This window comes from Saccharothrix carnea (assembly GCF_003014735.1).
Taxonomy (GTDB): Bacteria; Actinomycetota; Actinomycetes; order Mycobacteriales; family Pseudonocardiaceae; genus Actinosynnema; species Actinosynnema carneum.
On sequence record NZ_PYAX01000003.1, the window covers coordinates 741383 to 798462 of the forward strand.

Here is a 57080-nt window from a genome sequence, read left to right on the forward strand (position 1 = left end):
TTCGACACGACCGGTTTACAGCAACGCGACCAGGCCACGTGGGTGAACCCGGCGAACGGCGACCAGGTCAGCCTCACGTACTTCGACCTGGTGCCGGACCTGCCCGCGTCGTTGGACGACCTGCCGAAGCTGCGGCACGACCTGGCGGTCACCACCGGCCAGGTCGGGTGCCTCATCGAGGCGCACCACGTGCGGCTCGGTGACGTGCCCGCCTTGTTCCAGGTGGTGAAGGTGCCGCTGCCGAACCAGCCGTCCGGGCAGGCGTTCATCGGCTCGTTCACCGTGCCCAAGGCCGGGAGCAGCGCCGTGCTCAAGCTGCAGGCGGTGGAGCGGGGCATGACCGGGATGCGCGAGGCGGTGCTGGTGGCGCAGCTCGGGTTCGAGGACTGGGTGATGCCGCACCCGTACGCGCCGGAGGTGGAGGGGCGTCTGCCGTTCCACCGGGGTGACGACCCGCGGTACGACGCGCAGTTCGCCGACCACCCGCTGTCCCGCGTCCGCGCCTGGGCGCACCACACCATCCGCACCGCGCGCGTCGACCCGCGGTTCGCCGCACTGCCGCCGTTCACGCCCGATCCCGGGCCTGCACCCGCTCCTGCCGTGCCTGAGGTGGGCTCGACGTTGACGACGGTCGTGCCGGGCCTGCCGATCGGCGGCTACCTGCCGTTGTGGATCGACGACGAGTGCACGTTCTGGCGCATGGCGGAGCCGGACGTCGTGCTGGCGAAGTTGGCGCTCGGCGCGCTGGCGCGGACGCCGTTGACCGACCGGCGGTTCCGCGACCTGGTCGCGCTGGACGAGTCGTCGGCCACGATCATGCTGCTCAACCGCTACCGGTCCGAGGACGGTGGTATCGCCAGTGGCACGGCGGGGCTCACACGCGTGACCGGGCTCGAGGCGCACGAGGCGTTGACCACGGACACGTTGCTGGAGGCGTTCCGCTGGATCGGGCGGGTGAGCGTGGCGGCGGCGGAGCGGGGCGAGCACGTCACCGTGGAGCCCGGGACGCACACCGGGGACCTGGCCGAGCCCTACGTGCGGCTGGCCGTGCAGGACGAGCTGTCGATCGCCCGGACCGCACCGACACCGCCCACCGAGACCCCGATGTGGCTGGGCCAGTCCTCGCTGACCTCGCCCGCCACCCGCGAGTCGATCGAGGCGGGCGGCATCCTGGCCATGTACGCGATGAACACGTGGGGCGAACACCCCCTCCGCCTCTGCCTGACCTTCACCCCCCACTAACGCGAGAGTCGTACGTTCAGCGCCCGAGAGTCGTACGTTCACGCACCCTGAATTCAACGCTCACGACGAGCGGCACGTCGGCTGAACGTTGAATTCAGGTGTCGTGAACGTACGACTCTCGACGCGTGAACGTCGGACTCTCGCGGTGGGCGTTTGGGTGAGGTGGGGGCGGCGTGGGAGGCTGGGGGCACACAGCCCGCATCCGGGCTGGTCGCCCACGGTTCACGAATCCGGCCCCGAGCATCGACCGGGCCAACAGTGGACGCCGCATCGGCACGGCACACGGCTCGCACCCGCGTCACGCGGGTTCTCACGGCATCGACGTCCACACCACCGTGTGGCACGCGCGGCCGTCCCGACTCACCCCCAACGGGAGCACGCCATCAGCACCTCCACCTCCCTGCCGCCCGCCGTCCACGCACCCCGGGCGCTCACCGACGTGTACGGCCCCGGCGTCGCCGTCTGCGCACGTCCGGCCGCGAGCACCAGCACCAGCCGGCACCGCAACACCGTCGACGCGCTCTCCGCCCGGCCGATCGCGGTCGCCGGTGACACCCCGGTCATCTGCAGCGCGGGCGGCACGGACCCGGTGCTGCTGGCGCGGCTGCGCGACGGCGGCCTCCCGGTCGGCGACGACCTGCGCGAGTTCCGCGACGAGGCCGGTTTCGCCGACCGCGTCACCGAGGCGATGGCCGATGGCCTGCCGATCGCGATGGAGTACCCCCAGCCGAGCGCGCTGTGCCCGGACGAGCGCATGGTCAAGACCGCCCACCTCGTCGGCTACTTGAACAACAAGGCCACCATCAGCACGTTCGTCGCACCGCGCTTCCACGCCCGGCGCAGCGTCGTGACCCGCGGTGAACTCGTCGGCGCCACGCCCGCGGAGAAGTCCTGGGTGCTCAAGGCCGCCACGAACGACGCCCACGGCGGCAGCCTCGACGTGTACCTGCACGAGGCCGGCGAACAGGTCGCGTTCCCGGCGTTCACCGACCTGCTCGGCGAGTTCGTGGTCGAGGAGTACCTGTACCTCGCGCGCAACTGGGGCGTCCAGCTCTACGTCGGCCCGGACTCGGTGGCACGCCTGCTCGCCGTGACCGAACAGCGCGTCGACGCGACCGGCGTCTACGTCGGCGGCCGGTTCGGGCCGGTCGACCCGCCGCCCGCGGACCTGCTCGCGGAGTGCCTGGCGATCACCCAACGCGCCGCCGACGTCGGCTACCGGGGCCTGTGCAGCCTGGACTGCGCCGAGACCCTCGACGGCCAACTGGTCATGCTCGACCTGAACTTCCGCATCACCAGCGGCTCCATCCCGCTGCTGGCCCTGCGGTCGGTCCGCCCCGACGCACTGGCCGGCTTCGCCGAGTCGGTGAAACTGACCGCCGCCGCACCGCTGGCCGACCTGCTCGCCCACCTCAGCCCGGCCTTGGACGCGGGCGGCGTGCTCGTCACCTCGGGCCACGACAGCACCCGCACCGACGACCCCGTCCTGCTCAGCACCCTGCAACTGCTGGTCCACGGCGACGACCCGGACGACGTCACCGCCCGGCGCAGCGCGCTGGAGGCAATCGCGCGCTGAGTACCGCCCAGCCGGTCCGACTCCGCGTGGCGTGAGCGCTAGGTCGAGGCGCGCACGACCAGCTCGGTCGGCAGGATCGACGCCGCCGGCGGCTCGCCCTGGATCTGGTCCAGCAGCAGGCGCACCATCTCGCGGGTGATGCGCTGGAACGGTTGGCGCACGGTGGTCAGGGCGGGGCGGGTGGAGGTGGCGATGCTGGAGTCGTCGAAACCGCCCACGGCGACGTCCTCGGGTACCCGGCGGCCGGAGTCGTGCAGGACGTTCAGCGCACCCGCCGCCATCAGGTCGGATGCGACGAACACGGCGTCCAGGTCCGGCGCCCGCGAGAGCAGCGCGGCCATCGCCGCCTCACCACCGGCACGGCTGTAGTCGCCGTGCGCGATCAAATCCGGGGAAGCGTCGGCGCCGAGCACGTCCCGGTAGCCGGCCAGCCGTTCGACACCGCCGGGGGTGTCGGGCGGACCGGTGATGGTGGCGATCCGGCGACGTCCGCGTGACCGCAGGTGCTCGACCATCAGCCGGGCACCCGAGCGGTCGTCGGCCGCCGCGTAGGCCACCTGCCCCTCGTGCCCGATCGGCTTGCCGCAGGCCACCACGGGGATCCCCGAGTCGCGCAGCTCCTCCAGCAACGGGTTGCCGGTGTGCGACGACACCAGCAGCACACCGTCCACGTGGCCGGCGGCGATGAAGCGGCTGGTGCGCTTGCGCTCGACCTCCGTGTTGGCGGTCATCAACAGCAGCGGCACGTCGACCTCGGCCAGTTCCTGCGTGCAGCCCTGGAGCAGGATGCTGAAGTTGGGGTCCTCGAACAGCCGCTGTTGCGGTTCGGTGAGCACGAACGCCACCGAGTGCGCGCGCTGCGTGACGAGGCTGCGCGCGGCCGGGTTGGCGACGTACCCGGTGGTCCGCACGGCCTTCAGCACGGCCTCCAGCGCGGCCGGGCTGACGTTGCGACCGCCGTTCAGGGCGCGCGAGACGGTGCCCCGCGACACGCCGGCGGCGGCCGCCACGTCGTGGATGGTCGGCCGGTTGCGCGGCGCCCTGTTCCCGGTCATGACTCCCTCATGCTTTCACCGCTCCGGAGAGCAAGTCGATGCGCCAGTATCGCTGCAACGTGAGGAACAGCGCGATCAGAGGCAGCACCGACACCAGCGAGCCGGTGACGACCAGGGTGTAGAGCGCGGGCGTGGTGTTGCCCTGCTTGAGCATCGTGTACAGCCCGAGCGTGACCGGGAACTTCCCGTCGTCGGCGAGCATGATGTAGGGCAGCATGAAGTTGTTCCAGATCGACACGAACTGGAACAGGAACACCGTGACCAGGCCCGGGACCATCATCGGCAACGCGATGGAACCCAGGATGCGCACCTCGCTCGCACCGTCCGTGCGGGCCGCCTCGACCACGTCCTCCGGCACGGACGCGGCGGCGTAGATGCGGGCCAGGTAGATGCCGTACGGGCTGATCACGCTCGGCAGCAGCACGGACAGGTAGGTGTCGGTCAGCCCGACCTTCGACAGCAGCAGGTACTGCGGGATGGCCAGCACCACCGCGGGCACCAGCACGCCCGCGATCAACGCGTTGAAGATCAGCGCCCGACCCCGGAACGCGTACTTGGCCAACGCGTACCCGGTGACACCCGACAACGCGGCCGACAGCAGCGCACCCACCCCCGCGTACAGCGCCGAGTTGGCCACCCACTGCCAGAACACGCCGCCGCGGTAGCCGTGCAGCTCACCGAGGTTCGCCACCAGCGACGAGCCCACCGACAGCGTCGACGTGGAGAACAGCTCACCGGTGCTCTTGGTCGCCGCGATCAACACCCACGCCACCGGGAACAGGCAGTAAGCCGCACCCAACAACAACACGAACGTCGGCAACCCGCCCAGACGCGCCCTCACCGCTCACCCCCGAACGCCCGCGACCGCGTCACCCGCAGCAGCCCGAACGAGATCACGAACATCGCCAAGGCGATCAGCACCGACGTCGCGGCGGCGGAGTACAGGTCACCGCGGCCGAACGCGTCCTGGTAGACCTTCATCAACGGCGTCCAGGTGAGCGAGAGCGAGTTGGTCAGCGGCGCCAGCGTGGTCGGCTCGGCGAACACCTGCAGCGTCGCGATGATCGAGAACAACGAGGTCAGCACCAGCGCGGGCGCCAGCAGCGGTACCTTGATCCGCACCGCGACCTGCCACGGCGTGCAGCCGTCGATCCGGGCCGCCTCGTACAGGTCGCGCGGGATCGAGCGCAACGCGGTGTAGAGGACGACCATGTTGTAGCCGACACCGCCCCACACCGCGATGTTGGCCAGCGCGAAGTAGATCCCGGTCGGCGACAGCAGGTTCACGTCCTGCAGCGACAGCTCGCGCAGCGCCTGGTTCAACGGGCTGGTGCCCGGCAGGTACAGGAACCCCCACAGCAGCGACGCGATGACACCCGGCACCGCGTACGGCAGGAAGATCGCGATCCGGCTGAACCCGCGGGCCCGCACCCGGTCCTCGTCGAGCAGCAGCGCGAACACCAGCGCCAGCCCCAGCATCGTCGGCACCAGGATCGCGCCGTAGCCGAGCACCCGCAACGCGCCCGCGCCGAGTTCGGAGTCGGTCAGCGCGCGCACGTAGTTGTCCAGGCCGACGAACACCTCGGAACGGCTGCCCTTGCCCAGCCCGAGGCCCTTGACCTCGGTGCGGAACAGGCTCAGGTACACCGTGTAGGCGATCGGCAGCGCGAACACCAGCAGGAACAGCACCACCGCCGGGGCCACGAAGGCGTACGGCGCCACCTTGGGCGCCGCACCACCCCGCCCGGACGACACACGAGTCGTCACGGAACTCAGCCGCCGACCGTGAAGCCGTTGGCCTTCATGTCGTCCACGGTCGCGGCCTGCATCTTCGCCAACGCGGGCACGAGGTCGCCGCCGGAGCTGATCGCCTCGCCCATCGCGTTCTTGTACGCGGTGTAGGTGACGTTGACGTTCGGCCCCCACGTGAAGCCGGACGACGTGGCGGCGATCTTCGCGGCCTGGCTGTAGAAGTCCGGCTGGTTCGCGAAGAACGACGGCGGCTGGGACTGCGCCTCCTGCGCCGACGTCGCCGCCGGGTAGATGCCGCTCTCCTTGACCAGCAGCTCGACCGCGGCCGGGTCGGTGTTGAGCCAGACGGCGAACTCGGTGGCCGCCTTCTGCTTCTTCGACCCCGCGGTCACGGCCGTGGTCGAACCGCCCCAGTTGCCGGTGCGCGGCTTGGCGGCGTCCCACTGCGGCATCGGGGCCATCGCCCACTTGCCGGCCGTGCCCTCCGCGTTGCCCTTGAGCACGCCCGGCGCCCACACCGCGCTCAGCCAGCCGATCTGCACGCCGTCGTTGAGCGCCTTGTTCCACTCGGGCGTGTACATCGGGGACTTGTCGATCGAGCCCTCGGCGATCAGGCCGCTCCAGTACTGCGCGACCTTCCTGGTCGCGGCGTCGTCCACGGAGACCTTCCACGCGTCGCCGTCGACCGACCACCACGAGCCGCCCGCCTGCTGCACGAGTCCCGCGAACCAGCCGGGGTCGTTGGCCGAGAACGTGCCGAGGAACCTGTCCGGCGCCTTGGCCCGCAGGTCGCGGGCGGTCTGCGCGTACTCGTCCCAGGTGGTCGGCACCTTCAGGCCGTACTGCTCGAACAGGTCGGCGCGGTAGTAGAACATCATCGGGCCGGAGTCCTGGGGCACGGCGTAGACACCGCTGCCGCCGAGCGTCACCTGGTCCCAGATGCCGGGCGCGAACTTGTCCTTGACGGCCGCGGCGCCCTCGGAGATGTCGGCCAGCACGTCGTTGCTGACCAGCGTGGGCAGCGCCTGGAACTCCACCTGCGCCAGGTCCGGCGGGTTGCCGCCCTTCGCGCTGGTCAGGAGCTTGGTCACCAGGTCATCGCCCTGGGCCTGCTTGCTCACCACGACCTTGGCGTCGGGGTGGCTCGCGTTCCACTTGTCGACGACCTTGTCGATGTCGGGCGCCCAGGCCCAGAAGGACAGTTCGACCGGGCCGTCTGCAGTCTGCTCGGTGCCGCCGCCGCAACCGGCGAGCAGGGCGAGGCCGAGGCCGAGTGCCAGGGCCTTCTTCGCGATGTCGAGTCGCATGAGGTCTCCGGGGGTTCCGCGTCGCTGACGCCGCTGCCAGCGAGAACCGCGCTGTGAACGTGCACAGTAGTTGACTCGTGTTCGAGCCTGTCAACCACTTGACGGCCCCTCTTATCTGCACCGTAATCTGCGAGGAGACCGTGCACGTTCACAGCCACTGGAGTGTTCATGACGTTTGTGGTGCCTCGCCAGGCCGGCGAACGGGCCCTGGGTGACCCGTTCGCACCGCGGATGCCGGTAGGCGTGGACGGCCTCGTCTACGGCGGGGACTACAACCCCGAGCAGTGGCCGGAAGAGGTGTGGGTCGAGGACGTCGAGCTGATGCGGCAGGCCGGGGTGAACCTGGTCAGCGTGGCCATCCACGCCTGGGCGCTGCTGGAGCCGCGGCCCGGCGAGTTCGACTTCGGCTGGCTGGACCGGCTGCTCGACCTGCTGCACGGTGCCGGCATCGCGGTCAACCTGGCCACGCCGACCGTCGTGCCGCCCGCCTGGCTCTACCGCGCGCACCCGGAGATCCGGCCGGTCACGAAGGACGGCACGGAGCTGGAACGCGGGTCGCGGGCGACGTTCTGCCCCAGCGCCCCCGCCTACCGCCAGGCCGCCGCGTCGATCACCCGGCAGCTCGGCGCCCGCTACGGCGACCACCCGGCGGTGGCGCTGTGGCACGTGCACAACGAGTACGGCGCACCGGTCGGCGCGTGCTACTGCCCCGAGTCGGCCACGGCGTTCCGGCGCTGGCTGCGGGCCCGGCACGGCTCGCTGGACGCGCTCAACGAGGCCTGGGGCACGAGCTTCTGGGGCCAGCGCTACGGCGAGTGGGCCGAGATCGAGCCGCCGCGGGTGTCCGGCACGACCGGCAACCCGGCGCACGAGCTGGACTACGCCCGGTTCTGCTCGGACGAGCTGCTGGCCTGCTACACCGCCGAGCGCGACATCCTGCGGCAGCACTCGACCGTGCCGATCACCACGAACTTCATGACCACCAACTGCAAGTCGATCGACTACTGGCGGTGGGGCCGCGAGGTCGACGTGGTGGCCAACGACCACTACCTGACCGCCGAGGCCGACCGCAACCACATCGACCTGGCCATGTCGGCGGACCTGACCCGCGCGGTGGCGGGCGGTCGGCCGTGGATGCTGATGGAGCACTCCACCGGCGCGGTGAACTGGCAGCCGCGCAACCTGGCCAAGCGGCCCGGCGAGATGCGCCGCAACAGCCTGGCGCACGTGGCCCGCGGCGCGGACGCGGTGATGTTCTTCCAGTGGCGCGCCTCCCGCTTCGGCGCGGAGAAGTTCCACTCGGCGATGCTGCCCCACTCGGGCACCCGCAGCCGGCTGTGGCAGGAGGTCGTGCGGCTGGGCGGCGACCTCGGCGCGCTGCACGAGGTGCGCGGCAGCCTGGTGCGCGCCGACGTCGCCGTGCTGTGGGACTGGGAGTCGTGGTGGGCGCTGGAGCTGGACTGGCGGCCTTCGGTGGACCTGTCCTACCGGGAACGCGTCGGCGCGTTCTACGAGCAGCTGTGGGACGCCCGGCTGACCGTGGACTTCGTCGCACCGGAGGCCGACCTGAGCGGCTACCGGCTGGTCGTGGTGCCCTCGCTGTACCTGACCTCGACGCCGGCGGCGAAGGTGCTGCACGACTACGTGGCCGGTGGCGGCACGCTCGTCGTCTCGTACTTCTCCGGCATCGTCGACGGCAACGACGCCGTGCACCCCGGCGGGCACCCCGGTGCGCTGCGGGACGTGCTGGGGCTGGAGGTCGAGGAGTTCCTGCCGCTGCGCGCCGGCGAGGAGGTCGCGCTGGACGGCGGGCTGCGCGGTGACGTGTGGGCCGAGCACGTCCGCTTGGAGGGCGCGGAGGCCGTGCACTCCTATGTGGACGGCCCGGCGGCCGGTGGCCCGGCGGTGACCAGGCACCGGCTCGGCGCGGGCACCGCCTGGTACGTCTCGACCCGGCTGCGCGGCGCGGCGCTCGACCGGGTGCTGCGCGAGGTGTACCCGGCAGCGGGCGTGGAGGTGCGCGACGACCTGCCGCGTGACGTGGAGGTGGTGCGCCGCCGCGGCGCCGACGCCGACTACCTGTTCGTGCTCAACCACACCGACGCCGACGTGCGCCTGGCCGCGTCCGGCACGGAGCTGCTCACCGGCGAGCAGTGCGAGTCCGAGCTGCACGTGCCCGCGGGCGGCACGGCGGTGCTCAAGTCCTGACCGGCAGGCTTCGGCCGGGTGCCTCCCCCGCACCCGGCCGGAGCTTCCGTCGACCACTACCCCCGTGCGCGCGGTACTGCGCTTTCCGTAGTACCATCCATCGCACACCACCGGGGAGAAGTGCATGGACACCAGCCAGCTGCTCAAGGGGGTGCTGGACCTCGCCGTCCTTGCCGTGCTGCGCAAGGAGGACGGGTACGGCTACGACGTGCTGCGCAGACTCCGCCAGGGCGGCTTGGACGGCGTCGGCGACGCGTCGGTCTACGGCACCCTGCGCCGGCTCTACAACGCCGGACTGCTCACGTCGTACGTCGTGCCCAGCGAAGAGGGCCCGCACCGCAAGTACTACAGCCTCAACGAGCCGGGCCGGGAACGGCTCGTCGAATCGGGCCAGACCTGGAAGTCGTTCGCGCGGGCGTTGGACGACCTGTTGGGGGAGGGTGCATGAACACGCAGACGAACACCGAGGTCAAGCACTACCTGGACGGCATGCGCGAGGCACTGGCCGACCTGCCCGCCGCCGAGGTCGCCGAGATCATGGACGACGCCGGCGCGCACGTGGTCGAGGTCGCCGAGGAGATGGGCGACGAGTTCTCGCTGGCCGCCCTGATCGACCGGTTGGGCACTCCGCGCGCGTACGCCGAGGAACTGCGTGCCGCGGCCGGCTACCCCTCCCCCACGTCCACCGCCGCGGACACCGGCGGCGACCGGCTGGTGTTCCCGGCCCGGTTCGCGCTGTGGAGCCTGGTGGCCGGCACGGTGATGGCGTTCGGCTTCGCCGTCACCCGCGGCGACGCCCTGGAGGTGACCGTGCTCGTCGGCCTCTGCGCCGCGGCGGCCACCCTGCTGGTGTTCCGGCAGAAGGGCCTGCTCACCGCGATCACGCGGCTGCCGGAGACCGTCGCCATCAGGGACGCGCTGACCAAGGTCCTCAAGTCCGACCTGGGCAAGGCGTTCGAGTCACTGCGGGTCTTCCAGCCGGTGTGGTGGATCGGCCGCGCCCTGCTCATCGCCGCGGGTGGCACGCTGGTCTACCGGCCGGACCTCATGTTCGTGCTCGCCCTGGCGCTGGCCGCGCTGTCGCTGTTCGCCGGCCCGAAGGCGAGGACCGACCGCCGCTGGCTGTGGATCAGCCTGCCCGCGACCGGGTTCGCCCTGGGCGTCCTGCTGGCCGTCCTCAGCGCGCTGGTCCTGCGCTTCGACACCTACCCGATCAGCGCCCCGGTCTCCTACACCCCGTCGCCGCCGACCCGCCACAACATCTACGTGTTCGACAAGGACGGCAAGCCGCTGACCGACGTCCACCTCTACGACGAAGAGGGCCGCCCGCTCAACGCGACGTGGTACGGCTGCACCGGCGCCGACCGCCACGACAACCGCTACCCCCGCCCCCGCGTGGTCCACGACGAACGCGGCTGCCACGAAGAACCGGGCGTCCCGTTCACCGTCGTCATGCCCACCCTGCCGACCACCACCACCGCGCCACCGTCGACCGTCACCCAGTCCCCCGCACCGACCACCCCGATCCCGTCGACCACGACCCCACCGACGACGGCCACGACCACCGGCTGACGTGACGGCGCCCCGTCACCAGGGGGTCGGCGGGGCGGTCGAGTCGCGGACGACCAGGGCGGTCGGCAGTTCGACGTGGTCGGTGGTCGGGGGGTGGCCGGCGATCAGGTCGGCCAGCATCCAGCCCGCCTGCCTGCCCATCGCGGCGAGTGGTTGGCGGACGGTGGTCAGGGCGGGGGTGCAGCGGCGGGCCGCGGGTAGGTCGTCGAAGCCCACGACGCTGAGGTCACCGGGTGTCGACAGGCCAGCGGCGCGGGCTGCTTCGACCACGCCGAGGGCCTGCTCGTCGTTGGCCGCGAAGACCGCGGTCGGCCGGTCGGGCAGGCGCAGCAGGACCTCCGCCTCCCGCCGGCCGCCCTCACGGGTGAAGTCGGCGTGGCGCACCAGCGCGGTGTCGAAGGCGATACCGGCGCGGTCGAGGGCGAACCGGTAGCCGTCCACCCGGGCACGGCTGCACAGCACGTCACGCGGACCGCCGACGACGCCGATCCGCCGGTGCCCCAGCGACAGCAGGTGCTTCACCGCCGTGACACCGCCCGCCCGGTTGGTGGCGGCGACGCTGAGCAGGTCCGGCGTACCCGCGGCGACCGGGTCGATGTGCACCAGCGGCACCCCGGCGCGCGCGAACACCCGCTCCTCGGCGACGCTGATCGGGCACGTCACCAGCAGCACGCCGGCACGCCGCGCCTCGACCACGTCGGCGGCCCAGGACGTGCCGCGACCGACCGCCGAGGACATCACCACGTCCAGCCCGGAGTCCACGACGCCCCACATCACCTCCATGGCCCACGCGCTGTTCAGGGCGGGGAAGACCAGCTCCACCACCGGCGCGGGAGGGTGCGGCCGGTCGTTCCGCGCCCGGCGCACGACGCACGTGCGTTCGAGGATCTTCAGCGCGCTCACGGTCCGACACTATCGGAAATCCAGCGAAACACAACGATGCCCTGAACTGCAACGATTCACCAGAAGAGGCGGAGGCCCCTGCTTCGAAGCACCGGTGGAAGGACCCGGTTTCGCAAAAGTTTCGAAAGCCTGGGCTGCCTGGCAGAATCCCCACCGTCCGAAGTCGACGGTGGGAGGCCCGCGGTGAAGTACCTGATGCTGATCTACGGCAACGAGCAGGTGTGGAACAGCGTGGACGCGCAGGAGTTCGCGAAGCTGGTCGCCGACGTGGACGCGTTCAACGCGGACCTGCGCGAGTCCGGCGAGCTCGTCGACTCGCAGGGCCTGGTGTCCCGCCCGCGGGCGGTGCGCGTGGTCGACGAGGCGCCCGTCGTCACGGACGGCCCGTACCTGGAGGCCAAGGAGTACGTCGGCTCCTACTTCGTGGTCGACGTCGACAGCGAGCAGCGGGCGCTGGAGATCGCGCGGTCCTACCCGGCCCTGCGCTACAGCCGCGGCCTGGGCGGCGGGCTCGAGGTGTGGCCGCTGATGGCACAGGGCGGCGGCGACCTTTGACCTCCGACCGCGAGCCGGTCGAGCACGTCCTGCGCGCGTTGACGCCACGGGTGCTCGGCACCCTCGTGCGCCGGCACGGCGACTTCGCGCGCTGCGAGGACGCGGTGCAGGAAGCGTTGATCGACGCCGCCGGAGCGTGGTCCCGCGACGGCGTCCCCGAACACCCCCTCGGCTGGCTCACCACGGTCGCCGCCCGCCGGTACGTCGACCTGGTGCGGTCCGACGCCGCCCGGGAACGCCGCGAGCACGCGCTGTTCGACGCCGTGCCGCGCGACGAGCTGCTCGCACCGCCGCCGGACGCCGAGCCCGCGCGTGACGACCTGCTGGAACTGCTGTTCCTGTGCTGCCACCCCGCGCTGACCGCGCCGTCGCAGATGGCGCTGACGCTGCGCGCCGTGGCCGGGCTGACCACCACCGAGATCGCCGCCGCGTTCCTGGTGCCGGACAAGACGATGGGCCAGCGGATCTCCCGCGCCAAGCAGCGGCTGCTGGAGGCGGGTGCCCGGTTCGAGCTGCCCGCCGACCGCGAACGGGCACTCGCGGTCGTGCTGCACGTGCTGTACCTGCTGTTCAACGAGGGCTACAGCGCCAGCGCCGGCCCCCGGCTGCGCCGGCCCGACCTGACCGGCCAGGCGCTGAGGCTCACCCGCGAGCTGCACCACCGGCTGCCCGACTCCGGCGAGACCACCGGCCTGCTGGCGTTGATGCTGCTCACGGAGGCACGCGGCGCCGCGCGCACCGACGCGGACGGCATGCTGGTCCCGTTGGCCGAACAGGACCGGACGCGGTGGGACCGCGCGGCGATCGCCGAGGGCACCGAGCTGGTGACCCGCAGCCTGGCGGCCCACCCGGTCGGCCCGTACCAGGTGCAGGCGGCGATCGCGGCCGTGCACAGCGAGGCGGCCACGGCCGAGGACACCGACTGGCCGCAGGTCCTCGCGCTGTACGACGTGCTGGAACGCCTGGCACCCAGCTCGGTCACCGCGCTGAACCGGGCCGTGGCCCTGGGCGAGGTCCGCGGTCCGCGTGCCGCGCTGGACGTCCTCGCCGAGCTGGAACGCGGCGCTCTCGCCGGCCACCACCGGCTGTTCGCCGTGCGCGCCCACCTCCTCGAACGGGCGGGTGACCTCGCCGCCGCCGGCGAGGCGTTCCGGGAGGCCGCCCGACTGGCCGGCAACGTCGCCGAGCAGCGGTTCCTCCTGCGCCGGGCGGCCCGCTGCGCGTCCGCCGAAGATTTTTCCGGGTCGACGTAGAAATCCCCTCGACGGCTCCGATCCCCTCCCGAGCGGCCCCGTGGGGTGTCGCCGGGAGGAAGGACCAGCATGACCAAGGTGACCGCGCAGCTGTCGGTGTCCCTCGACGGTTTCTACGCCGGACCGCGCCACGACGGTGCCGGCGACTGGCTGGCGTCGGTGGAGGCGGCGGCGTTCTTCCGCGTCACCCGCTGGGCGATCAGCGCGATGTCGTGGCGGGAGCGGCAGGGCTTCGCGGGCGGCGAGCGCGACCTCAACTCCGACGTCATCCAGGAGAACTTCGACGCCGCTGGCGCGTACGTGATGGGTCGGCGGATGGCCGATGGCGGCGAGGTGCCGTGGGGCGAGGAGCCGCCGTTCCGCGCGCCCGTGTTCGTGGTGACCCACCGGCCGCGGCAGAAGCTGGAGCGCAAGGGCGGCACCAGCTTCACGTACGTCACCGATGGCGTCGCGAGCGCGGTGGAGCAGGCCAAGGCCGTGGCGGGCGGCAAGGACGTCGCCGTGGCGGGCGGTGGCTCGCTGGTCCGCCAGGTCCTGGCCGCCGGCCTGCTGGAGGAGCTGGAGCTGCACATCGTCCCGGTGGTCCTCGGCACCGGCCTGCGCCTGCTGGACGCCGACCTCGGCCTGGGCCACAAGGAGGGCATCGAGCTGACGCCGATCCGCGTCCTGCACGCCCCGGACGTCACCCACGTCCGCTACGCCGTCCAGGGCCGCGCCCCACTCGTCCTGGACGACCGGGGACGCGGCGACGGGCAGTGAGAGCGTCCCCTAGGACGAGCGGAGCCGGGCGAGGGCGGCGGCCTCCGCGCTGCCCTCCTCGGCGCTGAACACGTGCACGACCAAGCCCGTCTCACCGGGTGACGCGGGCACGTGCAGCGTCTCGTAGTCCAGGGTGAGCGGTCCGGCCACCGGGTGCCGCAACCGCTTGCGCCCCGCCGCGCACATCACCACCTCGCCACCGGCCCAGATCCTCCGGAACTCGGCGCTGCGCGCGGACAGGTCGGTGATGAGCGCGGCCAGCTCCCCGTCGTCCGGATAGCGCCCGGCGGCGACCCGCAGCTGGCCGACCGCCTCCGCGGCCCGCGGCTCCCACTCGGGGAACACGGACCGGGCGGCGTCGTCGAGGAACAGGAACCTGGCGTTGTTGCGGTCGCGGCGGCCCGGGTCGGCCAGACCGCCGAACAACTCGGACCCCAGCTCGTTCCACGCCACCACGTCGAGGCGGTGATCCGTCGCGAACGCCGGGAAGTCGCCCGCCGCGGCCAGGAGCCGCCGCAACAACGGGCTGACGCGGGCCTGCGGAGCAGGACCCTCCCCGGCGGCGGCCAGGGTCGCGAGGTGCTTGCGCTCCGCCACGTCGAGGTCGAGCGCGCGGGCCAGCGAGTCGAGCACCTCGGCGGACGGCTGCGTGGCCCGGCCCTGCTCCAGGCGCACGTAGTAGTCCACGCTGATCCCGGCGAGCTGGGCCAGCTCCTCGCGGCGCAGCCCGCGCACCCGGCGGCGACGTCCCGCGGCGAGCCCGACGTGCTCCGGTGCGACGCGATCCCGGCGTGCGCGCAGGAAACCGCCGAGCGCCCGCCCCACGTCACCGACCCCGTCGACGTTGTCGCCGCGCACCTCCACGCCTGCCATGGATCAAGTATGCGTGGCCCTCGCGGTACCAGGATCGCGGTTCCGCCGGTTGGACCGGGTGCTGGCTACCCCGCCCGCGCCGCGCGAACGTGATCACATGACCAGGAAGAAGATCCTCGTGGTGAGCGCACACCCCGAACCGCGGTCGCTCAACGGCACCCTGGCCTCGTTCGCGGTCGAGGAGCTGCGCGCGGCCGGGCACGAGGTGCGGGTGTCCGACCTCTACGCGATGAAGTGGAAGGCCGCGGTGGACGCCGACGACTTCCCCGACGACACCGGCGACCGGCCGCTCGACGTGCTGACCGCGCAGGAGCGGGCCACCCTGACGAGCAGGCTGACCGCCGACGTCGCCGCCGAGCAGGAGAAGGTGCGCTGGGCGGACGCGGTGATCCTGCAGTTCCCGCTGTGGTGGTTCTCGGTGCCGGCCATCCTCAAGGGCTGGATCGACCGCGTGTTCACCAACGGTTTCGCGTACGGACCGGCCGTGCCGCCGCCGTACACGGAGGGCGCTTTGGGCGGACGGCGCGCGCTGCTGTCGGTGACGATCGGCGCGCGTGAGTCGGCGTTCTCCGAACGGGGCGCGCACGGCCGGCTGGCGGACGTCCTCTTCCCGTTGCAGCACGGGGTGTTGTGGTTCACCGGCATGGCGCCCCTCGAACCGTTCGTCGTGCACGGCTCGGTCGACGTGCCGGCGGCGCGGTTCGCGGCGGCGCGGAGCGAGTACCGGCGCCGGCTGGCCGGTCTGTTCACCGACGACCCGGTCCCGTTCCGATCGCTCACCACCGACTACGACCGCGACCTGCGGCTGCTGCCGGACCTGGAGCCGAAGGGGACGAACGGCCTCGACCTGCACCTGCGGTGAGCCGTCCCCCGCCGGCGGCCGGCGGGGGACGGCGAACCCGCGTTACCGGGTGGTGCAGAGCTTGCCGTTGAGGGAGTACTTCACGGGGTGCACGTTCGGGCCCTGGTAGGCGCCCACGAACCCGGCCGTGGTCGACTCGCCGGGCGCGAGCGTCGCGGTGTTGGCGACGGTCACCTGGTGGCCGGTCTGCGACCAGGTGGCGTTCCAGCCGCTGGAGACCTGCTGCCAGCCGGTCGGCCAGGTGTAGGTCAGCGTCCACCCGGCGACGGGCCGCGTGCCGGTGTTGGTGATCTGCAGGTCGGCGACGAAGCCGTTGCCCCAGTTGGTGCTCTCCTTGTAGGTCACCGCGCACGTCGAGTTGGCGGGGGTGCCGGTGGTGAAGGTCAGCGGCGGCGAGGACCACGACACCTTGCCCGCGTTGTCCCGGGCCACCAGGTTGACCGTGTACTGCGTGCCGGGCGTGAGGTTGGCGGCGGTGAACGTGGTGCCGGTCGTCTCGCCCCACTGCTCGGTGTTCGCGCCGTTGACCCGGTGCACCTCGTACTTCACGCCGGCGGGCGGCGCCGTCCAGGACAGCGCGGCGGTGCGGTCGGTGACCTCGGCGGCGACCGGGCGGGCGGGCGCGGCCGGTCCGGTCACCGAGCCGTGCGGCTTGAGCACGACGGTGGTGATCGAGTACGGCGGCAGCGTGACCGAGGACGACGAGCCGGTGGCCGTCGCGATGCCGGTGTCACCGTTGGCGAAGGTCAGCACGGTCGCGTCGGCGGCGGCCGAGTAGCCCGAGAGCCGCAGGTCCACGGTCTTGGTGGCGTCCGGGTCCTGGTTGATCAGCATCACGGACAGGCCGCCGTCGGTGCGCCGGGCCGCGTGGCTGCGCACCAACGGGTCGGTGGACGCGGCCGTGACGAGCTGGTCACCGGGCCGGGCGAACTTCGACACCATCGAGATCGCGTGGTACGGCGCGAACGGCGTGTTCAGCGCGGGCTGGCACACCGTGCCCTCGGCGTCGCAGTTGCCGCTGGAGAGCAGGCCGTAGTCGTCGTAGTCGGGGTGGCCCGCGATCTCGCGCACCTGACCCATGCCGTTGTGGACGTTCCACCAGTCCACGTTGAACACGCCGTGGCCGATCATGGTCGCGTAGGCGTCGGCGGCGAACAGCGCGCCCGGCTGGGTGTTGCGGCCGAACGACGTGTTCACCTCGGTCAGCGCGATGCCGAGCTCCTTGCCCGCCAGCCGGCGCGACTGCTCGCGCACGAGCGCGACCTGGTCCTTCACCCGGTCGGTCTTGGCCAGCACCTGCGCCGCCGTGTCACCGCCCGGGTACCAGTGGATGATGCCGAAGTCGACCACGGGACCCGCGATGGACAGCACGACCTCGTTCCACGAGCCGCTGTCACCCGCCGCCGTGATGCCGTCCGGCCACTCGCCCGGCGTGGTCAGCACCGCGCCGATCTTGATGGTCGGGTCGACCGCCTTCATCGCCGTGGCGTAGTCGCGGACCAGGGTGGCGTAGTAGCGCGGGCTCTTGTCCGGGTGGTGGTCGGCCTCCCAGCCGGAGCCGTAGTGCCCGTTGCCGTAGTTCTCGTTGCCGATCTCCCAGTACTTCACGCCGTACTGCTTCTCGACGTTGGCGTACCGCACCCACGCCGCCGCTTCCTCGGCCGTGCCCGTGCCGTAGTTGGCGGTGACGATCGCCTGACCGCCCGCCCTCCGCACGCCCTTCATGAACGTGTCGAAGTCGGTGTTGGGCGCCACGTAGCCGCCGGGCGCGGTGTGGTCGGCCCAGTGGTAGATGTCCGAGTAGGAACCGCCCGGGTAGCGCATCGCCTTCACCCCGGCGTCCTTGAGCAGGTCGGCGACCGCGTCACTGCCCAGGTGGGTGTCCCAGATGGCGTGGTTGACGCCGGTCGCTGCCTCGTGCACCACCTCCAACCCGGCCCTGGTGTTGACGGTCACGGTGACCGGGGTGTCGGCCGCCTGTGCCGGGGAGATCAGTACGGCGGGGGCGGCCAGGAGCGCGGCGAGCGCCGGGAGCGCGACGAGACGCGGTCTCATAGGACGTTTCCTTCATCGACGGTGATGATCTGGGAGCGCTCCCAAACTGTGCGGCGCGTCCCGGATCATTGTCAATGACCTGTATCGAAGCGCTTCGCCACCATCGACCGATCGGTGGATCCGCACCGGTCCGCAGGCGTCGCCGACGAACGCGCGCGGCCGGCCCGGGAGATCCACGACACCGTCGCCCAGGGGCTGACCGGGATCGTCACCCAGCTGGAAGCGGTCGACGGACTACCACCCGGACCCGCGCGTTCCCTGCTGGAGATCGCCGCCGACCTGGCCCGCACCAGCCTGGTGGAGGTTCGCCGCTCGATCGGGGCACTGCGCCCCGGGCCGTTGCAGGACGCCCGGCTGGGTGACGCCGTGCGGCAGGCCGTGACGACGTGGCGGGAGCAGTACGGCGTACCGGCCACCGCCCGGGAACGGGAGGTGCTGGCGCTGGTCGCGGAAGGCCGGACCAACCGCGAGACCGCCGCCCGGCTCTACCTCAGCGAGGCCACCGTGAAGACCCACCTGCTGCACATCTACGCCAAGCTGGAGGTGATCGACCGCGCCTCCGCGGTGGCCGCCGCCTACCGGCGCGGCATCCTGGACGGCTGACCCGTCACACCTCGGCGTCGAACCGCGCGCGGGCCCGTTCGACGTCGGCCATGTTGACCGTGCTCCACCGCAGGAGCGCGTCGATGAGGTCCTGCAGGGTCGTGCCCAGCGGCGTGATGCGGTACTCCACGGCGATCGGCCGGGTGTTCGTGACGACCCGTTCGACCATCCCGTTGCGCTCCAGGCGCCGCAGCGTCGCCGTCAGCGACTTCTGCGTCACGACCGGGATCTCGCGGCGCAGTTCGTTGAAGCGCAACGGGCGCCCGCACAGCCGGTCGAGCACCTGGAGCGACCACTTGTCGAGCACCTGGTCGAGCAGCTCGCGGTGCGGCGCGGTGATCTGGGGGCTCTGGGCGGTTTCCTGCATGACACCTAGTCTCGTTGAAGTTCCCTCCGTGTACCAGGTAGACCTTGGATACCACTCATGACCAGCGTGAAGGAACTCCCGTGACCGTGCAGCTGCTGTCCCCCGAGGGCATGTTCCAGCCCGTCCCCTACCACCACGTCTCGATCGGCACGGGCAGTCGGCACGTGCACGTCGCCGGGCAGATCGCACGTGACGCCGAGGGGAACCCGGTCGCGACCGGAGACCTCACCGGTCAGGTCGCGCAAGCCCTGCGCAACACCGCGATCGGCCTGGCCGGCGCCGGCGCGTCGTTCACCGACGTGGTGCGCCTCAGGTTCTTCGTCACGGGCTGGCGGCCGGACCTGATGGACGCCTTCATGGCGGGCATCGACCGGGTCGCCGACGAGGTGGGTCTCCCGCGGCCGTTCCCGCCCGCGTCGCTCATCGGCGTGGACTACCTGTTCGAGCCCGACGTGCTCGTGGAGGTGGAGGCGTTCGCGGTGCTCGACTGACGCGGTCGCGCTTTCACCACGGTGAAAGCGCACCGACGAGGTCGACGCGGAGCGGTTCGAGGTGCTGTTCAAGGCCGGTGTCGCGGCCTCGGAGCCGCAGCGCGCGGTGGAATCGCTGCGCGCCGCGCTGGCGTTGTGCCGCGGCACGCCGTTCGCGGACCTGGAGGTGCCGGTGCTCACCGACTGGGCACGGCGCCTCGCCGAACGCCGGCTCACCGCGGTCGAAGCGCTGTACCAGGCGGAGCTGGCCTGCGGTCTGCACGAGGCGGTGCTCGGCGAACTCGCCGACCTGGTGCGGGAGCACCCGTGGCGGGAGCGGTTGCAGGACAGGTGCGGCAGCGCTAGCGGTTGGGGCACCATTCCGCAGCACACTAATGGAATAATAGCAAAATAATCGCAGCCCTCACAAAGAAGATCGTGCCGCAACGGAAGAAATGTATTCCCAGCCCCAAATGTTTATGCCGGCGCTTGTGCTGCAGAATCACCGTCCAGAGTTCCGCCATCGCGTCGCCGGTCACCGTCTCGACGGAGCGCGATGCCGCCGTACTCGCGAAGTCACTGTAGCCGTCGACCGACTTCAGCGTATCACCCCAGTTGAAGACGAAGCGATTAGGTATCTCCTTCTGGTGAACCTGACGCGTCGTACGCCAAGCGGCGACAGCGTTAGTACAGAAAGCGATAGATGCGACACTCGAGAACATAGCGAGGGCGGCGAAGCCGCGGGTTGCCCAAATCACCCATTCGACCACTCCGGCGCGCTGCAATATAGAATTCGCGATCGGAATGGTCGCGGCAAGCAGCGCGGCATCAGCACTCAGCAGTACAGCCGCACGCGAAGAAGTCGAGGACCTGAGACGATCGTAGCGATCTATGTGCCATTGCGCCATTCTCAACCTGTCCAACGGGTCGAGATGTAAACCATCACCCTCCGAACTAGCGGCCACCTTACGCGCCCACCTTTCCATATCGCACCCCACTGGCCATATCTCCAGGCGAACGATACGACTCCTGCCATACCATAGCGCAAGAGGCTGAACGTGGACTACAGTCGATGCTGCACAGAACAGGCAGGTTGCCACAGCCGACCAACGACGTGCGGTGCGGCCGCGGCGCAACGAGGCAGGGCTAAAGTGAGCCTGGTATTCATCAACTATCGCAGACGAGACGACGCCTACGCGGCGGCTTTTCTGGACTTTTTCCTGTCACAGAGGTTCGGCGCGGATCAGATCTTTCGCGCGGGCCGCTCCATACCTGCCGGAGAGGACTATGAGACCTGCCTCAACGCGGCGATCGACCACTGCATAGCAATGCTGGTTGTCGTCGGACAGGATTGGCCCAAGTCATTCGACCGAAGCAACGCCAGCGTCGATTGGGTTCGAGTCGAGATATCCAAAGCCCTGAAAAGGCAAATCCGCGTCATACCGGTCTTACTTTCCGGCGTTCCGCGCATCAGACCCGAAGAATTACCTCCCGAACTGAGAAGCGTGTCGAGGTTCCAGTACCTTCGCTTCGACTATCGAAATACGGAGCAGGATCTATCTTACATCGCCTCAGAACTTCAGAGGTCAATACCTCAACTCGCGACTGGAACGTAGTTCTCGAACGAGACAACCTTACTCCGGGCTGGCAACTGCAGCGCGGTCTGGCGACCAGCGGTCACACAGCCAGGCCTGATCACCATAGTCACCGCCACATTCTCGGATCGTGCGTGGGATCGGCGTACAGGGGCGGGCGGCCGTGGTGGACGGCTTCGGGGCGCAGTTCGTAGTGCCAGGGTTCGTTGCGGTAGATCTGGCACAGCCCGTACGCGGCGCCGTGCTCGGACAGCCAGGCCCTGGCCTGGGACGGCCCGATGTCGACGGCGTCCCCCGACACGTGCGCAGACCGTTCGGGGGTGGCCACCCAGCGGGCCGCCGCCATTTCCGAGCCGTACCTCGACACCGCCTGCCGGAACAGTTCCTCCTGGTACTCCGGGGAACGCCAACCGCCGTTCACGAAGATTTCGACCCCGTCACCCGCGGCAGCGGTAGCGGCTCGGCGCAGGGCGGCGAGCAGAGCGGGGTCGAGATTGGCCACGGCCGGAATAGCGTCGTCGAAAACCGTCACGGGGACGGGGACCGCGCCGTGTGCGCGCCGAACGGCCGGAGACGCCGGCAATCGTGCGGGGCGGGTCGCTGTGCGTGTTGATTCGCGGTAGCCCATGCCTCCAATGAACGCGACGCGGTGTTGCCGCCACGTTCGAGCTTTTCGATATGCCGACGATATGCACCCGCCCGTAGCATCGAGGACATGCGTGTGTTGATCGTCGAGGACGAGCCCTATCTGGCGGAGGCCATCCGCGACGGGCTGCGCCTGGAAGCGATCGCCGCCGACATCGCCGGTGACGGGGACACGGCGCTGGAGCTGTTGGGCGTCAACTCCTACGACATCGCGGTGCTGGACCGCGACATTCCCGGCCCCTCCGGTGACGAGGTCGCCGAGAGCATCGTCGCTTCCGGCACCGGCCTGCCGATCCTGATGCTCACCGCCGCCGACCGGCTCGACGACAAGGCCTCCGGGTTCGGGCTCGGCGCCGACGACTATCTGACCAAGCCGTTCGAGCTCAAAGAACTCGTGCTCCGGCTCCGAGCGCTCGACCGCAGGCGTGCGCACAACAGGCCGCCGGTGCGGGAGATCGCCGGGCTGCGGCTGGACCCGTTCCGCCGCGAGGTCTACCGCAACGGCCGGTACGTCGCCCTGACCAGGAAGCAGTTCGCCGTACTCGAAGTCCTCGTCGCCGCCGAAGGCGGTGTGGTCAGCGCCGAAGAGCTGCTGGAACGGGCGTGGGACGAGAACGCCGACCCGTTCACCAACGCCGTGCGCATCACGGTCTCGGCGCTGCGCAAGCGCCTCGGCGAACCGTGGGTCATCGCCACCGTGGCCGGCGTCGGCTATCGCATCGACACGGCAGACGGTCGCGACCGTGGCTAGGCAGCCCGGCTTGAGCGTCCGCCTCAAGCTCACCCTCAGCTACGCCGGGTTCCTCATGCTGGCGGGTGGCCTGCTGCTCGCGGTCGTGTGGGTGTTCCTGCTGCGGTACGTGCCCGAGGTGATCTACACGGCCCCGCCGGGGAGCTTCCGCCCCGGTCCGGCCGTGCCCGACCGCTCCGACCTGGAGAGCGCCTTCGTCCCCAAGGCGGGCCTGGTGATGGCGCTCTTGCTGGTGTTCGGCCTCGTGGGCGGGTGGCTCCTCGCCGGCAGCATGCTCGCGCCCCTCACCCGCATCACCCACGCCACCCGCCTGGCCGCGGACGGATCGCTGTCGCACCGGATCGGGATGGAAGGCCGCCAGGACGAGTTCCGCGAACTCGCCGACGCCTTCGACACCATGCTCGCGCGGCTCGAAGCGCACGACGCCGAGCAGCAGAGGTTCGCCGCGAACGCGTCCCACGAACTGCGCACCCCGCTGGCGATCACGCAGACGCTGCTCGACGTCGCGCGCAACGACCCGGACCGCGATGCCGCCGAACTCGTCGAGCGCCTGCACTTCGTCAACACCAGGGCGATCGACCTCACCGAAACGCTGCTCCTGCTCAGCCGCGTCAACCAGCGGACGTTCACCCGGGAACGCGTCGACCTGTCCCTCATCGCCGAGGAAGTCGCGGAAACGCTCCTCCCCCTCGCCGAGAAGCGCGGCCTCACCATCGAGACCTCCGGCGACGTGACCCCCGCCGGCGGCTCGCACGCGCTGCTGCTGCAGATGACGACGAACCTCGTGCACAACGCGATCGTCCACAACCTGCCCGACCGGGGCACGGTGTGGGTCACGACCGGCGTCGACGCCCGGAACGCCGTGCTCACGGTCGAGAACACCGGCGAGAAGCTCACGCCACAGCTGATCTCGACCTTCACCGAGCCGTTCCAGCGCGGCACCCAACGCGTCCGCACCGACCAAGCCGGTGTCGGGCTCGGCCTGGCCATCGTCAAGAGCATCGCCCAGGCCCACGACGGCACCCTCACCCTCACCCCGCGCCCCGGCGGCGGACTTCGCATCACGGTGCGACTGCCGGTCGCGCCCAGGTGACGGGGAAGTCGAAGTAGGTGTCCGGGTGCGGTTCACCGTTCAGCGTGTAGTGCCACCACTCGCGGTCGTACGCGCGGAAATCGCAGGCCTCCATGATCGAACGGAGGTGCCGGCGGTTCCTCGCTTCGACCGGTGTGATTCCCGGCGCGCCGTGGTGTGAGATCGGATCCATGAGGTCGTGGTGGCCGCCCATGGGGACGAGTTCGCCGGTGGCCAGGTGGTAGAGCGTCAAGTCGACGGTGCTGCCCCGGCTGTGCCCCGACCTGGCGGCCACGTACCCCTGCTCGAACATCTCGGCGCGGTCGATGTTCGGGTAGTGCCGCGGCTTCGTCCGACCGTCCTCCGGTTGCTGCGACCAGCGCAGAAAACCATCCACGGCGCGCTGCGGACGGTAGCCGTCCCAGACGAGCAAGCCGAAGCCGAGGGCGGCGGCCTTCTCCTGAGCACTTTCCAAGGCCGCGCACAACGCTTTCGTGCCGACGATCCGGTTCACCTGGTAGCCGTCCACGGGTTTGCCCGTGAAGTTGTCCCAGGTGGCGTACTTGGCGTCCCAGCGCACGCCGGGCACGGACTCGTCCAGGAAGACGAAGTCGTCTCTCATCGGGCTTTCCCGGTCAGGGCCAGCGACACGACCCGGTCGATCACTTCGCCGAGCGGCAACCCGGCAGCCGCCATCATCCTCGGGTACCGGCTGTACGAGGTCAGGCCGGGCAGCGTGTTCACCTCGTTGAGGACGACTGTTCCGTCCTCCTTCAGGAACATGTCCACGCGCGCCAGTCCCCTGCACCCCAGGGCGCGGTACACGGCCTTCGCCGTCTCCTGGACGAGTGAGCGCGACTCGGCCGGGATGTCCGCGGGCACGATCGGGGTCGAGTTCTCGGATCCGCTTTCCGGCTCGCTCTCCTGGTGGATCCGGAAGAAACCGTGGGACAGCGCGATCCGGTCCACCTCGCCGGCGAACAGCTCGCCGTCGTTGCCCAGGATGGCACAGCCGATCTCGCTGCCGAGGACAGCCGCTTCGATCAAGACCTTCGAGTCGTACTGCCGTGCGGTGGCCACCGCGCTCGGCAGGTCTTCTTTTCGGGATACCTTGCTCACCCCGAAAGAAGATCCCGAACGGGCCGGTTTCACGAAGACGGGATAGGTCAGCCGATCCGGTTCGACGTGCTCGTCCGCCGTGACGGTCCAGAACTCCGGCGTCGCGATTCCCGCGCCGCGTGCGACGAGGTAGGTCAGTGATTTGTCCATGCACAGCGCGGAACTCTGGACATCGCAACCGGCGTAGGGGATGCCGGAGAGCTCCAACAAGCCCTGCACCGCACCGTCTTCGCCGAACCTGCCGTGCAGCACCGGCAACACCACGTCCAGGTCGATCGTCCGGTACCGCCCCTGCTCCAGCACGAGCAGTCCGCGCGCGCCGCTGTCCGGCGACAGCACGACCGGACGGCCACCACCGTTCTCCCCGTTCACGTCCGGCCCGTCGCACAGCCGCCAGGCGCCGCTCTTCGTGATCCCGATGTGGTACGGCTCGTACTTGTCGGTGTCGAGGTGCTTCGCCACCTCCTGCGCGGACTTCACGGAGACGGCGTGCTCTTCGGAACGACCACCGAACACAATCCCGATTCTCATATCCAGTGCTGCTTCCTGCGCTCGAAGTCGCGGCAGTTGATGATGGAGTTCTCCACCGCGTCGCTCAAGGCGTGGTCGGTGTAGTAGGCGGTGTGCGGGCTGATGATCACGTTCGACATTTCGTGCAGCCGCGACAGGTGGGCACTTTCGATGGGCCGACTGCGGCAGTCGGTGTAGAAGATGCCCTCTTCCCCTTCGAGGACGTCCAGCGCGGCCCCACCGAGTCGGCCGCTTTCCAGTGCCGAAACCAGTGCCTCGGTGTCCACGAGCGCGCCTCGGCCGGTGTTGATGACGACCGCGCCGGGCTTCATCTGCTCGATGCGTCGACGGTCCAACAGGTGGTGCGTGTCCGCGTTGAGCGGCGTGTGCAGCGTGACGATGTCGCTCTGCTGCAACAGTTCGTCCAGCGGCACGTAATCCGCGGAGGTCCGGGGACGGATGTCGTAGGCCACCTTCCGGCAGCCGAAACCCCACAGCCGGTCGATGACCGCCGCACCGATGTGACCGGTGCCGACCACCCCGACAGTGAGGTCGCGCAGCTCTCTGCCGCGCACCTCGTGCAACCGGTAGTCGTGGGCGACCGCACGCGTGATGACGGATTTCACGTTCCGCACCATCATCAGCATCAACATCACCGCGTAATCGGCCACGCCGTGCGGCGAGTAGGCGACGTTCTCCACGGCAATGCCGACGCTCGCCGCGTAGTCGACGTCGATGTGGTCGTACCCGATGCTCCTCGTGGAGAGGTACTTCACCCCGGCCCGGCTGAGGGTGAGCAGCGTGGAGTTCGCGATCCGGGCTTTGTGGCCGACGCTGATGCAGCGGTTGCCCGAGACCAGTTCGACGTTGGCCTCGGACACCGCGTCCCCGGTGATGGTCGGCACGACGCCGAAGCGAGGCGCCACCTCCCGGAACAGGACGGCCTCGTCCGGCTCGCACCCGTACACCGTGATCCCCGTCGTCGGGCCGGCCGACGAGGACCAGGGCACCGACGTCCGTGCCGGTTCGCTGTCGGTCATGCCCACAGTCAAGACAGCGTCGTGTTGCCGGCCCGTATGCGGTTTTCGATACGCCGACGATATGTCACCGCCTGATCGGGAAGCGGTGCCGCGTTCCGGGACGGCCACCGCTTCCCCGCCGGATCAGATCCGCGTCATGGTGGACGCGTATCCACCCCCGCCGGGGTAGACCCACTCCCCGGTGACGGTCGTGCCGTCCGCGCTGAACGTGCCCCGGTAGTAGGCCGGGCTGCCTTTCGCGCCTCCCCAGATGGTCAGGGTGTCGCCGGTCAGTTCGTAGGCGTAGTCCAGGGTGTTGCCGGTCGAGTCGTAGAACCGGGACACCACGTCCGCGCCGGCGGGTTCGCCGAACGGGCGCAGGTTGCCGATCACCTCCAGGCCCGTGACCGGCTGCCCGAACTGGCTGAGCTCGACGTGCTGGAGCAGGAAGAACCGGCCGGGCATCCACTCGTACCGCACGGTTCCCTCGGCGCCGCCGCTCACCGCCCACGTGCCCACCAGTCGGTCCAGGGCCTGCAGGTCGGTGCTCGGCTGGGTCGTCGTCTCCGACATCTCGTCCTCCTCGGTTGCTCGCTGTGTGCCGGTACCTCGGAGGCGCCACCGCGGTCTCGACATCCGATTTCCGTGACGCGGGTCACACTGAGGCCGTGTCGAGATCCGCGACCCGACGACGTGGTTGCGGCGAGCGCTCACCGACGTGCTGTCCCTGCGGGACGCCGGCCGGGCGACGTACCGTGGCCGAGACGATCGAGGAAGAGGAACCACCGTGAAGTACCTGCTGCTCAGCTACACCCCGGCCGACGCGTGGGACGCCGCCACCGCCGACACGCCGTCCGAGGACGCACTGGCCGCGTTCGCCGTCTACCAGGAGTTCGAGCGGGAACTGGTGGAGACCGGCGAGTTCGTCACCAGCGAGGGCCTCGGTCACCCCGCGGTCAGCACCACCGTCCGCAAGTCAGCGGACGGCGTGGTGGCGACCGACGGGCCGTTCGCCGAGCTGAAGGAGGTGCTGGCCAGCTTCGCCGTGATCGACGTCGCCGGCCACGAGCGGGCCGTCGAGATCGTCGCGCGCATCGTCGACGCGCTGGGTGAGCCGATCGAGATCCGCCCGATCATGGGCGAGGACTTCGCCGGGTGAACGACCGCACCGCGACCGTCGAGGACCTGCTGCGCACCGAGGCGCCGCAGGTGCTCGGCGCGTTGGTGCGGCGGTTCGGCCAGTTCGACATCGCCGAGGACGCGGTGCAGGAGGCACTCCTCGCCGCGAGCCGGACCTGGCCCGCGGAGGGCGTGCCGGAGAACCCGCGCAGCTGGCTGATCCGCGTCGGCTACCGCAAGATGGTCGACCTGCTCCGCTCCGACCAGGCCCGACGCCGGCGCGAACAGGAAGCAGGCCTGGCCGAGCTGGCCATGCACGAGCCCGCCCGTGACGCGGGCCCGCCACCGGACACCGACGACAGCCTCACCCTGCTGCTGCTCTGCTGCCACCCAGCGCTGTCCACCACGTCCCAAGTGGCCCTCACGCTGCGCGCGGTGGGTGGCCTGACCACCGCCGAGATCGCCCACGCCTACGGCACCACCGAGAACACCATGGGCACGCGGATCAGCCGCGCCAAGCAGCAACTCGCCCGCGCGGGCGCCCGCTTCACCCCACCCTCCGACGCCGACCGGGACGGCCGGATCACCGCCGTCATGCAGGTGCTGTACCTGGTCTTCAACGAGGGCTACACGACCTCGTCCGGCGACGAACTCACCCGCGTCGACCTGACCCACGAAGCGATCCGGCTCACCCGCATGCTCCACGACACCCTCCCGGCCGACGACGCCACGACCTCCGAAGCGACCGGCCTGCTGGCCCTGATGCTGCTCACCGAGGCACGACAGCCCGCCCGCACCAACGACCACGGCGAACTGGTCCCCCTGGAGCAACAGGACCGGACGCGATGGCGGACAGACCTCATCCACGAGGGAACCGCCCTGATCGACAGCGTCTGGCACCGCGGCCAGACCGGCCCGTACCAACTCCAAGCCGCGATCGCCGCCGCCCACGCCACCGCCGAATCACCCGAGCAGACCGACTGGCCGCAGATCGCCGCGCTCTACCTCTGGCTGGAACGCCTCGCCCCCACCGCACCTGTCCGCCTCAGCCGAGTCGTCGCGGTAGCCAAGGCCTACGGCCCCGAACGAGGCCTGGCACTGCTCGACACCCTCAACCAACGCCACCACCTGGACCAGGACCCCCTGACCCACCAACGCGAACGCGCCGTCCGCGCCCACCTGCTCCAACTGACCGGCCACCCCACCACCGCCGCCACCCTCTACCGCGAGGCCGCCACCCTCACCGACAACCACGTCGAACAGCGCTACCTGCACGACAGAGCCAACCACCTCACCCCACCAGACCACGACTGAACCCGCCCGCCCGATCCCGGACACACGCGGGCCGCCGCGCGGGCGCAGGTGGTGATCACGTCCCTGACGGCCCGCACCGCTCGCAGACCCGCCCCGAGCGGAACGGTGGCGAACTCGGGCAGGGTGACGCGGTAGGACACCACGTCGGACTCCGGCAACACCATGTCCCGTGCCACGGAACGTGCCGAGCGCTCCTCGGCGTCGGCGACGCAGACGAGCAGGTCGCGGTCGCAGCGGACGGGCGACTGGTCTTGTTGCTGCGTTCACGCCTCCTCGCCCAGCGGCGGTGAGCGTCGCCCCACGGCGTGGAAGCCTGTCGTCACACCAGTCGACAGCTGCTTCCGGATCAGCGTCCAGCACCACCCGGGTCGATCCGCTCACCACCGTGATTCCCATCCGGAGCGCGCCATCTTTCCTATGCTGCCGTCACGGCACGTCGGGAGGTGCGTGGGTGGTAACGGGTGGGGACCTGGTGGCGATGGTCGAGCGATTAGCTCCGGCCGGCACGTCCGAGCGGCCGGTGCGGCATCAGGGGATTTTGTTGTTGTGGGCGATCGGCAGAGCGGCTCGAGGGCTGCCGCGGTTGGTGCGTTGGACCGATGCGCGGGAAGAGTTGCGACCGCTGCTCACCGCACTGGGACGCGAGGGAAGTCGTCCGACGCCGCAGTACCCGTTCGTGGCATTGGCTGAGACGCAGTGGTGGGAAATTCCTGAGGTACTCGAGAAACCCCCTCGCGCGCACGGTTCGGCTCCGCTGAAGTGGTTGACCAAGCACAACCCGCTGGCCGGACTCCCCGCTGAGGTCTACGACCTGCTCGCTACCGACGTGGATGCCCGCGACGCTGTCGTCCGGGCGTTGCTCCACCGGTTCTTCCGCGACAGCCCGACGGCTGAAGCGCTGCGACTGACAGGCCTTGTCGGCCCATTGGATGGTCAGGCCTCCCGAAGCGATCCTCCGCTGGGCTTGCCGAAGGCCGTCGACCTGCTCAGGGACCTCATCGGAATCGAGCTCCGGACCGCGTCCGGCAAGCCGAACACCATCCTGCGCGTGCGGGGCGACGACGTCGTGGTGAAGACGGAACGATCGCCCGAGGGCCAACCCGTGCCGGTGAGCGCCGTGCAGCAGGGTTTGGACCTGCTCGCCGCCCGGGGTTCGGTACGGGTGGTCCCCGACGAGTTGGGGCACCGGAGTTCCTTCGTGGGTGCCGTGCTGGTGGTTCTACCTGGGGCGCGGTTCACCGGCAAACCCGCCGTGGTGGTGCTCGACGAGCTGTCGGTCGACGACATCGCCGGCGACCACCACAACGGCCGGGTCGACTCGATCGCCCAGGTGAAGGTCAGGCTGGAACAGGGTCGGTTGCGCAGCCTGCTCGCCGGTGGTCGGACATCCGCGCAGTGCGCCCTCTGCGGCGACCTGTTTCCCTTGGACTTCCTCATCGCCGCCCACATCAAGAAGCGGGCCTCGTGCACTGACGACGAGCGCCGTGACCTCGCCAACGTCGCGATGCTCGCCTGCACGTTCGGCTGCGACGCGCTCTACGAATCCGGCTGGATCACCGTCGACGACAACGGACTGGTACGAACACGACCACCGGACGGAGTTCCCCAAGGCAACATGCGCGACCGCCTCAACCACCTGAGGGGCCGCTCCTGCACTGCCTACAGACCTTCATCGGCACCCTACTTCGAGTGGCACCGTACGACGATCTTCGCAACATGACGCTCCGGACACACGATTGTTCCAGCCGTCCCACGAACCCACACCGCTCCTCACACCCCAGACAACTTCACTCCAACACCCCTGCTCGGAGTGGCCGACAAACACTGCGGTGAGCGGTTCCCGCACCACCCAGTGCACCCATGCCCGGCACCAACCAGTCCGAGCCAACCGCTCGGCCAACCGCTCACCCCGGTCGTGCCACGCCTCGGTGGTCACCTCGTCCGGAAATCCGGAGTCCATCGGGTCGTCCGGGTCGTAGACGGCCCGGAACTCATCGTCCCACGCGTCGATGGCCGCGACGAGATCCGCAGGTACACCGAAATCATCCGCCAGCCGCTCGTCGGCCCCGACTATGTGAATCGTCCCGTGAACCGGCCGTCAGATGTCAATTTTGGAGTTATCACGTCAATGACGTGCTTTGTTGCGCTTTTCGTCGTATCGATTTCGAGTAGCGGGTACGACAGGGGCCGGTGGACAGCCCCGGCGGTTCAGTGTGCTCGCGCGGGATCGGCTGGTGTTGTCCAGCCTGGCTGGATGTGGCGGTGGGATCGACCCTTGACGTGAAGCTCGTCGAGTTGGGTGTGGGCATGGGTCGGATCCGTGAGGATGTTGTTGTGTCGCCTCGCGTGCGTGCCGTCGATCCCGATCGCCTGACCCGGTGGTGCACCGAGCACCTGGGCAGCCCACCAGCGGAGGAGTTGTTCCGGTCCGGGCACCTGTCCGCTGTCATCGGGCTGCGCCTGGTCGACGGCCGCGAGGTCGTGGTCAAGGTGCGTCCGGACGCGCCGCGGATAGCGGGGTGCGTCGAGGTCCAACGCCGGCTGTTCGAGGCCGGTTATCCCTGCCCTCGGCCGCTGACCGGCGTCACGTCGTTCGACGGCGGTATCGCCACCGCGGAGACATACGTGCCCGGCGGTGACGTGCTCCCGGGCGCGGAGGACGCCGCCGTGGCCTTCGCCGAGGCGTTCGCGCGGCTGGTCCGGCTGGCACCCCGGCCTGCCGAGGTGTCCACGCTTGACCCGGCGCCGTCGTGGGCGGCCTGGAACCACGCCGGGCAAGGACTGTGGCCGCGGTCGGAGGAAGATCCCGAGGTCGACCTCAACGCGGTGGCCGGCGCGGAGTGGATCGACGAGGCCGGGCGGCGTGCCCGTGACCTACTGCGGGCCGGCGGGGCTGATGCCGTGATCGGTCACTGCGACTGGCTGGCCGGCAATCTGCGCTGGAGCGGCGAGGCGCTGCTGGTGGTGCACGATTGGGACAGCGTGATCGTGGAGAGCGAAGCCGTCCTGGTGGGCTTCGCCGCCGCGCTGTACTCGACCGTCAGTGCGGATGAGCTTGCCACCGTCGAGGAGACCGAGCGGTTCCTCGACGCGTACTGCCGGGCCCGCGGCCAGGAGTTCAGCGCCGGCGAACTGCGGCGGACGTGGGCGGCGGGCGTCTGGACCAGGGCCTACGACGCCAAGTACCAGCACGCAGTCGGGCAGCCCGTCACCTCGCTGTCGGAGGACGAAGCCCGCGAGCGCCTCCGTCGCGCCGGTAGTCCGGCGCGACGGTGAACTACCGAAGCGGCTGTTCTCACCGTCAACGCCGTTGGGCAGCACGGACACGCCGCGCGGTGACAACGATCGTGACGAGGCTGATCGCCATGCCGATCACAGCGAACACCACGCCGGCGACAGCCGGTGCGACCGGCAGCTCCACGGTCACCTCACCGCTTCGACAAACAACAGCCGGCGTTGCGTCAAGACGCAGCTCCGCCACCGCCCTCGCCGACGCCAGTTGTCCCGCCGCATCGCTCTCGCACCATTGGTAGGTCGATGCGATCTGGGCGAAGCCGAGTGCCGCGATCCCGAGGAAGGTCGCGAAAACCAGTGCACATGCCACCGCGAGGCCGCGGTCGTTCAGGAGTGGTCGTGTCATGTCAGCGCAGGAGACCCCGGTGTCGGACATTGACGGCGACTACGGCGATGGAAAGTCGCCGGACGGATCCACCCAGCCAGATCAGTGAGTCCTGGAGCACAGCGCTGACAACATTTCGGTAGGAGCGACCACCTGCTCCAGCTCAGCCACCGCAGTCCAGAGTGGAGGGAAAGCAAGATCGCCCGCCACTTGCATTACCGCAGGTCAGCGGGCGAATCAGACGAACTATAACCTGTGGACCTGAGAGGACCCGAACCCCTGACCCTCACACTGCCAGCGCTGTTCCGCAAGCGCCCTGACCAGCACAAACGCAGAACCGGCACGTCAGCTGGCGCAGTTCACCGCCGTTCGATGTCATCGCACGTCGTTCAGCTCTCCCGTCCGCTCCAGATTTGCTCCACACACCGCGGTGTGAACACCTTGTCGACCTCGTCGACCCGGGAACCCCTATCGACCGCCGCGCGGCGTTTCCGGCTCTGCAGTCGGCGACTTTCGCCCGGCACCCACCGGTTCAGCCGGGCGCAGCGGCGTTAATTCGGTCCGGCGCCCTTGAGGTAGCGCAGGACCGCGGTGACGCGCCGGTCCGCCCGGTCGTCGGGGGCGAGGTCGAGCTTGGCGAAGATGCTGCGGATGTGCTTGTGCACCCCGCCCTCGGTGATGAAGAGCCGTTCGGCGATGGCGGCGTTGCCAAGCCCTTCGGCCATGAGCGCGAGCACGTCGCGCTCCCGGGGGCTCAACCGGCCCAGCGCGCTGGTGTGCGGGTTGCGGGCCAACAGTTGGCCCACCACCTCGGGGTCCACGGCGGTGCCACCGCCCGCCACCCGGTGCAGCGCGGTCAAGAATTCCTCGACCCGTCCCACTCGCTCCTTCAGCAGGTAACCGAGCCGGTCGGCGCCGGCCGCGAGCAGTTCGGTGGCGAACGCCTGTTCCACGTACGCCGAGAGCACGAGCACCGCGAGGCCGGGTCGGCATCGTCGCGCCTCGACGGCCGCCACGATCCCCTCGTTGGTGTGGGTGGGCGGCATCCGCACGTCCACGATGGCGACATCCGGATCGTGCTCGGCCACTGCGGCCAGGAACGATTCCGGCGTATCGGTGGTGGACACCACGTCGAGCGATTCAGCGCGCAGCAGCAGCGCCAGCCCTTCGCGCAGCAGCGGGTCGTCCTCCGCGATCACGATCCGCACGGCAGCTCCACCTCCATCGTCGTCGGCCCGCCGAGCGGGCTGTCGAGAGTGAGGCGACCGTCGTGCGCCTCGACCCGTCGGCGGATGCCGGACAAGCCCGACCCGCCGCGCTCGTCCGCGCCACCCCGGCCGTCGTCGCCGATCCGCAGCAGCAACCGATCCCCCTTCCGCCTCACCGCCACCACGGCGCTCGCGGCGCCGCTGTGCTTGGACACGTTGGAGAGGGCTTCGGCCACCACGAAGTACGCGGTGGCCTCGACCGAGGCGGCGCACCGGCCCGGCACGTCCACCACCAGTTCACAAGGCACGCCGCAGCTGCCCGCGAGGCCGGTCAGAGCCCCGGTGAGCCCGCGGTCGGCCAGCACCGGGGGCAGGATGCCGCGGACCACCGCCCGCAGCTCGGCGAGCGCCTGTTCGGTTGCGTCCTGCGCCCGGTCCAGCACAGCACCCACCGCTGCCGGATCCCGGTCCACGGCCCGCCGCGCGGCACCGAGCAGCACGGCTACCGCGACCAGCCGGTTCTGCGTGCCATCGTGCAGCGACCGCTCGATGCGACGCAGCTCGGCGGCGTGCGCGTCGAGAGCGGCGGCGCGGGTGGCGGTCAGCTCGGCGACCCGCAGCGAGAGGTCGACACCCGCGGGCGGCGCCAGCAGGTGCCGGCCCGGCCACTCCTGCACCCGGACGAGCACTGGCGCCAGCCCGACGATCAAAGCGCCGCAGAACACGCCGGTCAGCGCCACGACCAACGCGCCGGTCAGATCGGTGACATCCCGGAAGATGTCCCAGAAGATGAAACTGGGGGTGTTGTCCACGGGCGGCAGCAGGCGGTACCAGAACGGATACGTCGTGTTCTGCAGCATCGTGAGCGGCATCGCGAGCCCGATGAACCCCGCCACCAGCCCTGCCGTGGCATGCAGCGCCAGCCAGGCCAGCTCACGTCGCACGGTCACGTCTCGCACCGCGGCGCGCGTCTGCCGCGGCACCGGACCTGGAGCGAGGACACCGAGCCGGGCCCGTTCCCGGTTCGCGACCGCCCGCAGCACACGCAGGGCGGAGGGCACCAGGACAACGCCGACACCGACGCAGCTGAGCAGCGCGACCACGCCGGACCAGACCAGGACGGTCAACGCTAGCAGTGCTGTACCGAGGCCGCCGACCAAGCGCGCGACAGCGTCGAACGACGCCGGCAGGCGCTTCCGCACCCGTGCCATGCCACCCCCCTCCGAACCTTAACCGATCAATAGAACCCTATGGTGCACGCGAATCGGACTGCCCGTCGTGGCTTGCCCGCCTGAACGACGGCCTCGTGGTGCCACCACCACTCCGGTTGTCCAGTGGGCTGGATTGTTCACCGAGGTGGAAGTGAGCAGCCTCAATCCCGTCGGTCATCGCAGGACCGACGTCCGTGCGACCCGGGAGTTGTCTGCCTTGTTCACGCCTTCTTCTCAGCGACATCGACTTTCTTCCTCGCCGCACCGCCGCGCGGTCGCCGTGACGGCGGTGGTGGCAGCTGCGGCGGGCGGGCTCGCGTTCGGCGGCCCGGTCCAGTCCGCCCAGGCCGCGCACCGCCCCGACGTGGTCCAGCAGAGCCTGGACAAGCTCGTCGGTGTCGACCGGCACCCCGGGGCGCTGACCGCCATCCGGGACCGGCACGGCCGGACCCGCCACTACACGGCCGGGGTCGGCGACCTGCGGACCGGCAGCAAGGTGCCGGTGAACGGCAGGGTGCGGATCGGCAGCGCGAGCAAGATGTTCGCCTCCGTCGTCGTGCTGCAGCTCGTCGGCGAGGGCCGCGTGGAACTCGACGCGTCGATCGAGACGTACCTGCCTGGCCTGGTGCGGGGCAAAGGCGTGGACGCCACCACCATCACGGTCCGCCAACTGCTGCAGCACAACAGCGGCCTGCCGGATTACACCGACTCGATGTTCAAGGCCAAGGGCGACTTCCTGCTGTACCAGCACGTCTACCTCGAACCCCGGGAACTGCTCGACCTGGCGAACGCCAGGGAGAACGGCGTGCCCGCCGGTGGCGGCTGGTCCTACAGCAACACGAATTACGTCCTGGCCGGGCTGATCGCCCAGCGGGTCACCGGCCGCCCGTTCAACGAACTGGTGACCACCCGGGTCATCCAGCGGATCGGTCTGCGGGACACGTACGCGCCCGGGGTCGGAGAAGAGGACATCCGCGGCCGGCACCCCAGGGGCTACCAGCGCGACCCGGCGACCGACGAGCTGGTCGACTTCACGCGGATGGACCCGAGCTGGGGTTGGGCCGCCGGTCACCTGGTCTCCACGCCGGACGACCTCAACACGTTCCTGCGCGCGCTGCTGGACGGGAAGTTGCTCGAACCGGCCCAGCTGGCCCAGATGCGCACCACCATCCCGACGGACCCGAAATCCGGGTCAGGCTACGGACTCGGTCTGTTCAGCACGCCGTTGAGCTGCGGAGGAGCCGCGTGGGGCCACGGCGGCGACATCCCGGGCTACTCGACCGTCAACGCGGCCACCGACGACGGTCGCGCGGCGACCCTCGTGGTCACCTCGCTCAACGGGTCGGTGAAGGACGAGTCCGTCGCCGCGGACCGGGGCGCACTCGTCGACGCGGCGCTGTGCGCCCACTGACGCCCGGCTGAAGGGTCGGTTCCCCTACCCGGCAAGTCGTACGGCAAGGGCTCGGGCGCGGTGCCGACACCGCACCCGAGCCCTTGCCCGTTCCCACCTCCGGTGCCGCCGAAGGTAGTGCTGGCTGTACCGGAAGTGTGCAGTACAAGGGATCGTGAGGCTCCGGGACCACGACGACACTGATCGAGCCAGTGCAAACCGCTCAATTGGGGAGTGTCCCTTGTCGAAGGATCTCAGTCGTCCGACCCGAACCCGCCCAGGCCCTGCGCGCCGGCGCCGCATGGTCGCCGCGGCGATGGCGGCGGTGGCGGTCGCCGGACTCGCGCTGACGGAGGTGGCGTCGGCGGGCGCATCAGGTGACAGGTCGAGGTCGGGTCACGACAAGGCGCTGCAGGCGGGCCTGGAGGCGCTGGTCGCCGACGGGAGGCTGCCCGGGATGCTGATGTCGGTGCGAGACCGGAACGGGCGGGTGACGAACTACACCGCCGGGGTGGGTGATGTCCGGACGAAGTCGAAGGTGCCGACGGACGGTTACGTCCGGATCGCCAGCATCACGAAGATGTTCACCGCTGTGGCGACCCTGCAGTTGGCCGATGAGGGCAAGCTCGCGCTGGACGACACGGTGGAGAAGTTCCTTCCGGGCGTGGTGCGGGGAACCGGCGACGGTGCGGCGATCGACGGTCGGACGATCACGATCAGGCAACTGCTGAACCACACCAGCGGGATGCCCACCGGAGTCCCCTTCATGGGCAACGGGATCCTGCCGGTCAGGGACCGGTACTTCGAGACCCGGGAGATGCTGGACGCGGCGCTGACGCAAGCACCGACGTTCGCCCCAGGACAGGACAGGGTGTGGGCCTACAGCAACACCGGCTACATGCTGCTGGGTCTGGTGGCGCAAAAAGCGGCGGGACGGCCCTTCGCCGAGGTGGTCACGGACAGGATCATCGACCGGATCGGGCTGAAGAAGACGTACTACCCGGGTCCGGGCGACCGCGACATCCGTGCCCCGCACCCCCAGGGTTACCTGTTCCCCAAGGACGACAGGGGCGAGCCGACTGCCGGTGATCTGATCGACATCACGCGGTTCGACCCGTCGATCGCCGGTGCCGCGGGGCAGATGATCGCCGCCCCGAGTGACTTGAACAAGTTCCTGGTCGCCTTGCAGGGCGGTCGGCTGCTCAAGCCCGGTCGGCTGGCGGAGATGCGTCAGACCGTGGACGCGCCCGGCCTCTTCGAGGGTTGGCGCTACGGTCTGGGCGTCATCGAGATGAAGCTCAGCTGCGGGATCACCGCGTACGGCCACGGCGGCGACGCCGACGGCTTCCAGACCCGCGCCGCCATCACCCCCGACGGCCGGGCGGTCACCGTCGCCGGGACGAACGACGAAGTCCGCCAGTACGAGGTCATCGCCCTCTTCGACAAGGCACTGTGCGCCACGAAGTAGGAACCGCCGGGCTCAATCCGCTCACAGGTGGGTGCGGTGGACATACCACCGCACCGACCTGTGGGACTTCGCGAGTCAGGCAGAGCGGCGCAAACAGAGAACCCCCACGTCAGCTGACGCAGTTCACCGCCGCTCGAAGCCGTCGCACGTCGTTCGACTCCTCCGGATGCTCCAAATTTGCTCCACACACCGCGGTGTGAACGGCGGCAACAGGTGCAGGCCTCAACCGCCGAACACGCGGTCCCCACGCGCGGTGTGAAACTCGACCCGCACCGGAAACGCCACGGCCAACCGCTCGGCCAACCGCTCACCCCGCTCGTGCCAGGCCGCCGTGGTCTCCTCGTCGGGGAAGCCCGAGCGCTCCGGATCGCTGCGGTTGTACACGGCCTGGAACTCGTCGTCCCACGCGTCGATCGCCTTCGCCAAGTCCGCAGGTGCACCGAACTCGGCCACGAGCCGCTCGGCAGAGCAGTTGTCGGCGATCACCTCGTCCGCGGTACGGACCCAGAAGGGGAAGCACTCCCACTCCGGCGCCACTCGGACCGAGATCAGTCGGCTCATTCTCCCCATCCCCGGTAGGTCGGATCCGCCTCCGCGCGCGGGTCACGTCGCGCGTCCTTGAAGGGTGTGGTCGCACTGCGGATGTTGGCGCCGACGATGAAGCCGTTGTCGCCCACCGACACCGTGATGTAGTGCGTCTGGCCACCGTACTGGACCTCGAAGATCGGCCGTCCGGGCGGCTTGCCCTGGTAGTAGCCCGTGTACTTGCCTTCGGTGGCAGCTCGGTGCACCACCTCGGCGATCTTGTCCTCGGGGATCCCGGCGGCTGTGAACTCGTCCTTGTGCTTCATCACGTGCGCAAGGCCGGACTCCTTGTTGGTACGCGGATTGACCCCTCCCTCCTCCAGGAAGACGATCTTCCCGTTGGGGTCCCTGCCGATTTCGACGACCTTGTCCGGAGAGATCTTCACGCCGTTGTCCTGAGCTTCGGCGATGAGTTCCTGCTTCTCCTGCTCCCGACGCTGCCGGTCGACCTCGCGCGGATCCTTGTGCTGCGGATCCAGGTCCTTCCGACGGAGCTTGTCGACCAACTCCTTGAGCTTGCGCCAGGCCATGCGCAGTACCTCGGCGAGCCCGTCGAGCCGTTTCGCCACGTTGGAAATGGTCTTGAGCAGCTTGCGCACCACGTCCGCGATCTTGGCGGCGTACTTGACAACCAGACTGGTGGCCTGCGTCGCCACCACCGGCGCCGCGGCACCACCCGTGACGAGAAGTTCCAGTCCCCAGACCACAAGCCTGCCGACCGCATCCGCGACCAGGTCCCGCACGAACTCCCGCACCGCCGCCACGACCTCGCCCATGATCGTGACCACGGCGCCCACACCGCTGCATACCCTCGACGCACCACGCAGCGCATCGACCACTTCTCCGGCACGCGCCCGATACGCATCACCCGCGGCACCACGCCACCCGGCAGTGCGATCATGCGATGTGGTCTCCAGGTCACCGGCCACCCGCTCGACGCCTTCGCTGATGTTCTGCCAGGTCTGCGCGTAGGCGCAGATGACCGGCGGTGTCCCGGCCAGATCGTTCAGCATGTCCTGCAACGGCTGAACGTGCTCGATCAACCACCCGACCCCATAGGACGCCAGCGTGCCCACCGGGTCCATGTAGACACCGAGCGCTTCAAGCCCGGCGCCGACGACTCCCAGGCCCGCCTCGACCCAATCCCCGTTATTGATCCCATCGAGCGCGGCCTGCCCGGCCGACAAAAGGCCGATCCCGGTGATCGCGGTGGTGTCGTCCTCCGGTTTCGCGACAAACGGGTTGTTCACCCCTGCCCCAACCGGTCGAACCGGTCGACGTTGTCGGACTCGACCTGCTCGTGGACCTCGGCGGTCGCCTTCAACGACTCCGCCATCGAGTCCAGTGCCTCCGCCGCCTGGGACTACGCCTCCACGCCCCACTTCTCCAGCGGGTCGAGCATCAGGGTGAACGGCCGGCACAGCACCCCATACGCATCCGCGGACATCGACACCTGACGCGCCGCGTCCAACGCCTGCGCCAACACGCCCCCCTGCCCCCGAACCTGCCCGGCGTGCTCCCGAACCTCACCAGGCACCACCTCGAACACCACCCGAGCCTCCCCGTCCCGTCGGCGGTACGACCAGCAGCCTTTGTACGCCACCGACCCACGGACGACCGTCGGATCGAGAACACGTAACCCAATCAGTCGAACCGACGTGTCACACATGCCCGGATAGCTCTCCAGGGACGGTTCCACGCTATAACGGGTATTACCGATACATGTTGGAGGTACCCATCAGTCGCACAGACAGCTAAGCGCGCCGTGGATTCCCTTGAAGATCTTGGCGTTTCCTGCTTCGACAGGTGGCACGTCCGGATCCAGGCCTCGATCAGACCAGAGTGCCGGTTCAGGACGCCCGCCGGCCCGGCCCAGCCAGACCATCCGCGCGCCGCAATCACACCCGAGACACCCAGTCCAACCACATCAATGAACTGCACCCAACATTCACCGATGCTGGACAACTGCGGCGAAGTGCAGCCAACAAGCTGAGCCTCCCTCTGCCAGCATGGTCCGGCCATTTCTTTGACCAGCGCAAACAGAGAACCCGCACGTCAGCCGGCGCAGTTCACTGCCGTTCGAAGCCGTAGCGCGTCATTCGACTCCACCGGCTGCTCCAGTTTTGCTCCACCCACCGGCGTGTGAATAGCGGCGGCAGGCGTGGAGCTCGACACATGTTTTCACAGGCGGTGCGGAACGTGATCCGCACCCACGGCGCCGTCCACCCGGTCGATGAGCCGCTAGTCTTCGCCGAGCTGGGCATCAGCATGTGGACCTTAGACGTGCCGAACCGGTTGTCGTTCCACGCGACCGGCTAGTGGTGCGTCTCGGAGGGTTGACCCGGTAAACGATCGGTTGGGTTGATCGGCGAGGCTGGTCCCGCATGTCGAGTGCGGGAGGTGGTTGTGGCTCGTCGTCCGAGTGTGTTCGTCAGGCCGTTGTCGATGGAGGAGGGCCGGAAACTTCAGCGGATCACCAGGACCGCGAAGGATCCGGTGCGGCTGCGCCGGGCGATCGTAGTCCTGATGTCCTGCCAGGGCCAAGCGGTCCGGGACATCACCTCGTTGATGCAGGTCAGCGAGGACTACGTGCGGGATGTGATCCACGCCTTCAACGAGCGCCGGTTCGCGGCGCTGGACCCCAAATGGAGCGGCGGACGGAGTCGGACGATCGGTGAACGGATCTGCCTGATCGCCCGCACTGCGCCCGCCGACTGGGCATCACCGCATTCTCCACCTGGTCGCTCGCGAAGCTGCGCGAACACCTGCTCGACCGCGGCACCTTCGCCGCGGTCAGCCGGGAGACGCTGCGCCGCATCCTGCGCGACGCCGGCGTCTCCTGGCAGAGCACCACCACCTGGAAGGCCTCCACCGACCCGGACTTCCTTGCGAATATGCACTGCATCCTCGACTTCTACGACCACTCGCCCGACGACGGACGTGTGATCTCCCTGGACGAGTTTGGCCCCCCTGAACCTGGTGCCGAGCAGAGGGAAAGCCTGGCGGCCCGTCACGTCGCCACGCCGATTACGGGCCACCTACAACCGCTGGCACGGCGTGATGCACATGCTCGCCGCGCTGGACCTGGCCACTGGGAAGATCCTCTACCGGATCCGGCGCCGCAACGGCACCGCGAGCTCCTCGGCCTGCTCAAAGCCCGTAATCAGTGCCGGACCGGCGCTGATCCATATCGGGACTCTACAGGTCGTCGTCCGGAACGAACGGCGACCGACAGGGCCTTCGGAGTAAAGAACTCCGGTGCGACAATAAGTTGAGGAATGGCCGCGTTCGGCAGAAGTCCCCTCATCCGGTAGGTCTCGCGTTCGGCTTGATCCTCATCCCGCACGACGATGCCCTGCACCTTCGATATTGGGATCGGGCTGCGGACAAGGACTTCTGCCTGATCGCTGGTGGGCCACCAGTCCGGATGGCCTGTGCGCCTGCGGTACTGGTTCACATTGTTTGCGAAGAGCATGTCGAAGCCTTCGCGACCACCCGTGATTGGCACCGTGCGGCTGGCAGCGTTGTGCGGCGAGAACTTTGCCTCCGGTTCGTCCAGCAAGGTGATGTCCATAAGGAAGACTATCCAATCAGTAAAAACGGCATCCCTATCCTGGACGACCTTGAGGTACCACACGTTGGGATATTCGATGCTGCAAGAGACGTGGTCGAGGTGGTTGTCCAATCGTTTGGTGTCGGTCGGTCTGTAGAAGTCGGCCGACCGCGTCAGGTCACCGACGGATCTTATCGCCCCGGCCTCGACTACGTGAGGAAGAGCGCTGGACCGGGTGAAGTGGCAGAGGCGGGTGATCCCTCGCCTCCGGGCTTCCGCCGTGATCGCGTTCACCGTGTGGTGGACCTGTCGTAGATGTCCGACTCTTCGCCGGGCAGGAGACTGGTCAGCGATCCCGAGTAAAGGATCACCAGTTCCGTCTTGGCGCGTGTCACCGCTATGTACAACTCGCGGGCCTGTTTCATCATGGCCTCGGTCGCGCCGAAGACTTCGATGCTGCTTTTGGACGGAAGTTCATCCGCGTCGCAGAATGGGAGTACGACAGCGTCGAACTCGAGCCCGCGGGCTTCCGCGTACGGACCATAGAAGATACCCGGACCATAGGCCCAGACCTTCATACCCTTGTGTAGTCGGGTGACCCGATTGTTCCTATCGGAGATGATCTCGATCTCATCGTCCCAGTCATCGTTTCTCAACAGGATGGCGACCTGGTGGATCTTCCTCCTGGATACTTTGCGGTCCACGAGGAGATTCTCGGCCATGTGAACGGCTTCGGCGATCTGCATCGACTTGGAGAACGCCTCGACGAGCAGCGGTGCGTCACCATCACGTTGTGGGGGCAACGGGGAGACGAGTTCGACGTCATCCTTGAAGAACGGCGTATCCGCCACAGCTTCGGCCAAACGCGCGATCTGCTTCGTGTTACGGTAATTCCGGTCGAATCTCACCAGATCCTTCGGCTCGACTAGCAGGCCGAGCGACTTCCAGGACACACGGCTGCCGTAGATCTGCTGGGCGTAATCACCGAAGAAGGTGACCGTGCCGTCCTTCGGGACGATCTCAGTCAACGACCTGATCATCTCTGGGGAGAAGTCCTGACCTTCGTCAATCACCACGTGCCGGTACTGCGGTTCCTTGTGGCTTTCTGTTAGCTTCCGCCGCAGAACGCCTGCCAAGTCGCTCAGGTCGTGCTCATAACGATTCTCGGCGAGCAACTGTCGGTAGCGGATGCGTATCTGGTTCACGATCGTCCGGTCAGAGGGGGCAAGACCGTAGTTGCGGCCGACTCGCTGGACGTGGCCGTTCACGTACTCCGCGAAGTTTGTGATCCCATGCCCGGCCAGCCAGTCGAGCTCGTCCAAGAAGAATCCGACTGGCCGGTCGAGGACGGCTCGGCGCGAACGGGCACGGGAACGTACTTCGTTCACCGCGCGCTCGATGAGTTCCACCCTCCGATCCCTTGGACAGATCAGGAGAGGGTCCGGCGAGAGCGTTCGGATGTAGTCGATGGCAAACTTGTGGTACTGCTCGACCTTGACGTCATCATCAGGTCCGACCAATTCCCGGAGATAGGTTACTAGGGCTCCGTTGAAGGTCACCAACAACGTCTTACCACCACTTTTAGGCATTTTGGACAAGTGCCGTGCGCGGTGTACGGCCATCACTGTTTTTCCGCTGCCCGCCGTTCCCAAGGCGATGCAGTGGCCCTTTTCTCGCATGTAGACGACATCACGTTGCTGCCCAACGGGATCCGGAAGCACTGTCCGCACCGTTCGATCATGGCACAGTTACCTCGTGATGTCCGCAGTTTCCGGCAGCAAGGTGGCTACACGGCGCGGGTCGGATGGCGACTACCGACCCTCATGCTTGCCGATAACGTGATCCGTGCAGGTGAGAAGCGCGAGAAGGCAAGGACTCGCAAGTTCGAGGAGCGCTCGTGATCCAAGGCGTCGCCGACTGACGCGCATGATGATCGGCCGTGCTACTCCGACTGGACTACGTGGACGTGGTCATCGCGTTCGCGCTGTTGCGTCTAACGCCCTAAAAGGCGTCGGCATCGATCCGGCAGCCGAGCGGTCCTGCACCACTTGGTCGACGTTTCTCCGCTCCGAGGCCGAAAGGGCTACGGGCCTGCGGTTTCTTCGAGACCCACCCCTGACCGACGCGCGCCTATACGTGCTCGCAGTCATCGAACAACCAGCCGCCGAATCGGAGTACTCGGCGCCGCTGCGAACCCAGCCGCCTCTGGGTCACCAAGCCATCATGAATCTCGTCATGGACCTCGACGACGCGGACAGTTCCACACGGTTCATGGTCCGCGATCGAGACGGCAGGTATCGGGCATTGTTCGATGACATCTCACCGACGCAGACATCCGGGTCGTTCTCAGCGGTGTCCGGGGTTACCGCGGATAGACACGATCGTGAGCTGCGCCCGAATATCTCGACGAGAACCGCTCGACCGCACGTTGATTCTGGAATCACCGGTACGCCATTCCGGGGACGGACGCCAGCATTCATCACCACACCAGACCGGGTGGAGTCATCAGTTCATACTGATCGTCGATCAGGTGCGGTCGCAGGTCCAGACGGTGGTCGGGGCCTGGCGGGTAGCGGCGGTGCGCCCAGCGGGCCACCGCGACCCGCGACTCCCGTGCGGTGTCGTGGGAGAACTGTGGTACCCGGCGCGACAACTCCGCCGCCTACCCCACACTCGCTCCCGGCAGCAGCAACACCGCGACAACCTCGGCCAGCACCTCGACGTCACACCCGGCCGGCAATCGCGACAGCTCGACTTGCCAGGAGCGTTGCTCCAGGGTCACCAACTCGGTGACCAGGTCGGCCAGTGTCCAGGTGCGGATCCCGCTGCGGCCTAACACCGCCAACAGCGCACACGCGTGCAACACCAACGGGGTATCCCCGTCGGCGCCGACCGGCCGATCGGGCAGATCCGGGGCCGGCACACGCCCGTGCGCGTCGGCCCGCACCGCCTCGGCATACCACCGCTGCCGGTCCGCGGCCTCGCCTACTGCGGACAGAACCTCCACCCAGGCCAGCCTGGGCCGCACCTCGTCCGAGAAGAGTCGCAACGCCGCGTCGATGCGCGCCAGCAGCAGCACACAGATCAGGTCCGGATGCCGCACGGCACCGGCTATCAGGGTTTCCAGGACCGAGGTCCGAGTGCGGTCGGCCGGCGTCGTCGACGATCACCAGCGTGGGATCCCCCGCCGCGGCGATCCGCTCCACCACACCAGCCGCATCATCGAGCAGACGACCCGCCACCCACCCCTGCGGCAGCGCCTCGCCCACGGCCAGCGACAGGCGGCTCTTGCCGACCCCTGCCGGACCCATCACCACCCGCACCACATCACCATGCGGATCTGCGGCGACGCACCAGGCCAGCAGACGATCACGCACAGCACTGCGCCCCCACAACGGGGTAGACGTGAACGGCGCGGTCAACCACCCCACCACCGCGCCAGCCTCAAGCACCGAACCACCCCGTTCCACCGCCTTGGACTCGACCGGTACCGGGGACTCCGGCAACGGCGGCCGCAACGGGCCCAACAACTCGTCACGAGCCTCCCGGCGATCACGCCGATCCGCCACCGCCTGCACTTCGGCAACCCCCGAACACCCACAAGGACGACCAAACCCGTGGTCAACGTCCCGGCGTTCTCGTCCTCCGGCGAGGGCGGGGCCGCACCGGTCGCGGAGGTGGTGACCTGCGGTCCGGTGCGCTGCGCGTCGTCGAGCCTGATCCAGTTGCGCGGCGTCTCGTGGTTGACACCGAGATCCTCGGCCACCGACTTGATCGTCGCGCCCGGCCGGGACCGGTAGAGCGCGACCGCCTCGGCCCGGAACTCCGGCGGGTAGTGCTTCATCACCTTCTGAACGGGCCTCCTGTCCACCCGGATCGTCAGGATCCAAGTGTGTTTGGTGTCCAACATCCAGGGTCAAGTCCGTCGCGCCAATGACGATTGCTGCCGGAACCGAGACGACGTTCGGAGTGCCTGGTTGCGTCGAGCGCGCGTGCACCATCACGCATGCGGAGGCGAGGCGGCACGCGGCCGGCCGCCTCACAGTCCGGGAGAACATCGCCGACCTGTGCGAGGAGTTCGTGGACTACGGCGGGCTGGCCATCGCCGCGCAGCGCCGGCGACGCTCGCGCTGGACGAGCTGGTCGATTCCACGGTGGCCGTGGCCGCGAGCGTCGGTACCGCCCCTTCACTGGTCCCGTATACACGTCACACGCGCAACCAGTCCGCTTCGACTCGTGGGCCGCCTCCATGTGATGCGTCATGTAGGCTAGGAGCCCTCTCGGCGGTGCCACGTCAGTGGTTCTCCCAGCCGCCGGTGATCTACAGGGAGCCAACGTGAACCTGCCTGCGCCCAAGGGGCACCAGCGTGACGTCGTCTATCTGCCTGGTCGCGGACATCAAGTAATCCTCGGTACCGCTGGCACGGGCAAGACCGTTATGGCGATCCACCGCGCTGCGCACCTCGCGGACACCCGCACGCGGAACCACGGGCCAACGTTGTTGCTGACGTACAACAATTCACTGGTTACATACTTGCGCCATCTGGCCAACCGGTTGCCTGGTGTCACCATTGAAACGTATGGCAAGTTTTCCCGCGGTTACCTGGCCGCTAAAGGTTTGATGGGCTACAATCAGATTGCCACTCCGGACCTACGTCGACACTTTGTCGAACAGGCCGTCAAGACAACAGCGATGACTCACGGGACGAACCCGTTCCTGGAGCACGCTACCGATTTTTTCCTCGATGAGCTCGAATGGATTGACGGACACGGTCTTGCCACTGTGCAAGACTATCTCGACGTGAAGCGGGCCGGCAGAATGGCGCCGCTCCAGCAAGGTCAGCGACACACTGTCTGGGACATCCGCACGAACTACCTGAAAGCACGTCGCGCAGGAGGCCGCCCCTACGACTGGGCAGGCCTTCCGATGGTCGTGCGCGCTGCGCTTGCCGTAGATGCCGAAACCCGCCGGTACAAGCACATCGTGGTCGACGAGGCCCAGGACCTGTCACCGGAGGCCATCCGCTCACTGGCTGAAGCCATCCCAGAAGATGGCAGCTTGACGCTGTTCGCCGACTACGCGCAGCAGATCTACGGACAACGGGTGTCCTGGCGCTCGTGCGGGTTGACCGTCACGAAGGCTGAGCTGTTCCTCGACAACTACCGCAACAGCCCTGAGATCGCTCGGCTCGCGATCGCGATGGCGGACATGCCCCACTTCAAGGACTCGGCCGACTTGGTCGAACCCCGCGCTCCACAGCGGGCGGCCGGAGCGAAACCCACCCTCGTCCGTTACTCGTCACCAACGGCCGAAGCGGCGGGCGTCGCCACCAACGCCGCCGACTTCGGCAAGTTCGCACGAGTCGGTGTACTCGCGAGGACCAGGGCGGAAGCGCGCCAAGCCGTGGCTGGAATCGCCGGCGTCCGCATGCTGCACGACAACATGCAGAAGTGGGAGATCAGCTCTGGCGTCTATGCAGGCACGTACCACTCCGCCAAAGGACTCGAGTTCGACGTGGTATTCCTCCCCTTCTGCGGCGCGAACCGGTGCCCGGACAGTGACACTGTCGCCGCGTTCGGCTACGACGAGGCCGCAAGCCGCGAGAGTCGCCTGCTTTACGTGGGTGTCACGCGGGCTTGCGATGAGCTCATCATCACTCACACCGGGCAGTTGACGCCGCTGCTCCCCGCTGCGGACTCTGGCCTCTACCAGGTGACGACATGACCGAAATCAACTTCGAAGTTGCTGAAGCACTCAGGGCGCTGCCGTTCACGCGACTCACCCACTTCACCCCGTCGCTCAACCTGCCGAGCATAGTCGCTGACGGGGAGCTCCGGAGCGTCAAGGCCCTGAGGGATGATGTCCGGGCTTGCTACCGAGCCACCGACCTGCAGCGCCTGGATGGCTACCCAGATAAAGTGTGCTGCAGCATCCAGTACCCCAACGGTTATTACTTCGACATCGCCCGTCGGAAGTCTGACGTGATCAATTATCCCGATTGGGTCTGCCTCTTGCTGGACAAGGATGTCGTTGCGACCGGAGGAACGCTATTCTCGCCACGGAACGCCGCAGCCGCCGGAAAGCGCCCTGCGCCAGGAGCGGCAGGTCTGCAAGCCTGCTTCGCGCCGTCGGTACTCGGTCAGGGCGGACAGACGCGGACCCGTGGTCCGCGGCATGATCCCCGCAGTCCAACGGATGTGCAAGCCGAGGTGCTGGTGACAGCCCCAGTGCCGCTATCGACCATCCATGGGATCGTGTTCCCCACTGCTGCAGCGGCCGAGGAGGAGTACGGACGGTTGGACCGATTTGGCGTGCTGCTACCCGACCATGTGCAGTGGATCATCTCACCGGGCATGTTCGACAAGATCGCGATCGCTAACGCCGTTCGATTCGGGCACGGCCTCGAAGAAGCCGTGTGGTTGTCTCCTTCGCATCAGGCTGAATCCTCATGACCCCGACTGCTGAAACGTTGACGCGCACCGCGCGAGGCATTTTCCTTGGCGCAGCGGTCGGCGACGCCTTGGGCTGGCCTCAGGAGTTCAGAGGCGGACTCGTCGGAGGTCAGAAGGAGCGCGATCGGGCTACCCCTCGATCTGAATTTCGCGGTTGGGTCCGCAACGCTGGTCACTACTCACGCCGTTACCGGGATCCAGTCCGCGCGGGAGAGTACAGCGATGACACCCAGCTGCTACTTGCCACCGCAAGGTGCTGCCTTGCAGGCGACCGGTGGTGGGAACGTCTCACCGAGGTCGAACTTCCAAGCTGGCCCCTATACCAGCGTGGCGGCGGAGGCGCGGTTCTGAGGGCCGCCGCGTCTTGGTCCGAAGACCGTCCCCCATGGCATAGCGATTCCGCTCGTACGCGTAGTGCGGAGGAGCGCTACAGGAATGCCGGTGCCAACGGTGTCGCAATGCGTATTGCCCCCCACGTGTTGTGGGCCGACGGACCTGAAGATCTAGTCCGACGGGTAGTGAGAGACGGTATTACGACCCACGGGCACCCTCGAGCCTTGGTCGGCGCGTTGGTCTATGCCTTTGTCCTCCGCCATGCAGCGTCTTCAGTTGAACTACATGGGTTCGGCGACAGCGTTGGCGCTGCTACTGCAGGCTTGATCGACGTAGAACAAGTGCTTCCAATGCTGCCTTCCGGCTGGGGTACCGCTCAGCAGCTTGATCGCTTTGCAAGCACATGGATGGATACGAACAATGAGGCAGAGCAGCTTCTTGACAACATCGCCCACTCCTTGAGCCGTGGCGCGATGAGTAATCCAAATTCAACGCTCGAACAACTCGGTTGCACTGACCCAAAGGTCAACGGATCCGGCACAATATCGGCTGTCGCAGCAGTCTACCTCGCTAGTCGATTTGCTGCACGTCCACAAGGTGGCCTGGTGTCGGCGGCTTTTCTTCGCAAAGGCGACACGGATACATTGGCTTCCCTTACGGCGGCGATACTTGGCGCGCTGCACGGGGAGCAATGGCTTGGAGATCTGCGGCACGCTGTGCAGGATGCACACTATGTCGGCGGCCTTGCTGAGAGCGTTGCTGCACGGACGGATCTCCCTCTGAAGTGGCCGACTCGCCCGCCTCGAGTGTTGCGTTATTCACTACTGAAAAGCCTGCTCGATCCGCACGCTCCCGGAGGGGAGTTTCCCGATGGTCGTCAATTCATCGTTCGAGATGTAGAAGAGCTTTCCGGCAGTGGGATTCGGCGTGCTCAACTCACCCTCGACGACGGTCAAACCGTATTTGTCGACGTCCGAGTCGATCCGAATGAGTCTAGCCACCGTCGAGCTGGGACTGACACGGATCACCGAGGTGCTGAACCTTCAAGCAATCGTGAAAGAAAGCAGGCCCGACAAGGAAGTCGGGGATCCGAGAATTCCGCGACCTCGGAATCACTGGATGAGATCGCGCCTATTCGCGTGGGCACTGGGGTGGTCCTCGCCACTGGGCAGCTTGCTCGAACCGCAGGTTTCTACGCTCGACTCATCGGCTGCGACATTCGAGCGCGCGGAAGGTTTGCCGAAGTAAGTTCAGGACTCCTGCTTCACCAGGTAGAATCGAACGAACTCATCGAGACCTCGGGAGTAACGGTCCGCGTCGCGGTCGATAATCTTAAAGAATCCCTACGACGCATGGGCCTGGAGGTTCCGCACAATCGTCGTGATGAGATCATCGAGCTGACAGATCCTGACGGTCGTCGAGTGCTTGTCAATCAGATGATTGTGACGGTAACACGATCACAGGAGGTGCACTGGGATCGAATTGATGCAAACGACTTTGAACGCCTCCTAGTGCGGTTGCTGGAACAGTCGGAAGCCTATGAACGAGCAGGTGACACTACCTCTGGGGACGAGTTCGACACTGGCATCGACGGGCTCGCTTATGTTCGCACCAACGAAAACCCTGCCGATTCTGGACAACTGGTGATTTTTCAGGCGAAACACTCACCTAATCAGATGGTCAGCTTGGCCGAGATTGAAGATCTCGTCAACGTCAAGCTCCACCATTTCGACCGTGGATCAATCGGTCGCCTGGTCATTGCCACTACTGGATCATTGTCGCGCACTGCCGTTAGATGGGTTGAGAAGTACAACCAGGACAAGCATCCAATGAGTATCGGCGTGTGGTCCTCGAATGATCTTGAGATGATTCTCCGCAGAAAGCCTGAGATCTTGGCAGAGTTCGGACTGCTGGGCTAATGCCGAGGAGTGCGATGTAGCCGAGCAGTCCAGCCACAGGCAGCCGGTGATGATCCTGTGTGACGGGCGGCCAGCGATCGGGCACCGCCGGATGTCGTGCGTTCATGCGGCAAGCACCTCTTTGCCGGCCGGCGTCGGTAGTCGGTGTGGAGAAGTTCGGCGAGGTCGTCCAGCAGCAGTGACACCGCGTGGGTGGCGTGCTGGCGGACCATGCCGTTGCACTTGGCGCTCTCGCCCCGGCCCCGACGTCATCACCGGGGCCGGGGCGAGAGCGAGCGAACGTGCCGCCCACGCACGAGGCGAGCGGGGTGAACGGTGCCGGATCATGCCGCCAGGCCTCCGTGTGCCGGCCCTAACCGAGGTGGTCGGCGGACCGCGTCGAACGGAACTGCCCGAGGTCGGTCACGCTCGCTGACGACCCGCCTGCGGTCTTGTGCAGTCCGACATCACCTGAGTTCGACCAGCCGTGCCTTACCTGCGGTGTGTCCTCCATGGCCTGGGCCACGCTATTGACGCTCGTTTGGGTGATCTTGGCTCGTGTTGATTGGGTTTCAGGATTCATGAACCGATCTCCGTCTTGTTGAGGTGATCTCGGTTGGCGTGAAGACGGGGGGTGCGAGTTGGCGCTGTCAGTCGTGCGGGATGTGGGTGGCGTGCGGCAGCCCGCGAGCGCGGAGGTGAGCTAGCGGATTTCGAAACCAGGCTGTGCTGGCGCGTGCGTCGGCGGGCGTGTCGGACGACACGGTCCGCGGCGAGATCTCCAACCTCCAGCAGGTACGCGAATGGTTCGGCCGGCCGTTGTGGGAGATGGAGCCGGCCGATGCCGACACCTACTTCGGGCGGGTGCTGCGGCGAGCGGCGAGCAGGACACGGCACGCCCAGGGCCTGACCAGCCAGCCACGCCTGCTCGACATGATCACGATGGACGTGGACGTACCGCATCGTGGTGGCCACCCACGCGTGCCCGAGAGTCTCTCGGATCGCGACCAAGCCCATTCCGCTCAGATACAGCTGCGACGCACAAAAGTGCCGCAAGACGTGCGGAGTCAGCCCGCCCGCCCAGCCCGGCAGATGCGCCCGCGTCGCCTCACTCAGCGCGCCGCGCAGGCTGCTCTTGCCCAACCGACGTCCCGCACCGCCGCTGCGGCGCTCCGAGGGGAACAACGGCGCGCCCTGCCGGGTGTGGTCGTCCTCGAACTGGCCCCACACGTCCTCGACGTACCAGCGCAGCGTGCGATCCGCGCCGTTGATCAGCGGGACCATGCGCTCCCGTGGTCCGGAACCCTTTGCACCCTTCCCGTAGCGCACATGGATTTGCCGAACCGGCCCAACTCCCACTTGACGTCGGCCAGGTCGAGGTTGCGTACCTCGTTGGCCCGCAACCCGACCTCGGCCATCAACCGGGTCGCGGCGTAGTTGCGTGCCGTCGGTGCGAACTTCCGGCACGCCAACAACTCCTCAGCCCCAACCTCGGAACAGCCGGTCCACCTCCTCGGGCTGCGGCGGAATCCGCAGCCGGGCGTCCTTGCCCCCCTTCGGCCGGTTCATCTCGTCGATCGGGCACGCCACGACCCGACCGGTCATCGCGTGCAACTCGACCGCCTGCCGCAGCTCCAGGAATGTGAAGTACGTCCGCAGCGCCGCCGCCCTAGGCGGCGGGCCGGCGGGAGGGGCTGGTCTGAATGCGGTGGCACATGCGCCTGGCCTCGGCGAACCGGGGCATCTGGAAGGCCTCGGAGCTGCAACGCCTGCTGGCCGAACGCGGTCTGGTGATTTCGGCCGGGAAGATGTCCCACCTGTGGTCCGGGCAGCCGGTCTCGCTCAAGCTGGACGATCCCGATGTCATCTGTGTGGTGCTCGGTTGCCCGATCGACGAGCTTCTGATCCCCGAACCCGACCAAGGTCCCCCAGCCGGTGCGCGACGAGCAGCCAGAGGCCGCTACGGGTTCGGCGGCGCGGCCGATGCGAGTTGTGCCGCGTCGCCGGGACGGTCGTTCCCTGCCACCGGCCTGAACGACGGTGGCATGAGTGATGGTGGCGCGTGACGGCACCGGGCCGAAGGTCGCCCGGACAGTGACCAGCTGTGCGGAGTGCCTGGCGTGGGGTCTGACCTACGCCCAAGGGGTGTGTCTGGCTTGCTACACAACTTCTCCGCGCCGCGGTTCGGACACCACGTCGGTGATTGCGGTGCATGCGGCAGGCGGGCGCCGTTGAAGGACGGCTACTGCCGGTTGTGCTGGTGCCAGGCCCGCGAGGACCGCGCGGTGCTCGCTGAAGACGCGCGGTCGCGGGTCGTGCTGGCACCGTATCTGCCGCAGGTGCGGTGGCACCAACTGTTCCTGGTCGGCATGACCCAGCGCCGCGTCCGCCCGCGCACCACGCCGCGCCGACACGGATTGAAAGGCCGCCCTCCCAAGTCGGCCCCACCGATCGCAGCCCGACCCAGCGTGATCGGCATGCAGTTGCTGCTGTTCGACGACCTGCCTGGCCGCGACTATCGCGTGGTCCGGGTCGACTTGCGTAGCCAACCCGCCCCCGGACAACCCGTGGCTGGCCTGGGCGCTGCACCTGGCCCACCGGCTCGCCGAGGTCCGCGGCTGGGCACCCAGCGTGCGGCGCGGCATGCAACGCACTCTGGTCCGGCTGCTGGCCCACCACACCGTTGGCGAGCATGTCCGTGCCTCGGACGTGCTCGTGGTCGCGTCCGGCTACAGCCCAACGCCGACCACGTGCTGGAGATTCTGTGCACGATGGAACTCGTCGTCGACAACCGGCCCACGACCTTCGACGCGTGGCTGGACGCCAAGCTGACCAGCCTCGCCCCCGCGATCGCTCGTGGGACCGGCCGATGGGCGCGGACTCTGCACGACGGTGGCCCGCGCAGCCGGCCCCGAACCCCGACCACCGCTGCCACCTACCTGCGACGGGTGCGTCCGGCCTTGGTGGACTGGTCGACCCGCTACGACCACCTGCGCGAGGTCACCCATGACGACGTGCTTGCCCGCATCAGCGGGTTGCGCGGTGAGGCACGCCGCGGCACCGTCACCGCGCTGCGGTCGCTGTTCAAGTGGGCACGCCGCAACAGCGTCATCTTCCGCAACCCGGCGACCGGCATCCGACTGGGTAAACGGGACTACCCAGTCTGGCAACCACTGGTTCCAACCGAGATCGCTGCTGCCGTCGCGGCCGCGACCACTCCACACGCGCGAGTGTTCGTCGCACTGGCGGCGATACACGCCGCTCGCCCCGGCCAGATCCGTGCACTGCAACTCGACGACGTCGACCTCGCCGGTCGGCACCTGAGAATCGCCGGCCACGAACGACCCCTGGATGACCTCACCCACCACGTGCTGCACGAGTGGCTGGCCTACCAGGCACACCGCTGGCCGAACACGGCCAACTCACACCTGCTGCTCAGCAGGGAAACCGCGCTGGGCCACGATCCGGTCAGCCATACGTTCGTAGTGAACCTGCGCGGACTGCCGGCCACGGTCGAACGCATGCGGATCGATCGGCAACTTGAGGAAGCACTCGCCGTCGGCTTCGACCCACTGCACCTGGCCGCCGTCTTCGGCATCGCCGAGACCACAGCAGTCCGCTACGCCACCAACGCGCGTCAACTCCTCGTACCTCTCACGCCACGGCTCCGTCTTCGGCGGCAACCCCAGCCTCCACATGAGACACTTGGCGCTGCCGGGACCAGAGTTCCCGATGCGAACGCCTGAGTGCAACGGAACCCTGGCGATTCAGGACGGTGCGGAAGACGAGGACGTCCTCGTGGGCGATCAGGTGCAGCGGCAGTCCGGCCTCCCGCTGCTTGCGGATGAAGTCGCGCTGGAAGAATGACCCGCGGGCCACGAGGTCGGTCTCGGCGGCGCGGGCGAGCAGCGCGACGTTGCGCTCGACCGGGATCAGGCCGGCCGCGCGTCCGCAGGCGAGGATCTGCGAGGGCAGGTCGATCAGCTCGGCGTGCTCGCGCCACGGCCGGATGGTGATCGTGATGTGCCCGCCGGGCTTGAGGAAGGTGCGCAGCGCGGCGAGGATGCGCGTGAACCCGGCCAGCAGTCGGTGGTGGCCGATGTTGGCGAGGTTGCCGCGGTCGAGGGTGTTGCCGTAGAGGTGGTGATACTTCTGCACCCCCGCGCCCGGTGCGACCGATACCTGCCCGTGGGTCGAGGGACCGTAGGGCGGGGAAGTCACCACCAGCGCCGCCTGCCCGACGTACTCCGGCGGCAGCAGCGTCACGAGCTGGCGGGCGTCGCCGTGGAACACCCGCGCGTCGATCCCCTTCTCACCGCCGACGCCCTGCTCCCGCGCGACGTCGAGATTTGCGTTCGCAACCTCGACCCAGTGGGGTTCGTACTCCACACCGACGGCGCGGCGGCCGAGCCGGACGGCCTCGACGAGCGTGGTGCCGATACCGCACATCGGGTCGAGCACCAGCTCACCCGGCTTCGTGTAGTGGGCGACGGCGTGGCGGACGACCTCGGGCAGCATCTTGGCCGGATGCGCGGTCGACTCGGGCGTGTACTTGTTCTTGCGCTGGGCGGCGGGCGAGGACTGCGCGGTCGTCCACACCGACACCGCGGGCGGCTCCGCACTGCCGTTCTGCTCACCGCTGTCCACAGAGTTGTCCACAGCGGTGGGCATGGTGTCGAGCGCGACGATGAGCGCGTTCGGGATGCGCTGGGTCGGCTCGTCGTCGACCGCTGCGGCGGTCGTGGCGGAGGACTCGGCGGCGGGCTGGTGGGTGGTGTCGTGCGTCACGGGCGTGCCTTCCTGGCGGAGCGGTCCGGGGTGGGCGAAGTCGTCGTTCGGCGCGGAGTCGGGCGCGGTGTTCATCGGAGGTCTTCGCGCTGCGAGACCGCGTACGTGGACGCACTCGGCGACGCCAGGGGCGTCGGCTGGTGGTCGTGTGCGACAACCCGCGAGTTCTCGCGCCCGGTGTGGACGTGCCTGGGCGATGTGATCGCCTGGACATGGGCGTGTGTTCCCGTTCGGGCGATCTTGAGGCGTGATGACTCAACTTCGGAATTCATGAGCCGATCTCCATGTGGTCGAGGTTGTTGCTGCGGTCATGAAGGCGAGGGCGGCGGGTTGGCGCTGGCAGCGGTACGCGACATGCGCGAGGTACGGTCACCGACGAGTCCGGAGGAGCTCGTCGACTTCGAGACCGACGTGCTGGCCGGGTTCGTGCTTGCCCGCTCGTCGGCGGGATTGGCCGACAGCACCATCCGTGGCGACGTCGGACACCTGGACCAGGTGCGGGAATGGCTGGGCAAGCCGTTGTGGGACATGGAGTCGGCGGACTGCGACGCCTACTTCGGGCGGCTGCTGCGTGGAGTTCCCAGCGGCACTCGGCTGGCGCGGGCGCAGGCGATCACGACCTACTTTTCGTATCTGGAGTTGCGGCACCAGGCGGAGATCCACGCGATGACCGGCCGGGTCGTGGCGTGCCCGCTGGACGAGATGAACCGGCCGCGCGGCGCCAAGCAGGCGAAGCTGCGGATCCCGCCGACAGCGGGTGAGACCGCGACGTTGTTCGCCGGCTGGTCGGCAGGGTTGGCGACCTGCCGCAAGTTCGCGCCGACCGCCCGCAACTACGCCGCCGCGCGGCTGATGGCCGAGGTCGGGCTGCGCGTCAACGAGGTGTGCGGGCTGGACCTGACCGACGTCAAGTGGCACCTGGGACGGTTCGGGAAGATCCACGTCCGGCACGGCAAGGGCTCGCGTGGTTGCGGCCCGAAGGAGCGGATGGTGCCGCTGATCAACGGCGCCGACCGGACCCTGCGCTGGTACATCGAGGACGTGTGGGGCCACTTCGACGACGACCACACCCGCCCCGGGGCACCGCTGTTCCCCTCCGAACGAGCCGACGGCGACGGCTCGAGCCCGCGGATCGGCGATGACGCGCTGCGGCGTGGGCTCGCCGCCGCGGCGCGGGAGCACCTGCCGGGCTGGCCCGGCAAGCTCACCCCGCACGTGCTGCGGCACTACTGCGCCTCGCAGCTCTACCACCACGGCATGGACCTCGTCGCGATCCAGGAACTGCTCGGCCATTCCTGGATCGCCACGACGATGCGCTACGTGCACGTCCACCGGACCCGGATCGAGGACGCCTGGGCCACCGGTCAGCTGCGGGCCGCGCAACGGCTGGGAGGGCTGATCTGAGTGCGGTGGAACCTGCGCCTGGCCGCGGCGAACCGTGGCATCTGGAAGGCATCGGAGCTGCAACGCAGCCTCGCCGAACGCGGCCTGGTGATCTCGGCCGGGAAGATGTCGGGCCTGTGGTCGGGCCAGCCGGCCTCGGTCAAGCTCGACGACCTCGACGTCATCTGCGCGGTCCTGGGCTGTCAGGTCGGTGAGCTGTTGCTGCCCGAACCCGACAAGGTCGCCCACCCCGACGGTGACACGCACAGCGCACCGGCCGCGGCGGTGTCCGGTGCGATGCCGGTCGTGCCGCGACGACGCGACGGCCGTTCGCTGCCTCCGGCGTGACCGACGATGCGTGAGCACCGCCGCGCGGCCGGCTGCAGCGTCTGCCTGGGATGGGGCGTGCTCCCCCGCGCCGGTGACATGTGCCGGCCGTGCGCGGAGTTCACCGCCCGCCACCGCGACGTCGGCGCCTGCGGAGCGTGCCACCGACGGCTGGCGCTGTTGAAAGGCCATTGCCGGCCGTGCTGGGCGCAGGCCCGGCTGGACAGGCCGACCGGTCCCAACACCATGCTGCTGCCGCACGTGCGACAGGTTCGATGCCACCAGCTGTGCTTCACCGGCATGCCGCT

Annotated in this window: 57 protein-coding genes and 1 pseudogene (2 of these 58 running past the window's edge); 31 read left to right on the forward strand and 27 right to left on the reverse strand. The window is 68.4% G+C overall.

Annotated features, from left to right (window positions below):
• Window positions 1–1242: the 3' portion of a hypothetical protein gene (locus B0I31_RS41175; RefSeq protein WP_219910663.1), read on the forward strand. It extends 12 nt beyond the left edge of the window; 1242 of the gene's 1254 nt are visible here — the last part of the coding sequence; its start codon lies off the left edge, out of view; it ends in the stop codon at window positions 1240–1242.
• Window positions 1243–1579: 337 nt separating this feature from the next.
• Window positions 1580–2818: a hypothetical protein gene (locus B0I31_RS11735; protein ID WP_106615320.1), complete on the forward strand. Its 1239-nt coding sequence runs from the start codon at window positions 1580–1582 to the stop codon at window positions 2816–2818.
• Window positions 2819–2856: 38 nt separating this feature from the next.
• Here the strand turns inward: B0I31_RS11735 and B0I31_RS11740 are convergent, their stop codons facing one another.
• From B0I31_RS11740 to B0I31_RS11755, 4 genes are read right to left on the reverse strand one after another with little or no spacing between them, the layout of a single operon-like run.
• Window positions 2857–3873 carry a LacI family DNA-binding transcriptional regulator gene (locus tag B0I31_RS11740; RefSeq protein ID WP_106615321.1) on the reverse strand — a complete coding sequence of 339 codons (1017 nt, stop codon included), beginning with the start codon at window positions 3871–3873 and terminating at the stop codon, window positions 2857–2859.
• A 7-nt stretch (window positions 3874–3880) separates the two neighbouring features.
• The gene (locus B0I31_RS11745; RefSeq protein WP_106615322.1) at window positions 3881–4714 is read right to left on the reverse strand and encodes a carbohydrate ABC transporter permease; all 834 of its coding nucleotides are present in this window, start codon (window positions 4712–4714) and stop codon (window positions 3881–3883) included.
• Complete coding sequence (locus B0I31_RS11750; protein WP_219910664.1) at window positions 4711–5640, reverse strand: carbohydrate ABC transporter permease; 930 nt, start codon at window positions 5638–5640, stop codon at window positions 4711–4713. Before B0I31_RS11750 ends, B0I31_RS11745 begins: the two co-directional genes overlap by 4 nt.
• A 5-nt stretch (window positions 5641–5645) precedes the next feature.
• Window positions 5646–6932: an extracellular solute-binding protein gene (locus B0I31_RS11755; RefSeq protein WP_106615324.1), complete on the reverse strand. Its 1287-nt coding sequence runs from the start codon at window positions 6930–6932 to the stop codon at window positions 5646–5648.
• Between the two features lie 168 nt (window positions 6933–7100).
• Here B0I31_RS11755 and B0I31_RS11760 point away from each other — a divergent pair, with 168 nt between their 5' ends.
• From B0I31_RS11760 to B0I31_RS11770, 3 genes are all read left to right on the forward strand, one after another.
• On the forward strand, window positions 7101–9140 hold the full coding sequence (locus tag B0I31_RS11760; protein ID WP_106615455.1) for a beta-galactosidase: 2040 nt from the start codon (window positions 7101–7103) through the stop codon (window positions 9138–9140).
• A gap of 124 nt (window positions 9141–9264) precedes the next feature.
• A complete protein-coding gene (locus B0I31_RS11765) occupies window positions 9265–9588 on the forward strand; it encodes a PadR family transcriptional regulator (RefSeq protein ID WP_073888934.1) in 324 nt (107 codons plus the stop codon).
• Window positions 9585–10712, forward strand: coding sequence for an HAAS signaling domain-containing protein (locus tag B0I31_RS11770; protein ID WP_106615325.1), 1128 nt, complete (start codon window positions 9585–9587; stop codon window positions 10710–10712). The genes B0I31_RS11765 and B0I31_RS11770 overlap by 4 nt, the downstream gene beginning before the upstream one ends.
• A gap of 15 nt (window positions 10713–10727) precedes the next feature.
• Here the strand turns inward: B0I31_RS11770 and B0I31_RS11775 are convergent, their stop codons facing one another.
• Window positions 10728–11615: a substrate-binding domain-containing protein gene (locus B0I31_RS11775; RefSeq protein WP_245949815.1), complete on the reverse strand. Its 888-nt coding sequence runs from the start codon at window positions 11613–11615 to the stop codon at window positions 10728–10730.
• A 183-nt stretch (window positions 11616–11798) separates the two neighbouring features.
• Between B0I31_RS11775 and B0I31_RS11780 the strand changes: the two genes are divergently transcribed.
• From B0I31_RS11780 to B0I31_RS11790, 3 genes are all read left to right on the forward strand, one after another.
• A complete protein-coding gene (locus B0I31_RS11780) occupies window positions 11799–12170 on the forward strand; it encodes a YciI family protein (RefSeq protein WP_106615326.1) in 372 nt (123 codons plus the stop codon).
• Window positions 12167–13423, forward strand: a complete 1257-nt coding sequence (locus tag B0I31_RS11785) for an RNA polymerase sigma factor (protein ID WP_106615327.1) — start codon at window positions 12167–12169, stop codon at window positions 13421–13423. The genes B0I31_RS11780 and B0I31_RS11785 overlap by 4 nt, the downstream gene beginning before the upstream one ends.
• Window positions 13424–13492: 69 nt before the next feature.
• Entirely contained in the window at window positions 13493–14182 is a 690-nt protein-coding gene (locus tag B0I31_RS11790) for a dihydrofolate reductase family protein (protein ID WP_106615328.1), read from the forward strand.
• A 9-nt stretch (window positions 14183–14191) separates the two neighbouring features.
• Here the strand turns inward: B0I31_RS11790 and B0I31_RS11795 are convergent, their stop codons facing one another.
• Window positions 14192–15055, reverse strand: a complete 864-nt coding sequence (locus B0I31_RS11795) for a helix-turn-helix domain-containing protein (protein ID WP_106615329.1) — start codon at window positions 15053–15055, stop codon at window positions 14192–14194.
• Between the two features lie 97 nt (window positions 15056–15152).
• Between B0I31_RS11795 and B0I31_RS11800 the strand changes: the two genes are divergently transcribed.
• Window positions 15153–15917 (forward strand): NAD(P)H-dependent oxidoreductase, encoded by a 765-nt coding sequence (locus B0I31_RS11800; RefSeq protein WP_106615330.1) that lies wholly within the window; start codon window positions 15153–15155, stop codon window positions 15915–15917.
• A gap of 42 nt (window positions 15918–15959) precedes the next feature.
• Here B0I31_RS11800 and B0I31_RS11805 read toward each other — a convergent pair whose 3' ends face one another.
• The gene (locus B0I31_RS11805) at window positions 15960–17972 is read right to left on the reverse strand and encodes a cellulose binding domain-containing protein (RefSeq protein ID WP_106615331.1); all 2013 of its coding nucleotides are present in this window, start codon (window positions 17970–17972) and stop codon (window positions 15960–15962) included.
• Window positions 17973–18086: 114 nt separating this feature from the next.
• On the opposite strand from B0I31_RS11805, the gene B0I31_RS41665 reads away from it, so the two are divergent.
• Entirely contained in the window at window positions 18087–18575 is a 489-nt protein-coding gene (locus B0I31_RS41665) for a helix-turn-helix domain-containing protein (RefSeq protein ID WP_245949816.1), read from the forward strand.
• 4 nt (window positions 18576–18579) lie between these two features.
• On the opposite strand, the gene B0I31_RS11820 is transcribed toward B0I31_RS41665, so the two are convergent.
• Window positions 18580–18942: a winged helix-turn-helix transcriptional regulator gene (locus B0I31_RS11820; protein ID WP_106615332.1), complete on the reverse strand. Its 363-nt coding sequence runs from the start codon at window positions 18940–18942 to the stop codon at window positions 18580–18582.
• An 80-nt stretch (window positions 18943–19022) separates the two neighbouring features.
• On the opposite strand from B0I31_RS11820, the gene B0I31_RS11825 reads away from it, so the two are divergent.
• Together B0I31_RS11825 and B0I31_RS11830 are read left to right on the forward strand one after the other, a co-directional pair.
• Entirely contained in the window at window positions 19023–19433 is a 411-nt protein-coding gene (locus B0I31_RS11825; protein ID WP_106615333.1) for a RidA family protein, read from the forward strand.
• 52 nt (window positions 19434–19485) lie between these two features.
• Window positions 19486–19827 (forward strand): annotated as a pseudogene (locus B0I31_RS11830) (BTAD domain-containing putative transcriptional regulator); the annotation flags it as partial.
• On the opposite strand, the gene B0I31_RS39995 reads toward B0I31_RS11830, so the two are convergent.
• Entirely contained in the window at window positions 19805–20377 is a 573-nt protein-coding gene (locus B0I31_RS39995; protein WP_146173818.1) for a hypothetical protein, read from the reverse strand. The pseudogene B0I31_RS11830 and the gene B0I31_RS39995 overlap by 23 nt on opposite strands.
• Window positions 20378–20563: 186 nt before the next feature.
• On the opposite strand from B0I31_RS39995, the gene B0I31_RS11835 reads away from it, so the two are divergent.
• Entirely contained in the window at window positions 20564–21028 is a 465-nt protein-coding gene (locus tag B0I31_RS11835) for a toll/interleukin-1 receptor domain-containing protein (RefSeq protein WP_181320108.1), read from the forward strand.
• A gap of 88 nt (window positions 21029–21116) precedes the next feature.
• Here the strand turns inward: B0I31_RS11835 and B0I31_RS11840 are convergent, their stop codons facing one another.
• Entirely contained in the window at window positions 21117–21509 is a 393-nt protein-coding gene (locus tag B0I31_RS11840; protein ID WP_425444357.1) for a M15 family metallopeptidase, read from the reverse strand.
• A gap of 213 nt (window positions 21510–21722) precedes the next feature.
• Here B0I31_RS11840 and vanR-Sc point away from each other — a divergent pair, with 213 nt between their 5' ends.
• Both vanR-Sc and B0I31_RS11850 read left to right on the forward strand, forming a co-directional pair.
• Window positions 21723–22403, forward strand: coding sequence for a VanSc-type vancomycin resistance response regulator transcription factor VanR (gene vanR-Sc, locus B0I31_RS11845; protein WP_106615337.1), 681 nt, complete (start codon window positions 21723–21725; stop codon window positions 22401–22403).
• On the forward strand, window positions 22396–23496 hold the full coding sequence (locus B0I31_RS11850; RefSeq protein ID WP_106615338.1) for a sensor histidine kinase: 1101 nt from the start codon (window positions 22396–22398) through the stop codon (window positions 23494–23496). The genes vanR-Sc and B0I31_RS11850 overlap by 8 nt, the downstream gene beginning before the upstream one ends.
• On the opposite strand, the gene vanX is transcribed toward B0I31_RS11850, so the two are convergent.
• The 4 genes from vanX to B0I31_RS11870 all read right to left on the reverse strand — a co-directional run bounded on the left by vanX (window position 23465) and on the right by B0I31_RS11870 (window position 26696).
• Window positions 23465–24097 carry a D-Ala-D-Ala dipeptidase VanX gene (vanX, locus tag B0I31_RS11855; protein WP_106615339.1) on the reverse strand — a complete coding sequence of 211 codons (633 nt, stop codon included), beginning with the start codon at window positions 24095–24097 and terminating at the stop codon, window positions 23465–23467. The two genes, B0I31_RS11850 and vanX, sit on opposite strands and share 32 nt — an antisense overlap.
• Window positions 24094–25125, reverse strand: a complete 1032-nt coding sequence (gene vanA-Sc / locus B0I31_RS11860; protein WP_106615340.1) for a D-alanine--(R)-lactate ligase VanA-Sc — start codon at window positions 25123–25125, stop codon at window positions 24094–24096. Before vanA-Sc ends, vanX begins: the two co-directional genes overlap by 4 nt.
• Complete coding sequence (locus B0I31_RS11865; protein WP_106615457.1) at window positions 25122–26144, reverse strand: D-isomer specific 2-hydroxyacid dehydrogenase family protein; 1023 nt, start codon at window positions 26142–26144, stop codon at window positions 25122–25124. The genes vanA-Sc and B0I31_RS11865 overlap by 4 nt, the downstream gene beginning before the upstream one ends.
• Before the next feature lie 123 nt (window positions 26145–26267).
• Window positions 26268–26696: a hypothetical protein gene (locus B0I31_RS11870; RefSeq protein WP_106615341.1), complete on the reverse strand. Its 429-nt coding sequence runs from the start codon at window positions 26694–26696 to the stop codon at window positions 26268–26270.
• 214 nt (window positions 26697–26910) lie between these two features.
• Between B0I31_RS11870 and B0I31_RS11875 the strand changes: the two genes are divergently transcribed.
• The 4 genes from B0I31_RS11875 to B0I31_RS11890 all read left to right on the forward strand — a co-directional run bounded on the left by B0I31_RS11875 (window position 26911) and on the right by B0I31_RS11890 (window position 31832).
• Complete coding sequence (locus tag B0I31_RS11875; RefSeq protein ID WP_106615342.1) at window positions 26911–27282, forward strand: YciI family protein; 372 nt, start codon at window positions 26911–26913, stop codon at window positions 27280–27282.
• Complete coding sequence (locus B0I31_RS11880; protein ID WP_106615343.1) at window positions 27279–28556, forward strand: RNA polymerase sigma factor; 1278 nt, start codon at window positions 27279–27281, stop codon at window positions 28554–28556. Before B0I31_RS11875 ends, B0I31_RS11880 begins: the two co-directional genes overlap by 4 nt.
• 478 nt (window positions 28557–29034) lie before the next feature.
• Window positions 29035–30276, forward strand: coding sequence for a phosphorothioated DNA-binding restriction endonuclease family protein (locus B0I31_RS40000; RefSeq protein WP_483880261.1), 1242 nt, complete (start codon window positions 29035–29037; stop codon window positions 30274–30276).
• A gap of 614 nt (window positions 30277–30890) precedes the next feature.
• A complete protein-coding gene (locus B0I31_RS11890) occupies window positions 30891–31832 on the forward strand; it encodes a phosphotransferase family protein (RefSeq protein WP_245949817.1) in 942 nt (313 codons plus the stop codon).
• A 25-nt stretch (window positions 31833–31857) separates the two neighbouring features.
• On the opposite strand, the gene B0I31_RS11895 is transcribed toward B0I31_RS11890, so the two are convergent.
• From B0I31_RS11895 to B0I31_RS11905, 3 genes are all read right to left on the reverse strand, one after another.
• Window positions 31858–32196, reverse strand: a complete 339-nt coding sequence (locus B0I31_RS11895) for a hypothetical protein (RefSeq protein WP_146173820.1) — start codon at window positions 32194–32196, stop codon at window positions 31858–31860.
• Window positions 32197–32726: 530 nt separating this feature from the next.
• Complete coding sequence (locus tag B0I31_RS11900; protein ID WP_106615346.1) at window positions 32727–33383, reverse strand: response regulator transcription factor; 657 nt, start codon at window positions 33381–33383, stop codon at window positions 32727–32729.
• Window positions 33371–34594, reverse strand: a complete 1224-nt coding sequence (locus B0I31_RS11905) for a sensor histidine kinase (protein ID WP_106615347.1) — start codon at window positions 34592–34594, stop codon at window positions 33371–33373. The genes B0I31_RS11900 and B0I31_RS11905 overlap by 13 nt, the downstream gene beginning before the upstream one ends.
• Window positions 34595–34883: 289 nt before the next feature.
• Between B0I31_RS11905 and B0I31_RS11910 the strand changes: the two genes are divergently transcribed.
• Together B0I31_RS11910 and B0I31_RS11915 are read left to right on the forward strand one after the other, a co-directional pair.
• Window positions 34884–36005: a serine hydrolase domain-containing protein gene (locus tag B0I31_RS11910; protein WP_245949818.1), complete on the forward strand. Its 1122-nt coding sequence runs from the start codon at window positions 34884–34886 to the stop codon at window positions 36003–36005.
• Window positions 36006–36285: 280 nt separating this feature from the next.
• A complete protein-coding gene (locus B0I31_RS11915) occupies window positions 36286–37452 on the forward strand; it encodes a serine hydrolase domain-containing protein (RefSeq protein WP_106615349.1) in 1167 nt (388 codons plus the stop codon).
• 222 nt (window positions 37453–37674) lie between these two features.
• Here B0I31_RS11915 and B0I31_RS11920 read toward each other — a convergent pair whose 3' ends face one another.
• From B0I31_RS11920 to B0I31_RS40540, 3 genes are all read right to left on the reverse strand, one after another.
• A complete protein-coding gene (locus B0I31_RS11920; protein ID WP_146173821.1) occupies window positions 37675–37938 on the reverse strand; it encodes a hypothetical protein in 264 nt (87 codons plus the stop codon).
• Window positions 37939–38009: 71 nt separating this feature from the next.
• The gene (locus B0I31_RS11925) at window positions 38010–39287 is read right to left on the reverse strand and encodes a WXG100-like domain-containing protein (protein ID WP_106615351.1); all 1278 of its coding nucleotides are present in this window, start codon (window positions 39285–39287) and stop codon (window positions 38010–38012) included.
• 113 nt (window positions 39288–39400) lie between these two features.
• The gene (locus B0I31_RS40540; RefSeq protein WP_181320109.1) at window positions 39401–39589 is read right to left on the reverse strand and encodes a type VII secretion target; all 189 of its coding nucleotides are present in this window, start codon (window positions 39587–39589) and stop codon (window positions 39401–39403) included.
• 623 nt (window positions 39590–40212) lie between these two features.
• On the opposite strand from B0I31_RS40540, the gene B0I31_RS40545 reads away from it, so the two are divergent.
• Window positions 40213–40356, forward strand: a complete 144-nt coding sequence (locus B0I31_RS40545) for a hypothetical protein (protein WP_181320110.1) — start codon at window positions 40213–40215, stop codon at window positions 40354–40356.
• 126 nt (window positions 40357–40482) lie between these two features.
• The gene (locus B0I31_RS41670) at window positions 40483–40983 is read left to right on the forward strand and encodes a helix-turn-helix domain-containing protein (RefSeq protein ID WP_425444359.1); all 501 of its coding nucleotides are present in this window, start codon (window positions 40483–40485) and stop codon (window positions 40981–40983) included.
• Between the two features lie 217 nt (window positions 40984–41200).
• Here the strand turns inward: B0I31_RS41670 and B0I31_RS11940 are convergent, their stop codons facing one another.
• From B0I31_RS11940 to B0I31_RS11955, 4 genes are all read right to left on the reverse strand, one after another.
• Window positions 41201–41884 carry a DarT ssDNA thymidine ADP-ribosyltransferase family protein gene (locus tag B0I31_RS11940; RefSeq protein ID WP_181320111.1) on the reverse strand — a complete coding sequence of 228 codons (684 nt, stop codon included), beginning with the start codon at window positions 41882–41884 and terminating at the stop codon, window positions 41201–41203.
• Entirely contained in the window at window positions 41881–43320 is a 1440-nt protein-coding gene (locus B0I31_RS11945; RefSeq protein WP_106615354.1) for a 3'-5' exonuclease, read from the reverse strand. Before B0I31_RS11945 ends, B0I31_RS11940 begins: the two co-directional genes overlap by 4 nt.
• 932 nt (window positions 43321–44252) lie before the next feature.
• Window positions 44253–44693, reverse strand: a complete 441-nt coding sequence (locus B0I31_RS11950; RefSeq protein WP_106615355.1) for a hypothetical protein — start codon at window positions 44691–44693, stop codon at window positions 44253–44255.
• A 315-nt stretch (window positions 44694–45008) separates the two neighbouring features.
• Window positions 45009–45434 (reverse strand): transposase, encoded by a 426-nt coding sequence (locus B0I31_RS11955; RefSeq protein ID WP_181320112.1) that lies wholly within the window; start codon window positions 45432–45434, stop codon window positions 45009–45011.
• Between the two features lie 492 nt (window positions 45435–45926).
• Between B0I31_RS11955 and B0I31_RS11965 the strand changes: the two genes are divergently transcribed.
• From B0I31_RS11965 to B0I31_RS11975, 3 genes are read left to right on the forward strand one after another with little or no spacing between them, the layout of a single operon-like run.
• Window positions 45927–47315, forward strand: a complete 1389-nt coding sequence (locus tag B0I31_RS11965; protein WP_181320113.1) for a 3'-5' exonuclease — start codon at window positions 45927–45929, stop codon at window positions 47313–47315.
• On the forward strand, window positions 47312–48043 hold the full coding sequence (locus B0I31_RS11970; protein WP_106615359.1) for a DarT ssDNA thymidine ADP-ribosyltransferase family protein: 732 nt from the start codon (window positions 47312–47314) through the stop codon (window positions 48041–48043). Before B0I31_RS11965 ends, B0I31_RS11970 begins: the two co-directional genes overlap by 4 nt.
• Window positions 48040–50295: an ADP-ribosylglycohydrolase family protein gene (locus B0I31_RS11975; protein WP_106615459.1), complete on the forward strand. Its 2256-nt coding sequence runs from the start codon at window positions 48040–48042 to the stop codon at window positions 50293–50295. Before B0I31_RS11970 ends, B0I31_RS11975 begins: the two co-directional genes overlap by 4 nt.
• Before the next feature lie 558 nt (window positions 50296–50853).
• Here B0I31_RS11975 and B0I31_RS41675 read toward each other — a convergent pair.
• Both B0I31_RS41675 and B0I31_RS42555 read right to left on the reverse strand, forming a co-directional pair.
• On the reverse strand, window positions 50854–51741 hold the full coding sequence (locus tag B0I31_RS41675) for a tyrosine-type recombinase/integrase (RefSeq protein ID WP_342751476.1): 888 nt from the start codon (window positions 51739–51741) through the stop codon (window positions 50854–50856).
• A gap of 12 nt (window positions 51742–51753) precedes the next feature.
• Window positions 51754–51879, reverse strand: a complete 126-nt coding sequence (locus B0I31_RS42555; RefSeq protein ID WP_281262290.1) for a hypothetical protein — start codon at window positions 51877–51879, stop codon at window positions 51754–51756.
• Between the two features lie 110 nt (window positions 51880–51989).
• On the opposite strand from B0I31_RS42555, the gene B0I31_RS11985 reads away from it, so the two are divergent.
• A complete protein-coding gene (locus B0I31_RS11985; protein WP_245949820.1) occupies window positions 51990–52340 on the forward strand; it encodes a helix-turn-helix domain-containing protein in 351 nt (116 codons plus the stop codon).
• 684 nt (window positions 52341–53024) lie between these two features.
• Complete coding sequence (locus B0I31_RS40550; protein ID WP_181320114.1) at window positions 53025–54020, forward strand: site-specific integrase; 996 nt, start codon at window positions 53025–53027, stop codon at window positions 54018–54020.
• Here B0I31_RS40550 and B0I31_RS11995 read toward each other — a convergent pair.
• Window positions 53929–55137, reverse strand: coding sequence for a TRM11 family SAM-dependent methyltransferase (locus B0I31_RS11995; protein ID WP_181320115.1), 1209 nt, complete (start codon window positions 55135–55137; stop codon window positions 53929–53931). The genes B0I31_RS40550 and B0I31_RS11995 overlap by 92 nt on opposite strands.
• A 279-nt stretch (window positions 55138–55416) precedes the next feature.
• On the opposite strand from B0I31_RS11995, the gene B0I31_RS12000 reads away from it, so the two are divergent.
• The 3 genes in view from B0I31_RS12000 to B0I31_RS12010 are tightly spaced (at most 6 nt apart) and all read left to right on the forward strand, a layout consistent with a single transcriptional unit that may run on beyond the window.
• A complete protein-coding gene (locus B0I31_RS12000) occupies window positions 55417–56466 on the forward strand; it encodes a tyrosine-type recombinase/integrase (protein ID WP_245949821.1) in 1050 nt (349 codons plus the stop codon).
• A complete protein-coding gene (locus B0I31_RS12005; RefSeq protein ID WP_106615361.1) occupies window positions 56467–56793 on the forward strand; it encodes a helix-turn-helix domain-containing protein in 327 nt (108 codons plus the stop codon).
• A 6-nt stretch (window positions 56794–56799) separates the two neighbouring features.
• Window positions 56800–57080, forward strand: partial view of a site-specific integrase gene (locus B0I31_RS12010; protein WP_146173822.1) — the 5' portion only. 1339 nt of this gene lie beyond the right edge of the window; 281 of the gene's 1620 nt are visible here — the first part of the coding sequence; its start codon is at window positions 56800–56802; its stop codon lies off the right edge, out of view.

Bases quoted from the DNA above. Each gene is read 5' to 3' on its own strand.
- B0I31_RS40000 (WP_483880261.1), top strand. From the start codon at position 29,035: ATGGTCGAGCGATTAGCTCCGGCCGGCACGTCCGAGCGGCCGGTGCGG.
- B0I31_RS11915 (WP_106615349.1), top strand. From the start codon at position 36,286: ATGGTCGCCGCGGCGATGGCGGCGGTGGCGGTCGCCGGACTCGCGCTG.
- B0I31_RS11795 (WP_106615329.1), bottom strand. From the start codon at position 15,055: ATGGCAGGCGTGGAGGTGCGCGGCGACAACGTCGACGGGGTCGGTGAC.
- B0I31_RS11755 (WP_106615324.1), bottom strand. From the start codon at position 6,932: ATGCGACTCGACATCGCGAAGAAGGCCCTGGCACTCGGCCTCGGCCTC.
- vanR-Sc (WP_106615337.1), top strand. From the start codon at position 21,723: ATGCGTGTGTTGATCGTCGAGGACGAGCCCTATCTGGCGGAGGCCATC.
- B0I31_RS11740 (WP_106615321.1), bottom strand. From the start codon at position 3,873: ATGACCGGGAACAGGGCGCCGCGCAACCGGCCGACCATCCACGACGTG.
- B0I31_RS11975 (WP_106615459.1), top strand. From the start codon at position 48,040: ATGACCCCGACTGCTGAAACGTTGACGCGCACCGCGCGAGGCATTTTC.
- B0I31_RS11760 (WP_106615455.1), top strand. From the start codon at position 7,101: ATGACGTTTGTGGTGCCTCGCCAGGCCGGCGAACGGGCCCTGGGTGAC.
- B0I31_RS11955 (WP_181320112.1), bottom strand. From the start codon at position 45,434: ATGAAGCACTACCCGCCGGAGTTCCGGGCCGAGGCGGTCGCGCTCTAC.
- B0I31_RS41670 (WP_425444359.1), top strand. From the start codon at position 40,483: ATGGAGGAGGGCCGGAAACTTCAGCGGATCACCAGGACCGCGAAGGAT.
- B0I31_RS11985 (WP_245949820.1), top strand. From the start codon at position 51,990: ATGCGCCTGGCCTCGGCGAACCGGGGCATCTGGAAGGCCTCGGAGCTG.
- B0I31_RS42555 (WP_281262290.1), bottom strand. From the start codon at position 51,879: ATGACCGGTCGGGTCGTGGCGTGCCCGATCGACGAGATGAACCGGCCG.
- B0I31_RS40545 (WP_181320110.1), top strand. From the start codon at position 40,213: ATGTTTTCACAGGCGGTGCGGAACGTGATCCGCACCCACGGCGCCGTC.
- B0I31_RS11995 (WP_181320115.1), bottom strand. From the start codon at position 55,137: ATGAACACCGCGCCCGACTCCGCGCCGAACGACGACTTCGCCCACCCC.
- B0I31_RS11765 (WP_073888934.1), top strand. From the start codon at position 9,265: ATGGACACCAGCCAGCTGCTCAAGGGGGTGCTGGACCTCGCCGTCCTT.
- B0I31_RS11770 (WP_106615325.1), top strand. From the start codon at position 9,585: ATGAACACGCAGACGAACACCGAGGTCAAGCACTACCTGGACGGCATG.
- B0I31_RS11790 (WP_106615328.1), top strand. From the start codon at position 13,493: ATGACCAAGGTGACCGCGCAGCTGTCGGTGTCCCTCGACGGTTTCTAC.
- B0I31_RS11865 (WP_106615457.1), bottom strand. From the start codon at position 26,144: ATGACCGACAGCGAACCGGCACGGACGTCGGTGCCCTGGTCCTCGTCG.
- vanA-Sc (WP_106615340.1), bottom strand. From the start codon at position 25,125: ATGAGAATCGGGATTGTGTTCGGTGGTCGTTCCGAAGAGCACGCCGTC.
- B0I31_RS11820 (WP_106615332.1), bottom strand. From the start codon at position 18,942: ATGCAGGAAACCGCCCAGAGCCCCCAGATCACCGCGCCGCACCGCGAG.
- B0I31_RS11805 (WP_106615331.1), bottom strand. From the start codon at position 17,972: ATGAGACCGCGTCTCGTCGCGCTCCCGGCGCTCGCCGCGCTCCTGGCC.
- B0I31_RS11905 (WP_106615347.1), bottom strand. From the start codon at position 34,594: ATGGCACGGGTGCGGAAGCGCCTGCCGGCGTCGTTCGACGCTGTCGCG.
- B0I31_RS11970 (WP_106615359.1), top strand. From the start codon at position 47,312: ATGACCGAAATCAACTTCGAAGTTGCTGAAGCACTCAGGGCGCTGCCG.
- B0I31_RS11800 (WP_106615330.1), top strand. From the start codon at position 15,153: ATGACCAGGAAGAAGATCCTCGTGGTGAGCGCACACCCCGAACCGCGG.
- B0I31_RS12000 (WP_245949821.1), top strand. From the start codon at position 55,417: ATGCGCGAGGTACGGTCACCGACGAGTCCGGAGGAGCTCGTCGACTTC.
- vanX (WP_106615339.1), bottom strand. From the start codon at position 24,097: ATGAGAGACGACTTCGTCTTCCTGGACGAGTCCGTGCCCGGCGTGCGC.
- B0I31_RS11895 (WP_146173820.1), bottom strand. From the start codon at position 32,196: ATGACACGACCACTCCTGAACGACCGCGGCCTCGCGGTGGCATGTGCA.
- B0I31_RS11870 (WP_106615341.1), bottom strand. From the start codon at position 26,696: ATGTCGGAGACGACGACCCAGCCGAGCACCGACCTGCAGGCCCTGGAC.